Origin of the sequence: Streptomyces sp. NPDC013455 (genome assembly GCF_040632975.1) — a bacterium.
Lineage (GTDB): Bacteria > Actinomycetota > Actinomycetes > Streptomycetales > Streptomycetaceae > Streptomyces.
This window is the reverse complement of the sequence record NZ_JBEYCX010000024.1, coordinates 56,423-112,258: the sequence shown is the minus strand read 5'-3', so window position 1 is coordinate 112,258 and position 55,836 is coordinate 56,423. Positions and strand designations below refer to the sequence as shown.

Sequence of the window (55,836 nt, the reverse complement as noted above, 5' to 3'; positions counted from 1 at the left end):
CGCTGGCGAGCCGGCCGGCGACCACGGACGCCGTGCCGGCGGCCAGGACCGCGGTGAGCGCGGTGGCGGTCGCCTTGGCGGTGCGCACGGCTCCAGTGTCCTGGCGGAGGCGGCCCGCGACCAGCGGGAGCACGGTGCGCGGTGGGCGGCGCCGGAGGGCGGACGCCTCCGGGGCACCGGGAAGGGCCCCGCGTGCCCGGGCACCGGCCCGGCGGAGCAGGGCGAGCGGGATCGGTGGGGTGCGCAGGGGCTTGTCGCTCGGCAAGGGGTCACCTCCGTTGGCCGTACCCCTTCAAGCGTTCCCCGGCCTCGGCCAGTTGTGCCTCCGACAACAGGGACGGTGCCAGACCCGGTACCGAGGACGCCGTCAGCCACAGGCGGCACATCCACTCCAGCTGGGCGGTGCGGTCGTAGGCCTGGGCGAGCGTGGCGCCGTAGGTGACCATGCCGTGGTTCTGCAGCAGGCAGCCGGAACGGCCGGCCAGGGCGCGGAGCATGTTCTCGGCCAGCTCGTCGGTGCCGTAGGCCGCGTAGGGGGCGACCCGGACGGGTCCGCCGAGAGCGGCGGCCATGTAGTGGACCAGCGGGAGCTCGGGCACGAGCGTGGAGACCGCCGTCGCGTGTACGGCGTGGGTGTGGACGACGGCGCGGGCGTCGGTGGTGCGGTAGACGGCGAGGTGCATGGGCAGCTCGCTGGTCGGCACCAGCGTGCCGAGCACCTGGCGTCCGGTGAGGTCGACGCCGGTGATGTCGGCGGGGGTGAGCCGGTCGTAGGGGACGCCGGAGGGGGTGACCAGCACGAGGTCGCCGCAGCGGACGGAGACGTTGCCGGAGGTGCCGACCACCAGTCCGTCGGTGACCGTCCGGCGGGCCGTCCCGACCAGTTCCGCCCAGAGCTCCGCCTCGTCGCGGTGCGCGTCCCGTCGTTCGTCGTCCGTGTTCCGCCGCAGTTCAGCCATGCCGCGATCCTGCCAGCCGGAGCGGGGCGAGCGGGCGGTGCGGCCGTTCGGGTCCGGAAACCCTGCGGCCGAACGGGCGGATCTCGCCGGGAAACACCTGCCACCGGTGCGGACCGGGCGGGCAGCGGGTCTTCAATGATCTCTCTTGCCCACTGGACGATCCGGACGACCGCCGCCGCCCGCGCGTGCGGGGGCGTCCGCCGTCCGCACCCCGGGGAGACGCCATGGCACGTGTACGCACCCTCGTCCGCCGCCGCGCCGGTGTCCTCGCGGCGGCCGCAGCGGCGGTCCTCGGCCTCACCGGCCCCGCGACCGCCGGCCCCGCGACCGCCGGCGCCTCGCCCGCGACCGCGTCGGCCGGCCCGGCGGAAGCCGCCGGACCCGCGAGCGCCGTCGGATTCGCCAATGCCGCCGGACCCGCGAGCGCCGTCGGGCCGGGGGAAGCGAGTGGGCCGGCGGTGTCCGTGCGGGCGCTGCCGCGGGGGCATGACGTGTCGTCCCACCAGGAGCGCGTCGACTGGCCGGAGGCCCGGGCCGGGGGCGCGCGGTTCGTCTACGTCAAGGCGACCGAGTCCACCGACTACCGCAACCCCTACTTCTCCGGACAGTACCGCGGCGCCCGCGAGGCCGGACTGATCCGGGGCGCGTACCACTTCGCCAGGCCGGACCGGTCCTCCGGCGCCCGGCAGGCCGCGTACTTCCTGCGGCACGGCGGCGGCTGGCGGGCGGACGGCTGGACGCTGCCGCCGGCGCTCGACATCGAGTACAACCCGTACAGCGAGGAGCACGTGTGCTACGGGCTGGACAAGGAGCGCATGGTCCGCTGGATCCGGTCGTTCGGCGACGAGGTCGAGCGGGAGACCGGCCGCCGGCCGGTGATCTACACCACCACCGAGTGGTGGAGGCAGTGCACCGGCGACGGCCGCGCCTTCTCCTCCCACCCGCTGTGGCTCGCCCGGCACGGTGCCGCCCGGCCCGGGGCGCTGCCCGGCGGCTGGCGTGACTGGACGTTCTGGCAGTACGGCGTCAAGGGCGGGCTGCCGGGTGACCAGAATCTCTTCAACGGGTCCGCGGCGCGGCTGCGGGCCTTCGCGCGGGGCCGGTAGCCAAGGGGCGCCTGGGGCGAGTGGCCGAAGCGGAATCATGAACATGCCCTTCGGACATCCCGACGCCCGCCCCAGTTCATCTTCCGTTCACCCAGGTTGCCTACGTTCGACCAGCCAATGACCTCGAACGATTGCCTGGGTAAATGGAAAGCTTCTCGCTGATCCTCGCGATTGTGGTGGTAACCGCACTCGCGTTCGATTTCACGAACGGTTTCCACGACACCGCGAACGCGATGGCCACCACCATCTCCACAGGCGCCCTGAAGCCGAAGATCGCGGTGACCATGTCCGCCGTCCTCAACCTCGTGGGCGCCTTCCTCTCCGTGGAGGTCGCCAACACGATCTCCAAGGGTCTCGTCGACGAGAGCGGCATCCGTCCCGAGGTCATCTTCGCCGCCCTGGTCGGCGCGATCCTCTGGAACCTGCTGACCTGGCTGGTGGGCCTGCCCTCCAGTTCCTCGCACGCCCTGATGGGCGGCCTGGTCGGCGCCACCATCGCCTCCGCCGGCTTCGGCGCGGTGCACGGCGACGTCCTGGTCACCAAGGTGCTGCTGCCCGCGGTCGCCGCGCCGATCGTGGCGGGTCTCGCGTCGCTGCTGGCCACCCGGTTCTCGTACGGCATCGGCGGAACCGCCGACGGCGAGGCCACCCGCAAGGGCTACCGCGCCGGCCAGATCGCCTCCGCCGGCCTGGTCTCCCTCGCCCACGGCACCAACGACGCGCAGAAGACGATGGGCATCATCACCCTCGCGCTGATCGCGGGCGGCGCCATCGCGCCCGGCTCCAACCCTCCCACCTGGGTGATCCTCTCGGCCGGCCTGGCCATCGCGCTCGGCACCTACATCGGCGGCTGGCGCATCATCCGCACCATGGGCAAGGGCCTGACCGACCTGGAGCCGCGCCAGGGCTTCGCCGCGCAGACCAGCGCCGCGACCGCCATCCTGGCCTCCTCCCACCTCGGCTTCTCCCTCTCCACCACGCACGTCGTCTCCGGCTCCGTGATGGGCGCGGGCCTCGGCCGCAAGGGCGGCGTCGTCCGCTGGTCGACCGCGACCCGCATGTTCATCGCCTGGGGCCTCACGCTCCCGGCCGCCGCGCTGGTCGGCGCGGGCGCCGAGGCCGTCACCGACCTGGGTGACTGGGGCACAGCCGCCGTCGCCGTCTTCCTGGTCGCCGCCAGCGCCGCCATCTGGAAGATCTCCCGCCGCGAGGTCGTCGACCACACCAACGTGATGGCCGACACCGACGAGCCGGCCGGCGTGGTGACCACCGCCATCGCCGCCGTGACCCCGCCGCCCGTCGGCGCGGTCACCGAGGACCTGACGGCCACGATCCCCGCCCCGGCCGCCGAGCCGGCCCCGGCCGCTCCGCCGGCCGCCACGGTCTGACCCCGAGCACACGGTTACTGAAGGAAGCATCCCCATGAAGATCGACTGGGCGGCCCTCGGCTCCGTCTTCGGCGCCAGCCTCGTGTTCAGCGTCGGCCTGGTGACCCTGTTCACGCTCGGCATCGCGGGCCTGAACCGGCGCGAGAAGGCCACCGCACAGGGTGGCTCCGCCGGCCTCGCCGTCACCGGCGCCTACGTCTGCTTCGCGGCCTGCGCGGCGGCGGTGGCGTACGGCATCCACCTCATCGTCGCCAAGGGCTGACCGCCCGGAACACGACGCCGGCCCTGCCGGGCCCGCTGCGGCGGTGGCCCGGCAGGGCCGACGCGTGTCCGGGCGCGGGAGCCGAGAGGGCGTGACGGACACGGAGGGAACCCGCGGTGGCGAGGCGTACGCGCCCGCGGAGCCGGTCTCCGTGCGGGGGGTGCGGGGCGGATCGGTGCAGGCCGCTCCCCCGAGCGGTTCTCGTCGCGCCCCGGTCCCCCGACGCCCCGCGGCGGGCTGCCGGTGTGGGCCTCAGCACAGTCCGGCATCCCAGGTCAGAGGCAAGTTGACGGCCGTTCCGGGTGCGTGGTGGACTGCCCAGGCCATAACGGCGGCAGAAGAGGAAGCCGGTGCGAATCCGGCGCGGTCCCGCCACTGTCACCGGGGAGCCATCCCCGGGAGCCAGGAACTCTCGCCGCCGATTCACGTCGAACCAGGGCGCGGACACCCTGAGTGAGGACACATATCGCCATGCTCGGCTGCCGTTCGAGGACCGATACCAGGCCCGCTCCTGTGCCCACGGCCGGCTGAGCCGATGGGTGCCGACCGCACGTACGCGTACGGCGCCGCCGCCGGCCTCCTCGGTGACCTGCTCCTCGGCGATCCGCGCCGCGGGCACCCGGTCGCCGTGTTCGGCCGTGCGGCCGGGGCCGTGGAAGGCGCGCTGTGGCACGACCACCGCGGCTGGGGCGCCCTGCACACCACCGTGTGCGCCGGCGGCGCCGTCGCCCTCGGGGCGCTGGCCGCACGCGCCGTACGCCCCTCCCGTACCGCCTCCCTCGCACTGACCGCCGCCGCCACCTGGGCCGTCGTCGGCGGTACCTCGCTCGCCCGGGAGGCCCGTGCCATCGGGCGCGCCCTGGAGGCCGGGGACGTCGAGGCGGCCCGGGCCCGGCTGCCCCATCTGTGCGGCCGCGACCCGCAGGCGCTGGACGCCGACGGCATCGCCCGGGCCGTGGTCGAGTCGGTCGCGGAGAACACCTCGGACGCCGTCGTCGGCGCCCTCGTGTGGGGCGCCGTGGCCGGGGTGCCGGGGCTGCTCGGGTTCCGGGCGGTCAACACCCTGGACGCCATGGTGGGTCACCGGTCGCCGCGCCACCTCCGGTTCGGCTGGGCCTCCGCCCGGCTCGACGACGTGGCCGGCTGGCCGGGGGCGCGGCTGACCGCCGTGCTCGCCGTACTGGCCGGACCCGATCCGCGCGGCGCCGTGCGGGCGTGGCGGGCGGACGCGGCGCGGCATCCGAGCCCCAACGCGGGCCCGGTGGAAGCGTCGTTCGCGGGCGCGCTCGGCGTCCGCCTCGGCGGCACCCTCTCCTACGGCGGCCGGGTCGAACACCGCCCGGTGCTCAACGGCGCCTCGGGACGGGCCGTCCGGGCCGGCGACATCGAGCGGGCCGTACGGCTCTCCCGCCGCGTCGGCCTGCTCGCCCTCGGCACCACACTCGCCGCACGCCGACTCCTGAAAGGACGTGGGAAGTGAACGGTGGTCTCCTCGTCGCCGGCACCACCTCGGACGCCGGCAAGAGCGTCGTGACGGCCGGCATCTGCCGCTGGCTGGTCCGCCAGGGCGTGAAGGTCGCGCCGTTCAAGGCGCAGAACATGTCCCTCAATTCGTTCGTGACCCGTGAGGGCGCCGAGATCGGGCGGGCGCAGGCGATGCAGGCCCAGGCCTGCCGCCTGGAGCCGACCGCGCTGATGAACCCGGTGCTGCTCAAGCCCGGGGGCGAGCAGAGCAGCCAGGTGGTGCTGCTCGGCAAGCCGGTCGGGGAGCTGAGCGCCCGCGGTTACCACGGCGGACGCCAGCAGCGGCTGCTCGGCACGGTCCTGGACTGCCTGGCGGAGCTGCGGGGCACGTATGACGCGGTGATCTGTGAGGGGGCGGGGAGTCCCGCCGAGATCAATCTGCGGCGGACCGACATCGTCAACATGGGCATCGCGCGCAACGCGCGGCTGCCCGTGCTGGTGGTGGGGGACATCGACCGCGGGGGCGTCTTCGCCTCCTTCTTCGGGACCGTCGCCCTGCTGTCGCCCGAGGACCAGGAGTTGGTCGCCGGGTTCCTGGTGAACAAGTTCCGGGGCGATGTCGGCCTGCTGGAGCCCGGGCTGGAGATGCTCCGGGAGCTGACCGGGCGGCGGACGTACGGCGTGCTGCCGTTCCGGCACGGGCTCGGCATCGACGAGGAGGACGGGATGGGGGTGTCGCTGCGGGCGCCCGTCCGGGAGTCCGCCGTCGCTCCCCCGGTCGGCGAGGACGTGCTGCGGGTCGCCGTGTGCGCGATACCGCTGATGTCCAACTTCACCGATGTGGACGCGCTGGCCGCCGAACCGGGCGTCGTGGTGCGGTTCGTGGACCGGCCGGAGGAACTGACCGACGCCGACCTGGTCGTCGTCCCGGGGACCCGGGGCACGGTCCGGGCGCTCGCGTGGCTCCGGGAGCGGGGTCTCGCCGACGCCCTGGTCCGCAGGGCCGCCGAGCACCGGCCCGTCCTCGGCATCTGCGGCGGCTTCCAGATCCTCGGCGAGCACATCGAGGACGAGGTCGAGTCGCGTGCCGGCGCGGTCGACGGGCTCGGCGTACTCCCCGTCCGGGTGCGCTTCGCCCGGGAGAAGACCCTCACCCGGCCGGCCGGCGAGGCCCTCGGTGAGCGGGTCGAGGGGTACGAGATCCACCACGGGGTGGCCGAGGTCACGGGGGGCGAGCGCTTCCTGGACGGCTGCCGGGTCGGCCAGACCTGGGGCACCCACTGGCACGGCTCGCTGGAGTCGGACGGCTTCCGGCGCGCCTTCCTGCGCGAGGTGGCCGCCGCCGCGGGCCGCCGCTTCGTGCCCGCGCCGGACACCTCGTTCGCCACGCTGCGCGAGGAGCAGCTCGACCGGCTCGGCGACCTGATCGAACAGCACGCGGACACGGACGCGCTCTGGCGGCTCATCGAGTCGGGCGCGCCGCAAGGACTGCCTTTCATTCCACCGGGAGCGCCCGCATGAGCACTGTGTTGTTGTTGTCGACCGCCGACACCGATCTGCTGGCGGCCCGGGCCTCCGGCGCCGGCTACCGCATCGGCAACCCCACCCGGGTCGACGTCGCCGGGGAGCTGCCGGGCCTGATCGAGGGCGCCGACCTCGCCGTCGTTCGGCTGCTGGGCGGCAAGCGGGCGTGGGAGGACGGGCTGGCCGCGCTGAAGGCCTCCGGCATCCCGACCGTGCTGCTGGGCGGCGAGAGCGTGCCGGACGCCGAGCTGATGGCCGAGTCGTCCGTGCCGGCCGGTGTGGTGGCGGAGGCGCTGCGGTACCTGGTCGAGGGCGGGCCCGCGAACCTGCTGGAGCTGTCCCGGTTCCTGTCCGACACCGTGCTGCTGACCGGTGAGGGATTCGAGGAGCCGCGCCGGATGCCGGAGTTCGGCGTGCACGGCGGGTACGAGCAGCGGGACGGCCGGCCGACCGTGGGCGTGCTGTTCTACCGGGCGCACGAGCTGAGCGGCAACACCGCCTTCGTGGACACCCTGTGCGAGGCGATCGAGGCGCGGGGCGCCAACGCCCTCCCGGTGTACTGCGGTTCGCTGCGCGGCGCGGACGCCGGGCTGTACGAGCTGCTGAGCCGGGCCGACGCGCTGGTGGCCACCGTGCTCGCGGCCGGCGGCACCCACGCCTCGCAGGCGTCGGCGGGCGGTGACGAGGAGTCCTGGGACATCGGCGCGCTCGCCGAGCTGAACGTCCCGGTGCTCCAGGGCCTGTGCCTCACCTCCTCGCGGGCCGCCTGGGAGGAGTCCGACGCGGCCCTGTCCCCCATGGACGCGGCGATGCAGGTGGCGATCCCGGAGTTCGACGGCCGTCTGATCACCGTCCCGTTCTCCTTCAAGGAGCAGGGCCCGGACGAGGTTCCGGTGTACGTCGCCGACCCCGAGCGGGCCGCCCGGGTGGCCGGGATCGCCCTCAGGCACGCGCGGCTGAAGCACAAGCCGAACGCCGAGAAGCGGATCGCCCTCGTCTTCACCGCCTACCCGACCAAGCACTCCCGGGTCGGCAACGCGGTGGGTCTGGACACGCCCGCGTCGGCGGTACGGGTGCTGGACGCGCTGCGGGACGCCGGGTACGCGCTGACCGACTACCCGGCCGAGGGCGACGAGCTGATCCACCGGCTCATCGAGGCCGGCGGCCACGACGTCGAGTGGCTCACCGAGGAGCAGCTGGCCGCCGCGCCCGCCCGGGTCCCGCTGGCGGACTACCGCGCGTGGTTCGACGCGCTCGACCCGGAGCTCGGGGAAGCCATGCGGGAGGCGTGGGGCGAGCCGCCGGGCTCGCTGTACGTGGACGGTGACGACATCGTGCTCGCCTGCCTGCGGTTCGGGAACGTCGTGGTGATGATCCAGCCGCCGCGCGGCTTCGGCGAGAACCCGATCGCGATCTACCACGACCCCGACATGCCGCCGTCGCACCACTACATGGCGGCGTACCGGTGGCTGGAGAACAGCTTCCGCGCCGACGCGATCGTGCACATGGGCAAGCACGGCACGATGGAGTGGCTGCCGGGCAAGGGCCTGGGCCTGGGCCCCGGCTGCGCGCCGGACGCCGTGCTCGGCGACACCCCCCTGATCTACCCGTTCATCGTCAACGACCCCGGCGAGGGCACCCAGGCCAAGCGGCGCGGGCACGCCACGGTGGTCGACCACCTGGTGCCGCCGATGGCGCGCGCGGACACCTACGGGGACCTGGCCAAGCTGGAGCAGCTGCTCGACGAGTACGCGCTCGTCTCGGACCTGGACCCGGCGAAGGCCCCGGCGGTCCGCGCCCAGATCTGGACGCTGGTGAAGGCGGCCGAGCTCCACCACGACCTGCACGTGGACGAGCAGCCGGACGACGACGAGTTCGACGAGTTCGTCATGCACATCGACGGCTATCTGTGCGAGATCAAGGACGTGCAGATCCGCGACGGCCTGCACATCCTGGGCGGCGGACCGGTCGGCGAACCGCGGGTGAACCTGGTGCTGGCCGTGCTGCGCGCCTCCCAGGTGTGGGGCGGGCAGGCGAACGCGCTGCCGGGTCTGAGGGCCTCGCTGGCGGCCCACTTCGGGCTGGTGGAGAAGGAACTGCTGGCCGAGCCGGGCGCCCCGGTGAAGGTGCCGGTGGAGCTGTCGGAGCTGGTCGAGGGACCGTCCCGGAGCGCCGCCGACGCGATCGACCTGCTGGAGCAGCTGTGCCGGCGGATCGCGGAGGCCATGGAGGCACGGGCGTGGGACCGCGCGGTCGTCCCCGCCGTGCTGCGGGGTGTGCTCGGCACCGGACCCGCGGACGCGGTCGCGGTGCTGGAGTTCGCGTGCGACGAGGTCGTACCGCGTCTGGCGCGGACCACCGACGAGATCGGGCACATCCTGCGCGCCCTGGACGGCGGTTACGTGCCGGCCGGTCCCTCGGGGTCGCCGACGCGCGGTCTGGTGAACGTGCTGCCGACGGGCCGCAACTTCTACTCGGTCGACCCCAAGGCCATCCCGTCCCGGCTCAGCTGGGAGGTCGGCCAGTCGCTGGCGGACTCGCTGGTCGCGCGCTATCTCCAGGACACCGGCGCGTACCCGAAGTCGGTCGGGCTCACCGTGTGGGGCACGTCCGCGATGCGCACCCAGGGCGACGACATCGCCGAGATCCTGGCGCTGCTGGGCTGCCGCCCGGTGTGGGACGAGGCCTCGCGCCGGGTGACGGGCTTCGAGGTGGTTCCCCTGGCGGAGCTGGGGCGCCCGCGCATCGACGTCACCGTCCGCATCTCCGGCTTCTTCCGGGACGCGTTCCCGCACGTGGTCGCCCTCATCGACGACGCGGTGCGGGCGGTGGCGGAGCTGGCGGAGCCGGCCGAGTCGAACTACGTGCGGGCGCACGTGGAGGAGGACGTGGCCGGGCACGGTGACCGGCGCCGGGCCACGGCCCGGGTCTTCGGCTCCAAGCCGGGCGCGTACGGTGCCGGTCTGCTGCCGCTGATCGACGCGCGGAACTGGCGCTCCGACGCCGACCTGGCCGAGGTGTACGCGGTGTGGGGCGGTTACGCCTACGGGCGCGGGCTCGACGGGCGGGCGGCGCGCGGGGACATGGAGACGGCGTTCAAGCGGATCGCGGTCGCCGCGAAGAACGTGGACACCCGCGAGCACGACCTGGTCGACGCCGACGACTACTTCCAGTACCACGGCGGCATGGTCGCGATGGTCCGGCACCTGACGGGCGCCAACCCCGAGGCGTACGTCGGTGATTCCGCCGTTCCGGACCAGGTGAAAACCCGCACGCTGGGTGAGGAGACGCACCGTGTCTTCCGCGCCCGGGTGGTCAACCCGCGCTGGATGGCGGCCATGCGCCGGCACGGTTACAAGGGCGCCTTCGAGATGGCGGCCACCGTGGACTACCTGTTCGGCTACGACGCGACGGCGGGCGTGGTCGACGACTGGATGTACGAGAAGCTCAGCGCCGAGTACGTCTTCGACCCGGAGAACCGGGACTTCATGAAGAAGTCCAACCCGTGGGCGCTGCGCGGGATCACCGAGCGGCTGCTGGAGGCGGCGGACCGCGGCCTGTGGGCGGAGCCCGACGCGGACACGCTGGAGCGGCTGCGCGCGACGTACCTGGAGCTGGAAGGCGACTTGGAGGGCGACCAGTGACCACCCCGTTCCCGTTCACGGCCGTCGTCGGTCAGGACGATCTGCGGCTCGCGCTGCTGCTGAACGCCGTGTCGCCGGCGGTCGGCGGTGTGCTCGTGCGCGGCGAGAAGGGCACCGCGAAGTCCACGGCGGTGCGGGCGCTGTCGGCGCTGCTGCCGCGGGTGGCCGTGGTGCCCGGGTGCCGGTTCTCGTGCGACCCGGGCGCCCCGGACCCCGCCTGCCCGGACGGGCCGCACGAGGCCGGCGCCGGCGCCGAGCGGCCCGCTCGGATGGTGGAGCTGCCGGTCGGCGCCTCCGAGGACCGGCTGGTCGGCGCGCTCGACATCGAGCGAGCGCTGGCCGAGGGCGTGAAGGCGTTCGAGCCGGGCCTGCTCGCCGACGCGCACCGCGGGATCCTGTACGTCGACGAGGTGAACCTCCTCCACGACCACCTGGTGGACCTGCTGCTGGACGCGGCGGCGATGGGTGCCTCGTACGTGGAGCGCGAGGGGGTGTCGGTGCGGCACGCGGCCCGGTTCCTGCTCGTCGGCACCATGAACCCCGAGGAGGGCGAGCTGCGTCCGCAGTTGCTGGACCGGTTCGGGCTGACCGTGGAGGTCGCCGCCTCGCGGGAGCCGGACCAGCGGGTGGAGGTCGTCCGGCGCCGGCTGGCCTACGACGACGACCCCGCCGGGTTCGCCGCGCGGTGGGCGCGGGAGGAGGCCGCCGTACGGCAGCGGGTCGTGGCGGCGCGGGAGTTGCTGCCGCAGGTGCGGCTGGGCGACGGCGCGCTGCGGCAGATCGCGGCGACCTGCGCGGCCTTCGAGGTGGACGGCATGCGCGCCGACATCGTGATGGCGCGTACGGCGACGGCGCTGGCCGCGTGGGCCGGGCGGACCGAGGTCCTCGCGGAGGACGTGCGGCAGGCGGCGCTGCTGGCGCTGCCGCACCGGCGCCGGCGGAACCCGTTCGACGCGCCGGGCCTGGACGAGGACAAGCTGGACGAGACGCTGGAGCAGTTCTCCGGGGACGACGGGGAGGGTGACGACGATCCCGGTCCGGACGGTCCCGGTGGGGGCGGCGGGCAGCCGGCGCCGGACAGCGGACCGCAAGGCGACGGCGGCGGCGCCGCTCGGCCGGAGGCCGGGGAGGACGGGCAGCCGCAGGCGTCCGGTGCGGGTGAGCAGTCGGCCGCACCGGCCGCGGAGCCCTTCCGGACGAAGGTGCTGAGCGTGCCCGGGATCGGTGAGGGTGCCGCCGGGCGGCGGTCGCGGGCGCGGACCGAGCACGGGCGGACCACCGGGGCCCGGCGGCCCCGGGGGACGCTGACCAAGCTGCACCTGGCCGCGACCGTGCAGGCCGCCGCACCGCACCAGCGGGCGCGCGGCCGGTCCGGGCCGGGGCTGGTGGTCCGCCGGGACGATCTGCGGCAGGCGACCCGGGAGGGGCGTGAGGGGAACCTCGTGCTGTTCGTGGTGGACGCCTCGGGGTCGATGGCGGCGCGGCAGCGGATGGGCGCCGTGAAGGGTGCCGTGCTGTCGCTGCTGCTGGACGCCTACCAGCGGCGGGACAAGGTGGGGCTCGTGACGTTCCGGGGGTCGGCGGCCGATGTCGCGCTGCCGCCGACGTCCTCCGTCGACGCCGCCGCCGCGCGCCTGCAGTCGCTGCCGACCGGGGGGCGTACGCCGCTCGCCGCCGGGCTGCTGAAGGCGCACGAGGTGCTGCGGGTGGAGCGGCTGCGGGATCCGGCGCGGCGGGCGCTGGTCGTGGTGGTGACCGACGGGCGCGCCACCGGCGGCCCGGAACCGGTCGCCCTCGCCGGGCGTGCGGCGCGGCTGCTCGCGGCCGAGCAGGTCGCCTCGGTGGTCGTGGACTGTGAGTCGGGGCCGGTGCGGCTCGGGCTCGCCGGGCAGCTGGCGGGTGAGCTCGGCGGTACCGCCGTGACGCTGGACGAGCTGCGGGCGGACTCGATCGCCGGGCTGGTGAAGGAATTCCGGAGCGGGAGGGCCGCGTAATGCCGCAGGGACAGCCGAGTGTCGTACCGGACGACGGCCTGACGACCCGTCAGCGCCGTAACCGTCCGCTGGTCGTCGTGCACACGGGCGTGGGCAAGGGCAAGTCCACCGCCGCGTTCGGGCTCGCGCTGCGCGCCTGGAACCAGGGGTGGCCCATCGGGGTGTTCCAGTTCGTCAAGTCGGCGAAGTGGAAGGTCGGCGAGGAGAACGCGCTGCGGGTGCTGGGCGCCTCCGGCGAGGGCGGGACCGTCGACTGGCACAAGATGGGCGAGGGCTGGTCGTGGGTCCAGCGGGACCTCCAGGGTGACAACGCGACCAACGAGGAGAAGGCCCGGGAGGGCTGGGAGCAGGTCAAGCGCGACCTGGCCGCCGAGACGTACCGGCTGTACGTGCTGGACGAGTTCGCGTACCCGATGCACTGGGGCTGGGTCGACACCGATGAGGTGGTCGAGGTGCTGCGCGGCCGTCCCGGCACCCAGCACGTGGTGATCACGGGGCGGAACGCGCCGGAGAAGCTGGTGGACTTCGCGGACCTCGTCACCGACATGTCCAAGGTCAAGCACCCCATGGACGTGGGGCAGAAGGGCCAGAAGGGCATCGAGTGGTGATGTCGTCGGTGCCCCGGCTGGTCGTCGCCGCGCCCTCGTCGGGCAGCGGCAAGACCACCGTCGCCACGGGTCTGATGGCCGCGTTCGCCGCGCGGGGGCTCGCCGTGTCCCCGCACAAGGTCGGGCCGGACTACATCGACCCGGGGTACCACTCCCTCGCGACCGGGCGGGTGGGGCGCAACCTGGACGCGTACCTGTGCGGGCCGGAGCTCATCGCCCCGCTGTTCCTGCACGGGGCGCGGGGCTGTGACATCGCCGTGGTCGAGGGCGTGATGGGGCTGTACGACGGCGCCGCCGGGGAGGGTGAACTGGCGTCCACCGCGCACGTGGCCAAGCTGCTGCGGGCGCCGGTGGTGCTGGTCGTGGACGCCTCCTCGCACTCGCGGTCGGTGGCGGCGCTGGTGCACGGGTTCGCGTCCTGGGACCCGGAGGTGCGGGTCGGGGGCGTGATCCTGAACAAGGTGGGCTCCGACCGGCACGAGGAGCTTCTCCGGGAGGCGTTGGACTCGGCGGGGGTGCCTGTTCTCGGCGTGCTGCGGCGGGCCGCTCAGGTGGAGACGCCGGCGCGGCATCTGGGGCTGGTGCCGGTCGCCGAGCGGCGCTCCGCGGCGGTGGAGGCCGTGGCCGCGATGGCTGCGCAGGTGGCCCGTGGTTGCGACCTGCCGGCGCTGGAGGCGCTCGCCCGTGCCGCGGGCCCGCTCCCGGGGGGCTCCGCCCCCTGGACCCCCGCCTCGCCCGCCCACCACCCGACTCGGCCGGCCGGGACCCCGGACGAGGTGTCGGGGCGGTCGGCGGCCGGAACCCCGGACGAGACGTCGGGGCGGTCGGCGGCCGGAACCCCGGACGAGACGTCGGGGCGGTCGGCGGCCGGGGGGCCGGCGCCGGTCGTCGCCGTCGCCGGCGGTCCCGCCTTCACCTTCTCCTACGCCGAGCACACCGAACTGCTCACCGCCGCCGGAGCCGAGGTCGTCACCTTCGACCCCCTGCGGGACGAGCACCTGCCCGAGGGCGCGGCGGGGCTGGTCGTCGGAGGCGGCTTCCCCGAGGTGTACGCCGCCGAGCTGTCCGCCAACGAGCCCCTGCGCACGGCCGTCGCCGCACTGGCGTCGAGCGGCGCCCCGGTGGCCGCCGAGTGCGCCGGCCTGCTCTACCTCTGCCGTGAGCTGGACGGCAAGCCCATGTGCGGCGTGCTGGACGCCACCGCGCGGATGACGGAACGGCTGACGCTCGGCTACCGGGACGCCGTCGCCGTCGGCGACAGTGTGCTGGCGGCGGCCGGGACGCGGATGCGGGGGCACGAGTTCCACCGCACGGCCGTCGAGCCGGGCGCCGGCGCCGCTCCCGCCTGGGGTGTGCGGGCCCCGGTCCGGCGGGTCGAAGGTTTCGTACAGCAGGGCGTGCACGCGAGTTATCTGCACACGCACTGGGCGTCCGAGCCCGGTGTCGCCCGTCGGTTCGTGGAGAGGTGCCGGACGTCATGAGCAGCAGGCTGGTCGGAGTCGGGGTCGGCCCCGGTGATCCGGAGCTGGTGACCGTCAAGGGGGTCAACGCCCTGCGTGCGGCCGAGGTCGTCGTCGTTCCGGTGATGGACACCGGGGAGCGGGGGCGGGCCGAGGCGACCGTGTTGCACTACGTGCCCGCGGAGAAGGTCGTCCGCGTGGTCTTCGCGCTGAACGAGCGGACCGACCGGGCGCGGCGGGAGGCCGCCTGGGACGCGGCCGGGGCCGCCGTCGCCGGGCTGCTGACCCGGCACGGGTCCGTCGCCTTCGCGACCATCGGCGACCCGAACGTGTACTCGACCTTCACCTATCTCGCGCAGACCATCGCGGAGCTGGTGCCGGGTGTCGTCGTGGAGACCGTGCCCGGGATCACCGCCATGCAGGATCTGGCGGCGCGGTCGGGGGCCGTGCTGACGGAGGGCACCGAGCCGCTCACCCTGGTCCCGGTGACGGCCGGGTCGGCCGTGCTGAAGGAGGCGCTGGCCGGGCCGGGAACGGTGGTGGCGTACAAGTTCGGGCGGCAGGCCGCCGAGGTCGCCGAGGCGCTGGCGGAGACCGGGCGGCTCGGGGACGCCGTGTGGGGCTCGGCGCTGGGGCTGCCGGAGGAGTCGGTGCGGCCGGCCGCAGAGCTGGACGGGACACCGCTGCCGTACCTGTCGACGCTGATCGCGCCGCCGCGGCGGGACGGCGGGCGGGGCGGGAAGCTGTGAGAGCGTGCGCGTGGTCAGCCGGAGATGCCGACCACCAGCCAGATGAACGCGGCACCGGCCACCGTGCACAGCAGGGTGGAGCGGGCCGGGTGCTCGTGGTGCGCCTCGGGCAGGATCTCGGCGGCGGCGAGGTAGAGCAGTACGCCGCCGAAGAGGCCGAGATAGCCGCCGAGCACCGGTTCGGGGACGCGCACGAAGGCCGTGGACAGCGCGCCCAGCAGGGGCGCGCAGGCGTCGGCGAGCAGCATGCCGAGGGCCCTGCGGCGCGCGTTGCCGTACAGGCTGGTGATGGTGAAGGTGTTGAAGCCGTCGGCGAAGTCGTGGGCGATCACGGCGAGCGCCACGGCCGTGCCCATGCCCTCGCCCACCTGGAAGGCCGCGCCGATGGCCACGCCGTCCATGGCGCTGTGGCCCACCATCGCCGCGGCCGCCGCGAGGCCCACCTCGGGCGCCCGGTGGCCCGGCCCCTCGGCGCCGCCGTGCGCGGCCTGACGGGCGGCCAGGGTGCGCTCCACCAGATGGGCGAGCAGGAAGCCGGCCACGAACAGCAGCAGGGCGGCGGGTACGCCGAAGACCTCGCGGCCGGCCGCGTGCAGCGCCTCCGGCAGCAGGTCCAGGCCGACCACGCCCAGCATCAGCCCGCCGGCCAGGCCCAGGACCAGATGACGGCGGTCGGTCACGCGCTGTGCCGTCCAGCCGCCGGCCAGCGTCATGAGGAACGCGCCGAGCGCGACGAAGACCGCCATAGCCCCTTGCTATCGGATCGACCCGCGTTCGCGCACCTCCGGCAGCAACGACCGCAGCACTCCTAGGAGAGGACCGATTCCCATGGCCGATGCCCCCACCGGCAAGGTGACCTTCGTCGGTGCCGGCCCCGGCGCCGCCGACCTGTTGACGTTCCGTGCCGCGCGGGCCATCGCCGAGGCCGACGTCGTGATCTGGGCCGCCAGCCTGGTCCAGGCGGAGGTCCTCGAACACGCCCGCGGGGACGCCGAGATCCTGGACTCGGCGACCATGTCGCTGGAGGACGTCGTCGCGGTGTACCGACGTGCGTTCGAGGAGGGGCTGAGGGTCGCCCGGATCCACTCCGGCGACCCGGCCCTGTGGGGCGGCACCCAGGAGCAGCTGGACCGCTGCCAGGAGATCGGCATCGACACCGAGGTGGTCCCGGGCGTGTCCTCCTTCTCCGCGGTGGCCGCGCTGGCCCGGCGGGAGCTGACGATCCCCGAGGTCGCGCAGTCCGTGGTGCTGACCCGGCTGGGCGGGGGCAAGACGCCGATGCCGCCCGGGGAGGAGGTCCGCGAGTTCGCCCGGCACGGCACCACCATGGCGGTCTTCCTGTCGGCGGCGCGCAGCGGCCAGCTGGTGCGGGAGCTGCTGGAGGGCGGTTACCCCACGAGCACGCCGGTGGTCGTCGCCTACCAGGCGACCTGGCCGGAGGAGCTGGTCGTGAAGTGCACGATCGGCACGCTGGAGGAGACGGTCAAGGAGCACCGGCTCTGGAAGCACACGCTGTTCCTGGTCGGCCCGGCGCTGGACGCCCGGGGGACCCGCTCGCACCTGTACCACCCGGGGCACTTCCACGGCTACCGCAAGGCCGACCCGGAGGCCCGGCGGGCCCTGCGGGAGCAGAGGGCGAAGAGTTGATCACGGTCGTCGGTGCGGGCACGGGGGCGCCGGTGCCCGCGGACGTCCTCGCCGGGGCCGCGCTGGTCGTCGGCGGGCGGCGGCACCTGGGCGCCGTGCGGCTGCCCGAGGGCGCCGCGCGGGTGGTGCTCGGGCCGCTGGCGCCCGCCCTGGACGCCATCGCGGAGTACGTCGGCAAGGAGCTGCCGGTCGTGGTGCTGGCGTCCGGGGACCCGGGGTTCTTCGGGATCGTCCGGGCGCTGGCCGAGCGGTTCGGGCCCGGCCTGCTGGACGTGCGGCCCGGGGTGTCCTCCGTGGCCACCGCCTTCGCGCGGGTCGGGCTGCCCTGGGACGACGCGGTCGTGGTCAGCGCGCACGGCCGGGACCCGCGGACGGCGGTGCAGGTCTGCCGGGCGCGGCCGAAGGTGGCCGTGCTCACCGGACCGGGCGCCGGGCCCGCCGAGCTGGGAGCCGCGCTGCCGGCCGGCCGGGTCCTGGTCGTGGCGAGCGCCCTCGGTGACCCGGAGCGGGAGCGCGTGGAGCGGGTGACGCCCGCCGAGGCCGCGGCCCGGGACTGGGGCACGGCGGTGAACGTGGTGCTGTGTCTGGACGAGACGCGGGCGCTCGGTGCGGTGCGTACGGTCGCCGGGGTGCCGGAGCGGCCCGCGGGGTGGGCCCTGGACGAGGCCGAGTTCACGCACCGGGACTCGATGATCACGAAGTTCGAGGTGCGGGCGCTGGCCCTGGCCCGGCTGGGGCCGCGCCTCGGGGACCTGGTGTGGGACGTGGGTGCCGGGTCGGGCTCGGTCGCGGTGGAGTGCGCGCGGCTCGGCGCGGCCGTCGTCGCCGTGGAGAAGGCCCCGGACGGGGTGGAGCGGATCCGTGCCAACGCGGCCGCCCACGGCGTCGACGTGGAGGTGGTGCACGGCACGGCACCGCAGGCGCTGTCCGGTCTGGCCGGCGACCCCGACGCGGTGTTCGTCGGCGGCGGGGGCCGGGAGCTGCCCGCCGTCGTCACCGCCTGTGCCCGGCGGGCCCGGCGGACCGTGGTGGTCGCCATGGCCGCGCTGGACCGGGTGCCGGCGGCGCGCGCGGCGCTGACGGACGCCGGCTTCACCTGCGACGGGGTGCTGCTGCAGTCGTCGCGGCTCGCGCCGCTGCCCGGGGACGTGACCCGGCTGGCGGCCACCAATCCTGTGTTCCTGCTGTGGGGCGTGCGCACCCCGGCGTCTAGTGAAGGAGTTGCCCAGTGATCGGCCTCATTTCCGCCACCGCGGCGGGGGCGGCGGCGCGGGACCGGCTGGCCGCGGCCTGGCCGGACCGCACCCGCGTGTACGAGGGTCCCGTCGGCGAGGCGGTACGGGCCGCGTTCGCGGAGTGCGAGCAGCTGGTCTGCTTCCTGGCCACGGGAGCGGTGGTACGGCTGCTGGCGCCGCTGCTCGGCGACAAGACGGCCGACCCGGGCGTGGTGTGCGTGGACGAGGCCGGCCGGTTCGCGGTGGCGCTGCTCGGCGGGCACGGCGGCGGCGCCAACGCGCTCGCCCGCGCGGCCGGGGAGGTGCTCGGTGCCGAGCCGGTGGTGACGACCGCGACGGACGCCGTCGGACTGCCGGGCCTGGACACCCTGGGACTGCCGTACGAGGGTTCGGTCGCCATGGTCTCCCGGGCCCTGCTGGACGGCGAACCGGTCGCGCTGGAGGCCGAGGTGGCCTGGCCGCTGCCGCCGCTGCCGGTGTCGCCGCAGGGGTCGTACACCATCCGGCTCACCGACCGGGCCGTGGCGCCCGGCGAGCGGGAGGTGCTGCTCAGGCCGCCGACGCTGGTGGTCGGGGTCGGCGCGTCGAAGGGGGCGCCGGCGGCGGAGGTGCTCGGGCTGGTCGAGGAGGCGCTGCGCGAGGCCGGGCTGTCCGCGCGGTCGGTCGCCGAACTGGCCACCGTGGACGCCAAGGCGGAGGAGCCCGGCATCGTGGCCGCCGCCGAGCGGCTCGGGGTGCCCTTGGTGACGTACTCCGCCGAGGAGCTGTCGGCCGTGGCGGTGCCCAACCCGTCCGGTGCGCCGCTCGCGGCCGTCGGCACCCCGTCCGTGGCGGAGGCCGCCGCCCTGGTGCGCGGCGGTGAACTCCTCGTGCCCAAGCGGAAGTCGGAGCGTGCCGACGGGCGGCCGGCGATGGCGACCTGTGCCGTGGTGCGGCGTCCGGGGCGCGGGCGGCTCGCGGTGGTCGGGCTCGGGCCGGGCGCCCGGGACCTGCTCACCCCGCGCGCGGCGGCCGAGCTGCGGCGGGCCTCGGTGCTGGTCGGGCTCGACCAGTACGTGGACCAGATCCGCGATCTGCTGCGGCCGGGCACCCGGGTGCTGGAGTCGGGGCTCGGCGCGGAGGAGGAGCGGGCCCGTACGGCGGTCGCGGAGGCCCGCGCGGGACACGCGGTGGCGCTGATCGGCAGCGGGGACGCGGGCGTGTACGCCATGGCCTCCCCGGCGCTGGCCGAGGCGTCGGACGACATCGACGTGGTCGGGGTGCCCGGGGTGACGGCCGCGCTGGCCGCCGCGGCGATCCTCGGCGCGCCGCTGGGCCACGACCACGTGTCCATCAGCCTGTCCGACCTGCACACGCCGTGGGAGGTCATCGAGCGCCGGGTGCGCGCGGCGGCCGAGGCGGACATCGTGGTGACCTTCTACAACCCGCGCTCGCGGGGCCGGGACTGGCAGCTGCCCAAGGCGCTCGCCATCCTCGCCGAGCACCGGGAGCCGGCCACCCCGGTGGGGGTCGTGCGCAACGCCTCCCGGCCGGACGGGTCGAGCAGGCTCACCACACTCGCCGCGCTGGACCCGGCGACGGTCGACATGATGACGGTCGTGACCGTGGGCAACACGGCGACCCGGGAGGTCGGGGGCCGCATGGTGACCCCGCGCGGCTACCGCTGGCAGACGTCTCAGGAGGACGCCGAGTGAACCGTGTTGTCCACCCCATCGAGCAGGAGTCCTTCCGGCGGCTGCGCGCCCGCCTGGACACCTCGCACTTCCCGCCGCTGACCCGGGCGGTGGTGGAGCGGGTCATCCACTCCGCCGCCGACCTGGAGTACGCGACCGATCTCGTCATGGACGAGGACGACCTGGTGACGGCGCACGCCGCGCTGCACGCGGGGGCGCCCGTCGTCGTGGACGTGGAGATGGTCGCGGCCGGCATCACCCGGCGCGAGACCGTGTGCCGGCTGAGGGACGCGGGCTCCGGTCCCGGCCTGACCCGCTCGGCGCACGCCGTCCGGCTCGCCTACGAGCAGGTCGGGCCGGGCGCCCTGTGGGTGATCGGCTGTGCGCCGACCGCCCTGGAGGAGCTGCTGACCCTGGACGCCTCCCCCGCACTCGTGATCGGTCTGCCCGTCGGCTTCGTCGGCGCGGCCGAGTCCAAGGCCGCGTTGCGGGAGAGCGGACTGCCCGCCGTCAGCAACGTGTCCGAGAAGGGCGGTTCGGCGGTCGCCGCCGCCGCGCTCAACGCCCTGCTGTACCACCCCGTTTCACCCGAGGAGATCCCGTGACCACCCCGCCCGCCCTGCTCATCGCCGGACACGGCACCCGTGACGACGCCGGAGCCGAGGCGTTCCGCGACTTCGTCCGCGAGCTGGGGCGCCGCAACCCCGGGCTGCCCGTCGCCGGCGGCTTCATCGAACTGTCCCCGCCGCCGCTGGGCGAGGCCGTCACCGAACTGGTCGAGCAGGGGGTGCGCCGGTTCGCGGCCGTGCCGCTGATGCTCGTGTCCGCCGGGCACGCCAAGGGCGACATCCCGGCCGCGCTGGCCCGCGAGAAGGAACGGCACCCGGGTATCTCGTACGCCTACGGCCGCCCGCTCGGCCCGCACCCGGCGCTGCTGACCGTGCTGGAACGGCGGCTGGACGAGGCGCTGGGAAGCACCGCCCGCACGCCCGAGGACCGGGCGGAGGTCACCGTGCTGCTCGTCGGGCGCGGGTCCACCGACCCCGACGCCAACGCCGAGGTGTTCAAGGCGGCGCGGCTGCTGTGGGAGGGCCGTGGCTACGCCGGGGTGGAGACGGCGTTCGTGTCGCTGGCGGCGCCGGACGTGCCGAGCGGCCTGGACCGGTGCGTCGCGCTCGGCGCGAAGCGGATCGTCGTGCTGCCGTACTTCCTGTTCACCGGGATCCTGCCGGACCGGGTGCGGCAGCAGACCGAGGGCTGGGCCGCCGCGCACCCGCAGGTCGACGTGCGGTCGGCCGACGTCATCGGGCCCGAGCCGGAGCTGCTGGACCTGGTGATGGAGCGGTACCGGGAGGCCGTCGAGGGCGATCTGCGGATGAACTGCGACTCGTGCGTGTACCGGATCGCGCTGCCGGGCTTCGAGGACAAGGTGGGGCTGCCGCAGCAGCCGCACTTCCACCCGGACGACGACGGTCACCACCACGGGCACGGGCACCACCATCACGGGGGGCACTCGCACAGCCATGCGCACTGAGGAGACCGGCGACTGCGGGCACGACCTGCGGCACCACGGGGACGCCGAGGTGCGGGACGACGGGGCCGCGCTGGTGGACCTCGCCGTCAACGTCCGCGCGGACACGCCCCCGCCGTGGCTGCGGGAGGAGATCGCCGGTTCGCTGTCGTCCCTCGCGGCCTACCCGGACGGGCGGGCCGCGCGGGCGGCGGTGGCGGCACGGCACGGGCTGACGGTCGACCGCGTGCTGCTGACGGCGGGGGCCGCGGAGGCGTTCGTGCTGATCGCCCGCGCCCTGAAGGTCCGTCGGCCGGTGGTGGTGCACCCGCAGTTCACCGAGCCTGAGGCGGCGCTGCGGGATGCCGGGCACAGCGTGGACCGGGTGCTGCTGCGGGCGGAGGACGGGTTCCGGCTGGATCCGGCGGCCGTCCCGGAGGACGCCGACCTGGTGGTGATCGGCAACCCCACCAACCCGACGTCCGTCCTGCATCCGGCGGAGACGGTCGTCCGGCTCGCCCGTCCGGGCCGGACGCTGGTGGTCGACGAGGCGTTCATGGACGCGGTGCCGGGCGAGCGGGAGGCGCTGGCCGGGCGGGCGGACGTGCCGGGTCTCGTCGTGCTGCGCAGCCTCACCAAGACGTGGGGGCTGGCCGGGCTGCGCATCGGCTACGTGCTGGCCGCGCCCGAGGTGATCGCCGAGCTGGAGCGGGCCCAGCCGTTGTGGCCGGTGTCGACGCCGGCGCTGGCGGCGGCCGAGGCGTGCGTGGCGCCGCGGGCGCTGGCGGAGGCGGGGCACGCGGCGCACCGCATCGCCGCGGACCGGGCCCACCTGGTGGCGGAGCTGTCGGCTCTCGCGTCCCGCGGGGTCCGGGTGGCCGGGCCCGCGGAGGGGCCGTTCGTGCTGGTGCGGATGCCGGACGCGGCCCGGGTGCGGCGGCGGTTGCGGGAGCTCGGTTACGCCGTGCGCCGGGGCGACACGTTCCCGGGCCTCGGTGCCGAATGGGTGCGGGTCGCCGTACGGGACCGTGCGACGGTGAGCGGCTTCGTCGCGGCCCTGTCCGCCGCCCTCCCGCCGCCCGGCTCGCCCGGCTGAGAGGCCGGGCCCGGACGGCTGCCGGCGGGGGCCGGGCGGCCGCTCCCCGCCCCGGGGGACGGCGGGGCGGGGAGCGGCCTGCCGGCGGGGCGTCAGTTCTTGCGGCGGCGGGTCACCGCCACCGCTCCCCCGCCGGCCAGCAGCAGCGCCAGCGCACCGCCGGCGATGTACGGGGTCGCCGCGCTGCCGCCGGTCTCCGCGAGGTCGGCCCGGGCGCCCTGCGGGCGGACGGCGGCGGCCGGGTCGTGGCTCGGCACCGGCTTCCCGGTGGGCGGGACCATCGGGGACTCGCAGGTCGCCTGGGCGAGGGTGACGGTGCCCTGGACGTCGGCCACGTTGAGTTTCAGTGGGTTGACGGAGACCTTGAGCCGGAGGGCGGTCGCGGCGGCCGTGCGGGTCGTCGTGGTCCGCTCGGAGAGATCGAGGCGGACCTCGCCGACGCCGGGCACCTCGACCTCCACCGGGCCGGTGGCGGTCAGGGTGACGCGCTTGCCGAGGACGGTGACGGCACCGAGCACGTTCGCGGAGGCGGCCGGTGCCCGGCCGGCCTCGCAGGTCGCCTTGGCGGTGATCGTGTCGGCCCGGATCAGGGACAGCAAGGGCAGCCCCGGCAGGTGCAGCTCGGCGTGGGCGACCCGGACCGAGCCCTCGGCCCGTTTCGCCGTCACCGTGGCCTCGGCCTCGGCGACGTCCGCGCCGAGCACGGTGAACGGCTTGCCGCCGTTGACGCCGTCGAGCCGGGCGGACAGCGCGGTCCGGTCGGCGCTCTGCGGGGCGTGCACCTCGTTGAGGGAGACCGCGAGCGGGACGCGCACGGTCCGGTCGAGCAGGGACACGTCGAGTCCGGTGCGCAGGACGACGGCGGAGGCGCGACCGTGGCCGGTGGTCGCGTGCGCGGCGCCCGCGCCCAGGGCCGCGGGCGCCGCGGTGAGGGCGGTGACCGTCGCCAGTGCGGCCAGCCGGCGTGCGGGCATGCGGAAGTCGTTGCTGTTCAAGGTGGTGGGACCCCCAGACGGGACTTGCTTGGGACCCGTCAACCTTGTACGCGGTGTGGGTGAACGGTCAGCGTTCCCGGGCTACTTCACTCCAACGTGGAAATCCCGCACGCCGATTCGAATCACGGGTACGTCTACTCGACGACCCGCCCGTTCAGCACCACCCGTCGCGGCGCCGCCAGCACCCGTACGTCCGCCCGGGGATCGGCCTCGTACACCACGAGGTCGGCCGGGGCGCCCTCCACGAGACCGGGAGAGGCGAGGAAGTCGCGGGCCGCCCAGCACGCCGCCGACACGGCGTCCACTGCGGGGATCCCGGCGGTGACCAGCTCCGCCACCTCGGCCGCTATCAGGCCGTGCGGCAGCGAGCCGCCGGCGTCCGTGCCGACGTACACCGGGATCCCTGCGTCGTAGGCGTTGCGGACGGTGTCGTAGCGGCGCTCGTGCAGCCGGCGCATGTGCGCCGACCAGCGCGGGAACTTGGCGTCGCCGCCGTCCGCGAGCTTCGGGAAGGTGGCGATGTTGACGAGGGTGGGGACGATCGCGACCCCGCGCTCGGCGAACAGCGGGATCAGCTCGTCGGTCAGGCCGGTCGCGTGCTCGATGCAGTCGATGCCCGCCTCGACCAGGTCGCGCAGGGAGCTCTCGGCGAAGCAGTGGGCGGTGACGCGGGCGCCGCGCCGGTGGGCCTCGGCGATGGCCGCCTCGACGGCCTCGCGGGGCCAGCAGGGGGCGAGGTCGCCGAGGCCGCGGTCGATCCAGTCCCCGACCAGCTTGACCCAGCCGTCGCCGCGCTCGGCCTCCTGGGCGACGTACGCGACGAGTTCGCCGGGTTCGATCTCCCAGGCGTAGTTGCGGATGTAGCGGCGGGTGCGGGCGATGTGCCGGCCGGCGCGGATGATCTTCGGGAGGTCGGCGCGGTCGTCGATCCAGCGGGTGTCGGAGGGGGATCCGGCGTCCCGGATGAGCAGGGTGCCCGCCTCCCGGTCGGTCAGCGCCTGCTTCTCGGCGGTGTCCCGGTCGACCGGGCCGTGCGCGTCGAGGCCCACGTGGCAGTGGGCGTCGGCCAGTCCGGGCAGCGCCCAGCCCTCGACGGTCCGGACGTCCCGGGCGGTGGCGGGCCGGTGGTGGGTCACCCGGCCCCCGACCACCCACAGCTCGTCGCGGACCTCGTCGGGCCCGACCAGGACCCGGCCCTTCACGTGCAGCACCGCGCCATCGCTCATGCACGGCACCTTAACGGCCTACGGTCCGCTCTTCCCCACCTGGTCGGAGGTCTCCTCCTCGACCTCGGCCATCGCCGGGTCGAGCAGGCGGGAGAGGAAGTGCCGGGTGCGCTCGTGCCGCGGGGCGCCGATGACCTGGCCGGGGCTGCCGTCCTCGACGACGACCCCGCCGTCCATGAAGACGACCCGGTCGGCGACCTCGCGGGCGAAGGTCATCTCGTGGGTGACGACCATCATCGTCATGCCCTCCCGGGCGAGCATGCGCATGACGGCGAGGACGTCCCCGACGAGTTCGGGGTCGAGCGCGGAGGTCGGCTCGTCGAACAGCATGACCTCGGGGCCCATGGCGAGCGCGCGGGCGATGGCGACGCGCTGCTGCTGGCCGCCGGAGAGGGAGGACGGGTAGGCGTCCGCCTTCTCGGACAGGCCGACCCGGGCCAGGTTCTCGGCGGCGACCCGCGCGGCGGTCGCCTTGTCCCGCCCGAGGACCCGGCGCTGGGGCAGCGTGAGGTTCTCGGTGACGCTCAGGTGCGGGAAGAGGTTGAACTGCTGGAAGACCATGCCGATCCGGCGGCGTACGGCGTCGATGTCGACGTCCGGGTCGGTCACCTCGGTGCCGCCGACGAAGACCTGGCCCTTGCTGGGCTCCTCCAGGAGGTTCACGCAGCGCAGCAGCGTCGACTTGCCGGAGCCGGACGGGCCGATCACACAGACGACCTCGCCCTGCCCGATCTCCAGGTCGATGCCGCGCAGCACCTCGTTGTCGCCGAAGGACTTGTGCAGTCCGCGTACCTCGATCTCCGGGCGGCTCACCGGATCGCCTCCTGGGCCTTGGACTCCATACGGCGGACGACGAAGCTGAGCGGGATGGTGACCAGCAGGTAGCACAGGCCCGCGACCAGGATCGGCGTGGAGTTGGCGGTCGTGCTGGCCAGGTCGCGGCCGAACTTGGACAGTTCCCGCTCCTCCAGGGTGACGCCGAGGAACAGCACCAGCGAGGAGTCCTTGAAGAGCAGGACGAGTTCGTTGGTGAGCGGCGGCAGGATGATCCGGAAGGCCTGCGGAATGATGATGGAGACCATGGCCTTCGCGGGCGAGAAGCCGAGCGACCGGGCCGCCTCCATCTGGCCCTTGGGCACGGCCTGGATGCCGGCGCGGATGGTCTCGGCCATGTAGGCCGCCGAGACCAGGCCGAGCGCGAGGGCGACCTTGCCGTAGGTCCCGCCGGGGATCTCCGTGCCGGGGAACGCCAGGGGCACGGCGACGCCGACGAAGATGAAGATCAGCAGGGCGGGCAGGCCGCGGAAGATCTCGATGTAGATGCCCGCAAGCCAGCGGTAGGGCCCCACGGACGACAGCCGCATCAGCGCGATGACCATGCCGAGGACGAGGCCGACGACGAAGCCGGACAGCGTGTAGAGCACGGTGTTCTTCAGCGCCAGCGTGATGACGTCCGGGAACATCTGCTGCGCGATGTCCGCCTGCGCGAACTGGTTCTGCAGCCGGTCCCAGTCGGCCGTGACCGCGAAGGCGATCACGGCGGCGGCGAAGACGGCGTACTGCGCGCCCCGCGACAGGCTGCGCTTCTGCCGCCGGGTCAGCCCCTTCTTCTTCGGCTGGAGTGCTGTGTCCGTATCGGTCATGAGGCGGCGGGAGAGGCGACGGACGCCTCGTACGGACCGATCCACTGCTCGTAGATCTTCTTGTACGTGCCGTCGGCCTTGGCGGTCTTGAGCGCCTTGTTGATGGCGTCGAGCAGCGCCTTGTTGCCCTTCTTGACCGTGAAGCCGTACTGCTCACCGGTCTTGAGGTTGTCGACCACCTTGAACTTGTCCGCGTTGGCCTTGTCCTTCAGCCAGCCCTGGACGACCGGGTAGTCGATGACGACGGCCTGGACCTGGCCGGTGCGCAGGCCGTTGAGGACGGCGTCGGAGGACTCGAAGGAGACCGGGTCGTAGCCCTTGGTCTTGACGTAGTCCTCGCCGGTGGTCTGCGCCTGCGCGCCGAGCTTCTTGCCCTTGGCCTTGACGTCGGCGAGCGAGCCGATCCCGCTGCTCTTGTCGACCAGGACGGCCTGGGTGGCCTCGAAGTACGGGTCGGAGAAGTCGACGTTCTTCTTGCGCTCGTCGGTGATGGTCATGCCGGCGGCGGCCAGGTCGCACTCGCCCGAGTTCAGGAACGCGCCGGTCTTGAAGTTCTCGAAGGGCGTGTCGCGGATGTCCTGCTTGACGCCGAGGTCCTTGGCGACCAGGTCGATCAGGGAGACGTCGAAGCCCTGCACCTTGCCGTCGATCTCCGACTGGAACGGCGGATAGGGCAGGTGGGTGCAGGTGGTCAGCTGCCCGCCCTTGACCAGGTGGACGCCCTTGACGGTGGTCTTGCCGCTCTCCGAGTCGCTGGAGGAGCAGCCGGCCACGGCGAGCACGAGTGCGGCGGTCGCGGTGGTGGCGGCCAGAAGGCGGGTCCGGCGGCCGGGAAGCGTTGTCATGGAGGGATCGTCTCCTGTGGGGGAAGCGTAGGTTCCGATTATAAGGAAGTGTTTGGGCTGCTCAAATCAAACCGATGGTAACGGAGCCGTTGGACCTAAGATCGAGGGAGTCGACCGAAGCGAACAAAGGAAGAGCACCGCCGTGACCCACCCCTTCCTCGATCTGCCCCCGCTGAGTGCCGAGCGCTTCGCCGCCATCGAGGACGGGGTGGCCCGGCTGCTGGGCACCCGGCAGGACGTCCTGATCACCCAGGGCGAGGCGCTGCTGCCGCTGGAGGGCGCGATCCGCTCGGCGGCCGGTCCGGGCACGGTGGCCCTGAACGTGATCACGGGCCCCTACGGCCAGACCTTCGGCGACTGGCTGCGCGACGCCGGCGCCACGGTGCACGACCTCTCCGTGCCGTTCCACACGGCGGTGACCGCGGAGCAGGTCCGGGAGGCGTTCGCCGAGCACCCGGAGATCGACTTCGTGTCGCTGGTGCACGCGGAGGCGGCGACCGGCAACACCAACCCGGTCGCGGAGATCGGCGAGGCGGTACGGGAGCAGGGTGCCCTCTTCTACCTGGACGCGGTGGCCTCGGTGGGCGCGGAGCCGGTGCTGCCGGACGCGTGGGGCGTGGACCTGTGCGTGATCGGGGCGCAGAAGGCGATGGGCGGCCCGGCGGGTGTGTCGGCGATCTCGGTGAGCGAGCGGGCGTGGGCCCGGATGGCCGCCAACCCGAACGCCCCGCGCCGCTCCTACCTCTCCCTGCTGGACTGGAAGGACCGCTGGATCGACGCCGGCCGCAAGGCGCTGCCGCACGCTCCGGCGCAGCTGGAGATGCTGGCGCTGGAGGCGTGCCTGGAGCGGATCGAGGCGGACGGCCCGGAGGCGGTGATGGCCCGGCACCGGCGCGCCGCGCTGGCGTCGCGGGCCGGTGCGGTGGCGCTGGGCGGGGGCCTGGAGCCGTACGTGTACGCGGAGAGGGACGCGGCACCGGTCGCGACGACCCTGCGGGTGCCGTCCGGCGTGGTGGCCTCGGAGCTGGTGGCGCGGGCCCTGGAGAGCGACCCGGCGCTGCCGCTGGCCGCGGGCGGGGGCGCACTGGCCCGGGAGATGATCCGGGTCAACCACTACGGCCCCGACGCGACCCGGGACGCGGTGGCGAACTCCCTGGCGGCCCTGGGCGCGGCGCTGGCCGAGCGGGGCGCGCCCGTGGACCCGGCCGGTGCCCGCCGGGCCGTGGAGAACATCTGGCGTTGAATTCAATTCCCTTTCACAATTCCCGCCGATTTCCCGGACGATAGCTTCCCGTCTTCTTCTGCCCGCTTTTTGCAGAGCTAAACAGGGGAGTTTGCCGACGGATTTTCCGCACTTAACGGTCTGTGACACACTCCACAGCGAAGGCGATTTGTCATGGTTTGATGCGGGACAATACGGACATTCCTCGGTGGTGCACGGCAGCTCCCGTCAGAGCTGTCGTGCATTTTCGAATTCGCCTCGCTAAATTCGTGCCGCATGACTGCCGCACTCGCAGACCTTCTCATCGAACGGCCGGCGACGACCGACGGAGCCGCGCTCTGGCGTCTCGCCAAGGACTCGAAAACCCTCGACCTGAACTCGTCCTACAGCTATCTGCTGTGGTGCCGGGACTTCGCCGGCACCACGGCGGTGGCCCGCGGTGCGGACGGGCAGCCGGTCGGTTTCGTCACCGGATACCTGCGGCCGGACCGCCCCCGCACCCTGCTCGTCTGGCAGGTGGCCGTCGACGCCGCCCACCGGGGCCACGGCATCGCCGCCGCCCTGCTGGACGGCCTGGTCGCACGGCTCGTCGCCGAGCAGGGCATCACGGGGCTGGAGACCACCATCACCCCGGGCAACACCGCCTCCGAGCGCCTGTTCACCTCGTTCGCCGAGCGGCACGGCGCACGGGTCGACCGCGAGGTGCTGTTCCGCTCCGGCCTGTTCCCGGACGGCCCGCACGACCCCGAAGTCCTCTACCGCATCGGCCCGCTGACCGGCTCCGCCCCCACCGCACCGGCCCGCTGACCGCCCCCCACACACACCCACCGCATCGGCCCGTTGACCGACTCCACCCCCACCGAGGAGCGCATCACCGTGACCATCACCCAGCCCGACCTCAGCGTTTTCGAGACCGTCGAGTCCGAGGTCCGCAGCTACTGCCGCGGCTGGCCCACCGTCTTCGACCGCGCGCAGGGCAGCCGGATGTACGACGAGGACGGCCATGCCTACCTCGACTTCTTCGCCGGTGCCGGCTCACTCAACTACGGTCACAACAATCCGGTGCTGAAACGGGCGCTGATCGACTATCTGTCCCGGGACGGGGTCACCCACGGCCTGGACATGTCGACCACGGCCAAGCGGTCCTTCCTGCAGACCTTCCAGGACCTGGTGCTGCGCCCGCGTGACCTGCCGTACAAGGTCATGTTCCCGGGGCCGACGGGCACCAACGCCGTCGAGTCCGCGCTGAAGCTGGCCCGGAAGGTGAAGGGGCGCGAGGCGATCGTGTCGTTCACCAACGCCTTCCACGGCATGTCCCTCGGCTCGCTCGCGGTCACCGGCAACGCCTTCAAGCGGGCCGGCGCGGGCATCCCGCTGGTGCACGGCACCCCGATGCCGTTCGACAACTACTTCGACGGCACGGTCCCGGACTTCCTGTGGTTCGAGCGGCTGCTGGAGGACCAGGGCTCCGGCCTCAACAAGCCCGCCGCCGTGATCGTGGAGACCGTACAGGGCGAGGGCGGCATCAACGTCGCCCGGCCCGAATGGCTGCGCGCGCTCAAGGAGCTGTGCGAGCGGCAGGACATGCTGCTGATCGTCGACGACATCCAGATGGGCTGCGGCCGTACCGGCGCCTTCTTCTCCTTCGAGGAGGCGGGCATCACGCCGGACATCGTCACCGTGTCCAAGTCGATCAGCGGGTACGGGCTGCCGATGGCCCTGTGCCTGTTCCGGCCGGAGCTGGACGTCTGGGAGCCGGGCGAGCACAACGGCACCTTCCGCGGCAACAACCCGGCGTTCGTGACCGCCACCGCGGCCCTGGAGACGTACTGGACCGACGGCTCGGCCATGGAGAAGCAGACCCGCGCCCGCGGCGAGCAGGTCGAGCGCGCGCTGATCGCCATCACCGAGGAGAACCTCGCCGACGTCAAGGAGTACCGCGGACGCGGGCTCGTCTGGGGCCTGGAGTTCCACGACAAGGCGCGCGCCTCGCGGATCGCCCGGCGCGCCTTCGAGCTGGGGCTGCTCATCGAGACGTCCGGCCCGGAGAGCGAGGTGGTCAAGCTGCTGCCCGCGCTCACCGTCACCCCCGACGAACTGGACGAGGGGCTGAGCATCCTCGCCCGCGCCGTCCGGGAAACCGTCTAGCAAGGAGGAGGACAGCACCGTGATCGTCCGTTCGTTCAAGGACATCGAAGGCACGGACCGGCACGTGAGGGCCAAGTCCGGCACCTGGGAGAGCAAGCGGATCGTCCTCGCCAAGGAGCGGGTCGGCTTCTCCCTGCACGAGACCATCCTGTACGCCGGCACCGAGACGTCGATGTGGTACGCCAACCACGTCGAGGCCGTCGTCTGCACCAAGGGCGAGGCCGAACTCACCGACCACGAGGCCGGCACGACGTACACCATCACGCCCGGCACCATGTACCTCCTCGACGGGCACGAGCGGCACACGCTGCGCGTCAAGGAGGACTTCCACTGCATCTGCGTCTTCAACCCGCCCGTGACCGGACGGGAGGACCACGACGAGAACGGCGTCTACCCGCTGCTCACCGAGCCCGAGGAGGTCTGACACACGATGGCCACCGCCACCGCCACCGTCACCGATCTGTACCCCACCCGCGGCACCGCCGAGGTGACCGTCCCGCGCCAGGACCCGGTCGTCTGGGGCGCTCCGGACACGCCGGGCCCCATCGCGACCGCCGACCTCCAGGCGTACGAGCGGGACGGCTTCCTCGCCGTCGACCAGCTGATCACCCCCGACGAGGTCGAGGTGTACCGGCGTGAGCTGGACCGGCTGGTCTCCGATCCGGCGATCCGCGCCGACGAGCGCTCGATCGTGGAGCCGAAGTCGAAGGAGATCCGGTCGGTCTTCGAGGTGCACCGGATCAGCGAGGTCTTCGCGAACCTGGTGCGCGATCCGCGGGTCGTCGGGCGCGCCCGCCAGATCCTCGGCTCGGACGTGTACGTCCACCAGTCCCGGATCAACGTCAAGCCGGGCTTCGGAGCGAGCGGCTTCTACTGGCACTCGGACTTCGAGACCTGGCACGCCGAGGACGGTCTGCCGAACATGCGGACGGTGTCCGTCTCGATCGCGCTGACCGAGAACCACGACACCAACGGCGGCCTGATGATCATGCCGGGTTCGCACCGGACGTTCCTGGGCTGTGCCGGCGCCACGCCGAAGGACAACTACAAGAAGTCGCTGCAGATGCAGGACGCGGGCACGCCCTCGGACGAGGCGCTGACCGCGCTGGCCGGCGAGTACGGCATCAAGCTGTTCACCGGCAAGGCCGGGTCGGCGACCTGGTTCGACTGCAACTGCATGCACGGCTCCGGCGACAACATCACGCCGTTCCCGCGCAGCAACGTCTTCATCGTGTTCAACAGCGTGGAGAACACGGCGGTGGAGCCGTTCGCGGCACCGGTGCGCCGGCCGGAGTTCATCGGCGCCCGGGACTTCACCCCGGTGCGGTAGCCGCCGGCCGCCCCCGAGCTCCGGGCCGGGACCTCCTGTGTGGGACGGGAGGCCCCGGCCCGGTCGTGCCGGCGGGCGGCGGCCCGCCGGTCAGCCGTCCAGCGCCGCCAGCAGCCGGTCCACGTCCGCGGCCGTGTTGTAGAGGTGGAAGGCCGCGCGCAGGTGGCCCGCGCGGTCGGAGACCTCGATGCCCGCCTCGCTCAGCCGGGGCTGCCGGGAGCCGAGTCCGGGGACGGAGACGATGGCCGAACCGGGGGCGGGCACCGGTTCGTGGCCGAGATCCGCGAGGCCGGCGCGGAACCGGTCGGCGAGGGCGAGGTCGTGGGCGTGGATCGCGGCCACCCCGAGCTCCTCGACGAGTTCGAGGGAGCGGCGCAGGCCCGCGAAGGTGAACAGGGCGTGGGTGAGGTCGAAGCGCCGGGCCGAGCGGGCGAGTTCGGCCACCGGGCCGTAACAGCTGTCCCAGGGCCGCTCGGCCGCCACCCAGCCCGCGAGCACCGGGGTCAGTCCGCCGAAGTCCTCCGGGACGGTGAGGAAGGCCGCGCCGTGCGGGCCCATCAGCCACTTGAAGGAGACGCTCGCGGTGAAGTCGTGGGCGTCCGCCTCCATCGGCAGCCAGCCGGCGGCCTGGGAGAAGTCGACGTAGGTGCGGGCACCGTGGGCGCGGGCGGCCTCGCGCAGGGCGGGCAGGTCGGCGATCCGGCCGTCGGCGGACTGGGCGGCGCTGACCGCGACGAGGGCCGTGCCCGGCCGGACGGACTCGGGGATCCGCTCCAGCGGGACCGTGCGCACCTTGAGGTCCCCGCGGACGTGGAAGGGGTTCAGTACGGAGGTGAAGTCGGCCTCGGCCGTCAGCACTTCGGCGCCCGCGGGCAGCGAGGCGGCGATCACGCCGGTGTGCGCGGCGACCGAGGCGCCCACCGCGACCCGGTCGGCCGGGACACCGGCGAGCCGGGCGAAGGCGGCCCGGCAGTTCTCGACGTCGTCGTGCAGCGGGGTCAGCGGCCGGCCCTCGGCCCGCAGCAGCGCCGCCGCCTGGAGGGCGGCGACGGTACGGGCGGGCAGCAGGCCGTTGCTCGCGGTGTTGAGGTAGCTGCTCCGCGGGCTGAACTCGGCGCGGACGAGGCTGTCGAACGTCTCCGTGAGGTCCATGGGACCACTCTGCGGTCCGGGGAACTGCCCGTCCATTGCGGATTTTTACGTGGTTCCTCTCAGAAACCCTTATACGTCCGCGCCGACCTGGGGTTTCAGCCGTGCTGCGGGACGGCGCAGCCGTCCGGGCCGCACGCCTCGGCGTCACCCCGGCCGACCGGCCGCAGCGGCGTCCGCTCGCCCCAGGCCTGGGCCAGCGCCTGGCCGAAGACCTCGGCGGGCTGGGCGCCGGAGACGCCGTACTTCCGGTCGAGGACGAAGAAGGGCACCCCGGTCGCGCCGAGCGCGGCCGCCTCGCGCTCGTCGGCGCGGACCTCGTCGGCGTACGCGTCCGGGTCGGCGAGCACCGCGCGGACCGCGTCGGCGTCCAGTCCGGCCTCCACGGCCAGCGCCACCAGACGCTCGTCGCCCTCGGTGAAGACGGACCGCTCCTCGGCGAAGTTGGCCCGGTAGAGGATCTGGATCAGCCGGTCCTGCCTGCCGTGTTCCTTGGCGAGGTGCAGCAGGCGGTGCATGTCGAAGGTGTTGCCGTGGTCGCGGTCGCGGGTGCGGTAGTCCAGGCCCTCGGCGGCGGCCTGGGCGCCGAGGTTGTCCTCACCGGCCTGGGCCTGCGCCTCGCTCATGCCGTACTTCCTGGTCAGCATGGTGATGACCGGCTGCACATCGCCCTTGGCGCGGCCCGGGTCCAGCTCGAAGGAACGGTGCACCACCTCGACCTGGTCGCGGTGCGGGAAGGCAGCCAGCGCCTTCTCGAAGCGGGCCTTGCCCACGTAGCACCAGGGGCAGGCGATGTCGCTCCAGATCTCGACGCGCATGTCTTCGGCTCTCTCCGGTTCGGACGCATGGGTGCGGGGTCCCTCCCCGCGCGAGTACATGAACGTTCAAGCAGGCGGATCCATTCCCGCGCCGGGCACGGGCCGCACGCCCGGCATGAACATGTTCACCATATCGATCGGATAACAAGGCTCGCCGTATGTTTGTGATGCGCGTAGACAGTCTCCGACCTGGTACATCACTCTCAATCACCAGATCCGGAGAATCCATGCGGAAGTCCCTCAAGGCGGTCGCGGCCGGTGCCGCCTGTCTCGTCGCCGGTGCGGCGCTGTACGGCGCGGGCGCGGCCACCGCCGGCCAGTCGACGGCGAACTCCACCCACGAGCCGTACAACATCGGCGTCCTGGTGAAGGACATCGACACCTACTACGGCACCACCGCCGGCGCCGACGGCGTCTACCAGGCGTCCCCGGACAGCCCGTACGCCCAGGACCTCGCGCGCATCGACGCCGACGCCAGGCGCTACATCGACAAGGCCGCCCGCAAGGCGCACCACCGGGGCGAGAAGCCGGCCGTCGTCTTCGACATCGACGACACCCTGCTGCTCAGCCTCGACTACGAGAAGCGCTACAACTACACGTACAACTCCGCCACGTGGGCCGACTACGTGAACAAGGCCGACCGTCCGGCCGTCTTCGGCAGCCCCGAGCTGGTGCGCTACGCCGAGTCCAAGGGTGTCGAGGTCTTCTACAACTCGGGCCTGAGCGAGGCGCAGCGCGCCGCCGCCGTCGAGAACCTGAAGAAGGTCGGCGCCGATGTGAACCTCGACGCCGGTCACATGTTCCTCAAGGACAAGGCCAACCCGCCGGCCTACCTGAAGGACTGCGCCACCCCGGGCACCTGGACCTGCACGACCGTGCAGTACAAGTCCGGTACGCGGGCGCACATCGAGGACGACCTGGGCTACGAGATCATCGCCAACTTCGGCGACCAGTACTCGGACCTGGAGGGCGGTCACGCGGACCGCACGTACAAGCTGCCGAACCCGACCTACTTCGTCTCCTGACGCCGGGCCGCAGTTCCTGAGCAGCCGCTCGCACCCGGCCCCCGTCACCGGCAGCACCGTGCCGTGGCGGGGGCCGTCTCACGAGCCGTCGTGGACGGCGAAGTCGCCGGTCACCGCGTACCGCCGGTCCGCCGCCGTGCCGGTGATCGTGTAATCGTCGTCCTTGGCGTCCCGGCCCCCGCGCGCGTGGTCGTACTGCCCGGCGAACACCCATCGGCCCGCCGGGACCGTGCGCCCCTCCTTCAGCGTCCAGGTGTAGACGACGAACCCGTCCCGCTCGGTGACGCCCAGCGTGAAGTCGCCCTCCGGCAGCGAGCGCCAGGCGCCCGCCGACGTCACGCCGCCGGTCTGCGCGATCTTCAACTCCACCGTCAGCGAGGTCAGCCGTTGCGAGGTCTTCACGGTGACGTTGCTCTGCGCCCAGAAGTCGTTGCTGTGCGGGTCGACCGAGCCGTCCGACCACAGCGGGCCGTCCTGCTCGGCGCGGGCCACCGGCGGCCGGGCCGGGGCCGTCGCACCCGGGGTGCGGGAAGGAAAGGCCTCCGGTGTGCGGGACGGCTCGGCCGTGCCCTCGCCGTCCGGCGCCGGGGGCGGGGCCGGGAAACGGACGGGGGGCCGGGACGTCGCCGTCGGCGGGGGCGTGGACGTCGGGGAGCCCGCCACCGCCGGCCGCACCGGCGGATCGTCCTTGACCGCGGCCGCCACCGCGTAGCCTCCGACCGCGAGCACACCGGCCACCGCGGCCGTAGCGCCGGCCACCCGGAACCACCCCGACAGCGCCGGGCGTACGGCCCGGTGGTCCGGCCGGGGCCGCCCGGCCATGCCGCGCTCGACCCGGGCCAGGATCCGCGCGCGGTCGGGTTCGTGGGCCTCGGCCGCCTGGTGCAGCCGGGCGCGCAGCTCGTCGTGCACGTCCTGCTGCCTCATCGGTTCTTTCCTCCGCTCTCGCCGCCCCGGGACGCCATCGCCGCGTGCACCCGCCGCGCATCGCCCTGCGGGCCGAGCAGCCGCTGCAGTTCGGCCATGCCCTTGGACGTCTGGCTCTTAACCGTACCCAGGGACACTCCGAGCGCGAGCGCCGTGTCCTTCTCCGACAGGTCGAAAGCGTGCCGGAGCACCACACACGCCCGTTTCCGGAACGGCAGTCTGCGCAGTGCCTCCTGAACGTCCACCACGCCGGCGACGTCGGGGTTCTCGGTCCTCTCCTCGCCGCGCGGCCAGAACAGCGCGATCCGGCGGCGCTCGCGCACCGCGCTGCGGACGCGGGTGCGGGCCATGTTGGCGACCACGCCCCGCGCGTACGCCACCGGATGGTCGGCCGCGCGCACCCGGTCCCAGCGGTGCCACAGCGCCAGCAGCGCGTCCGCCGCGAGGTCGTCCGCGGCATCCGCCTCCCCCGTCAGCAGGTGGGCGAGACGCGCCAGTTCGGCGTAGTGCCGTTCGAAGAAGACATGGAACTCCACGGAGGCGGCGTCGTCGACGACTGTGCCCACGGGTGACCTCTTCTCGGTGCAGCTCTGTGAGTGTCATGTGTATGACATGCGAAGGTCCGGAGGACCGCCCGGACGGAGATCCGGAGCGTAGCAGTGATCGTTTGGCGCAGGCCGTACGGGGGGTCGGACAACGTGTGGCCGTCCGAACAGGATTCCCCGACGCGGAGAAAACCAGAAGAGGGCGGGGGCGGCTGCCGGGAAGCCGCCCCCGCGACGGTGCCTGCCGCACCGCGGTCCGCGTGAGCGCGGCCTACTTGACCGCGGCCTGCATCATCGCCCTGGCCACCGGGGCCGCCAGACCGTTGCCGCTCACCTCGGAGCGCGCCGCGTCCGACTGCTCGACCATCACCGCCACGGCCACCTCCTTGCCGTTGCCGTCGGACTTGGCGTAGGACGTGAACCAGGCGTACGGCGTCTTGCTGTTGTTCTCGCCGTGCTGGGCCGTACCCGTCTTGCCGCCGACGGTCACCCCGTCGATCAGCGCGTTCGTACCGGTGCCGTCCTTCACCACCGTCCGCATCGCCGACTGGAGCTGCTCGGCGGTGGAGGAGCTGATGACCTCCTCGGTGTCCGCGGCGTCGTCGTAGTCCTGCAGCACGTCACCGCCGCTGTCGGTGATCTGCGACACCATGTGCGGCGAGACCAGCTTGCCGCCGTTGGCAATGGTCGCGGACACCATGGCCATCTGGAGCGGGGTCGCGGTGACGTCGAACTGGCCGATGCCGGTCAGGGCCGTCTGCGCCTTGTCCATGCCGGAGGGGTACACGCTGGCGTAGGCCCGCACCGGCACGTCCCGCTCGTCGTCGTTGAAGCCGAACCTCTCGGCCATGGCCTTCACCTTGTCCTGCCCGAGGTCGACGGCCATCTTGCCGAAGACGTTGTTGCAGGAGTACTGCAGGGCCACACGGATCGAGGCGTTCTCGCACGGCGCGGATTTGTTCTCGTTCTCCAGCGGGCGGACCGTGCCCGGCAGGGTGTAGGGGTCGGGACTCCTGGTGTGCTGGTCCACGTTCGCGTACAGACCGTCTTCCAGCGCGGCGGCCGCCACGACCAGTTTGAACGTCGATCCCGGCGGCAGCGGCTGGCGCAGCGCGCGGTTGGTGAGCGGCTTGTCCTCGTCCGCGTTGAGCGACTTCCACGCCTTGCCTGCGGTGTTCGCGTCGGTCAGCGAGGAGGGGTCGTAGGACGGCGTGGAGACCGAGGCGAGGATCCTGCCTGTCTTCGGGTCGATCGCGACGGCCGCCCCCTTGTTGTCACCCAGGGCGCGGTAGGCCGCCTTCTGCACGGCCGGGTCGATGGTCGTGAGGACGTTGCCCGGGTCGGCGCGCCGGCCGGTGACCGTGTCCATGACGGTCTTCAGCCGGTTGTCGGTGCCGTTGAGCAGGTCCTTGTAGATGCCCTCCAGCTGGGTGGGCGCGTAGGCCTGCGAGGCGTAGCCCGTCACCGCCGCGTACAGCTCGCCGTCCTCGTACGTCCGCTTGTACGCGAGGTCGCTCCCCTTCGTCCGTGCCGAGCCGGTGATCGCGTCCCCGGCCACGATGATGTTCCCGAGGGGCCGCGAGTAGGTCGCGATCGCGTTCCGCCGGTTGTCGTTGTCGTCCGCGAGGGCCTGGCCGTCGTAGTACTGCAGCCATGTCGCCCTGACCAGCAGGGCGAGCACGAGCAGCAGCGAGAAGACGGACGCCCGCCTGATCGTCTTGTTCATCCCGCTCGGAAGACGAGCGAGAAGGGGGGGATCGTTCCCGTACGCCCGGCTTTCTCATCCGGCGTTCAGGAAGCCCCCCGGGCGGTGTCGGCCCCCAGGCGCAGCACGACTTCCTCGATCTCCTCGCCCCGCCCGTTCGCGAAGCCCCGGGCCCGGGCCGTCTCCCGGAAGCCGCACTTCTCCAGCACGCGCAGCGAGGCGGTGTTGTCGGCCGCCGCCCGCGCGTACAGCGGCCGTTCGGGCACCTCGGCGAGCAGGGCCCGCAGGGCCGCCGTCGCCACCCCGCGGCCCCAGCAGGCGCGGTCGATCCAGTACGTCACCTCGCGCCCGCCCGCTTCGCCGTAGACGGCGGTGCTGCCCACCACCCGTCCGTCGGCCAGCACGGTGCGCGGCACGGCGTCGGACGCCCGGATCCGGTGCCACCAGGCGTCGAACGCGGCCCGGTCGCCGTTGTCCTCGGGTCCGAACGCGGCCATCCGGACGGCCACCGGGTCGGTCATCTGCCGGAAGAACACCGGCAGATCGCCGTCCTGAACGGCACGCAGCACGATCTCCATGGTGCCGAGCCTACGGCCGGCGCGGCCCGGGGCCCGGGATTGCGCCGGCCCCGCGGCTCAGAGCCTGCGGGTGGCCAGGGTGAGCCGGTCCCGGGCGTCGAAGAGCGCGTCCTTGATCATCTGTTCGTGGGCGGGGGTGAGGCGGGCCACCGGGACCGAGCAGCTGATGGCGTCCCGGGCGGGCGTGCGGTACGGAATGGCCACGCCGAAGCAGCGCAGCCCCAGCGTGTTCTCCTCCCGGTCGACCGCGAAGCCCTGCTCCCTGACCTGGTGGAGCTCCTCGATGAGCTTCTCCCGGTCGGTCAGGGTGTGCTCGGTGAGGGCGGGCAGCGTCTCGGGCAGCAGCTTGCGGACCTGCTCGTCGGTGTAGGTGGCGAGGATCGCCTTGCCGAGCGAGGTGGAGTGGGCGGGCAGGCGCCGGCCGACCCGGGTGAACGGACGCAGGTAGTGCTGGGACTGGCGGGTGGCCAGGTAGACCACGTTGGTGCCGTCGAGCCGGGCGAGGTGGATGGTCTCCGTGGTGTCGTCGGAGAGCCGGTCCAGGGTCGGACGGGCGGCGGCCACCACCTCGTCGCCGTCGATGTAGGAGGTGCCGACCAGCAGCGCCCGCACGCCGATCCCGTACCGCGTGCCCGTCGCGTCCGTCTCCACCCAGCCCAGCTCCACGAGTGTGCGCAGCAGCATGTACAGACTGGACTTGGGGTATCCCACGGCCTCCTGCACGGCCGCGAGGGAGTGCATACCGGGCCGGCCGGCGAAGTATTCGAGCAGCTCAACGGTCCGTACCGCGGACTTGACCTGCGCCCCGCCCCCTGTGTCGCCTGCCGTCATCGCCCTTGACCCCTTCGTTCGACGAGGACCTGAGTTATATAGTCTCCGAGCAGCGTATTCATCATCAGAGACAGTGTTCAGTATATCGAACGCGGCTGATGGTGTGAGCCTGGATCGTCGTAGATAGTGCGGCCTTTACTGGGAGGGACCCGCGGTGGCAGCAGCACCAGTCTGGAGTGTCGACCCGCGCACCGGGAAGCAGCGTGAACAGGTCGCGGTGGAAGCCACGGCCCAGGAGGTGGACGAGGCCGTCCGGGCGGCCCACGCCGTGCGCGGCGCGCTCGCCGACCGCACGGTCCGCGCCGCCTTCCTGCGCTCGGCCGCGGCGCACCTGGACGCGGCGCGGGACGGCCTGGTCGAGACGGCCGACGCCGAGACCGCGCTCGGCCCCGCCCGGCTGACCGGCGAACTCGCCCGCACCGCCTACCAGCTGCGGGCCTTCGCCGACATCGTCGACGAGGGCGCGTTCCTGGACGTGGTCATCAACCACCCCGACGCCGGCGCGACCCCGCCCGTCCCGGACCTGCGCCGCTACAAGGTGCCGCTCGGCGTCGTCGCCGTCTACTCGGCCTCCAACTTCCCCTTCGCCTTCTCCGTCGCCGGCGGCGACACCGCGAGCGCGCTCGCCGCGGGCTGCCCGGTCGTCGTCAAGGCCCACCCCGACCACCCGGCGCTGTCCGAGGCGGTCGCCGGGGTGCTGCGCCGGGCCGCCGCCGAGCACGGCGTCCCCGAGGGCGTGGTCGGCCTCGTGCACGGCTTCGAGGCGGGCGTCGAGCTGATCAAGCACCCGCTGGTCGCCGCCGCCGGCTTCACCGGGTCGGTGCGCGGCGGGCGCGCGCTCTTCGACGCCGCCGCCGCGCGGCCGGTGCCGATCCCGTTCCACGGTGAACTCGGTTCGCTGAACCCGGTCCTGGTGACCGAGGCCGCAGCGGCCGAGCGCGCCGAGGAGATCGGCGGCGGGCTGGCCGGCTCGATGACCCTCGGCGTCGGCCAGTTCTGCGTCAAGCCCGGCCTGGTGCTGGTCCCCTCCGGTGCGGCCGGCGACCGGCTGGTGAAGTCCCTCGCCGACGCCGTCGGCGAGACCGGGTCCGGGGTGCTGCTCGACCACCGCATGCGGGACAACTTCGTCGCGGGGGTGGCCGAGCGGGCGCAGCTCCCGGACGTGGACGCGCCGGTCACGCCGGGCGCGGGCGGCGAACACGCCGTGAGCCCGGGCTTCCTGACGGTGCCGGCGGAGAAGCTGGCCGAGGAGGGGGCCCACGACCTGCTGCTGGAGGAGTGCTTCGGCCCGGTCACCGTGGTGGCCCGCTACACCGAGGAGGCCGAGGCCAAGACCGTGCTGTCCCGGCTGCCGGGCAATCTCACGGCGACGGTCCAGCTCTCCTCCGAGGAGGCCGCGGGCAACGGCCGGGGCCCGGAGATCCTCGCCGAACTGACCCCGCTGGCTGGGCGTGTGCTGGTCAACGGCTGGCCGACGGGGGTGGCGGTGGCGCCGGCCCAGCACCACGGGGGGCCGTACCCGGCGACCACCTCCACCTCGACCTCCGTGGGCGGCACCGCCATCGAGCGGTGGCTGCGGCCGGTGGTCTACCAGGGGGCGCCCGAGGCCCTGCTGCCGGCGGAGCTGAAGGACGACAACCCCCTGGGTCTCCCCCGGCGGTTCAACGGGGTCCTGGAGCGCTGACGCCGCGGGGGCGCGGGGCTCCGCGGCCGGCCGGCTCGTCGTGACCGGCCGCGGAGGGCCCCGCGCCCCTCGGACCGGGAGCCGCCGGCTGGTCGCGGCCGGCCGCGGTGGTGCCCGCGCCCCTCGGACCGGCGGTGAACCGTCCGCTCGGACGTTCGTGCCCCTGTGCGGGCGTCAGCACCGCCTCCACGGCGTCCAGTCCCCGAGCCAGGCCGCCCGCGTCGCCGCGGCCGCCTGCTCGGCGGAGAGCTGGGGCCGGTTGTCCGGGACGGTGATCTCGGCGCCCGGGCCGGTGTTGCGGTACTCGGCGAACCGCTGCCGCTGCCAGGGGTGGGCCGCCGACATGTCGGTGTAGGGGGCGGCCGCGTCGATGCCGGGGCCGAGCCAGGTGTCGCGGACGGTGAGCATGGGGCGGGCGGTGGTGTCGGAGCTGGGCACCCAGGGCCGGGCCAGTTTGTAGAAGGCGTCCGGCGCCCCGCTGGTGATCCTGCTGCGCGTGACCAGGTAGCCGCGGGGGTTGGCGAGGGCCGTGGAGGGCGCGAAGACGAAGCCGTAGGGGGCCGTCGCCAGGTCCGTCCGGTCCAGCGTGCGGAAGTGGCAGTGCTCGTAGACGGCGGTGGCCCGGCCGAAGACGAAGTCGACGTCCCCCTCGACGTGGCAGTGGGCGTAGTACTGCCGGGCGAATGCGGTCAGGGCCATGGTGTCGGCGTACAGGGTGTCCTGGTGGCCCAGGAAGCGGCAGTGCAGGAAGGCACCGCGGTCGCCCTGCGCCTTGAGGGCGACGGCCTGGGTGCCGCCGACGCCGGGGTGGTCGGCGCGCAGCCAGTCGTTGGCGAAGGTGATCCAGCGGGCGGTGAACCCGTCGGCCTGGACGGTGGTCGTCGCGGACCCGGTGGTGCCGTGGGTGCCGCCGCCGGGCTTCGGGGTGCCGGCCGCGGTGTCGTGGACGATCACCACGTCCCGGGCGTCCTCGGTGGCGCCGAGCCAGGTCATCTCCGTACGGGCCGCGTCGACGGCGACCCTCTCCCGGTAGGTGCCGGGGGCGATGACCAGGGTCCGGCCGCTGCCCGTGGCGGCGGTCACCGCGGCCTGCACGGTGGTGAAGTCGCCGCGGCCGTGCGGGTCGACGTACAGGGTGCCCGGGGTGAGGCGGCGGGCCGGGGAGCCGTACCGGCCGAAGGGGCGCGCGAGGGCGGGTGCGGGGGCGGCCGCCAGGCCGAGCGCGGCGGCGGCGGCGCTCGCGGCGAGGAGACCGCGTCTGGACAGGGGCATGGACGTGTTCCTTCCGAGGGCGGCTCGGGGGGCTTCGGTCAGTGCGGCTCGGGGGGGGGCGGCTACGGGGAGTGCGGCTCGGGGCGGCTTCGGGGAGTGCGGCTCGGGGCGGCTTCGGGGAGTGCGGCCCTTACGGAGACGCGCGACGGGCGGCCGGGGCGGTGCGCGCCCCGGCCGGCGGATCAGCGCAGGTGTCCCGCGCCGGCGCGGTGGTCCACCCGGCCGGGCACGGCCCGGGCGGGGTCGACCCTGGTGCGCAGGGACGGCGTCCAGCCCGCCCCCGACCGGAGGATCTCGCCGGGGACCTGCGCGTTGTGGACGGCGACGAGGTCCGTCGGCACACCGTTGACGTGGTTGTGGTCGGCGGTGACCGGCGCGTCCTTCCACTTCTTCAGGACGGAACCGGCCTGGACGCCGTCGGGCAGCGTGAAGGCGTTGTGCTCGGCGACGAGCTGGGACTCCATGCCGATGCCGAAGGAGTAGGAGTACCCGGCGCCGGCGACGAAGTGGTTGTTGTACGCGTCCACCTGCCCGAAGCGGACGCGCGGGGCCCGCTCGACCAGGTTCCGGAACAGGTTGTGGTGGAAGGTGACCTTGAGGTGGCCGCGGTCGACGGCGGCCGTGGCGGCGCCGTCGCTGTTGCCGATGAGGATCGTCTTGTCGTGGTCCTCGAAGACGTTCCAGGAGGCGGTGACGTGGTCGGCGCCCTTGACGATGTCCAGCTCGCCGTCGTGCTGCTGGTGGATCCGGCCGAAGTACACCGGCAGGGTGCTGTCCGGGTGCTCCCCGTCCGTGAAGGTGTCGTGGTCGATCCAGACGTGGGTCGAACCGTGGATCACGGCACTGTCGTACTCGGAGTTCCAGTTGCCGTCGGCGGTGTCGGTCGGGTCCCACTGCGGGAAGCAGTCGAGCGGGCTCTCGAAGGTCAGGTTGCGGACGATGACGTTGTCGACACCCTTGATCTGCAGGCTGGCGCCCTTGAAGCCGGCGTTCCGGCCGACGCCGACGATGGTCGTGTTGGCCGGGACGATGGCTTTGACGAAGGCGTCCTGGCGGGCGGCGGAGGCGCGGCGCAGGCCCTCGGGGCTGTCGTCGGGCTCGCCGTCGAGGGTCCGGGTGCGCCCCCACACCGCCGGGTCGTAGGTCCGCAGGTAGGCGGCGAAGTCGTACCCGGGCACGGCGAACGACTCGCAGCCCGGGCCGTCGGCGTCGATGGTGCCCTTGACCTTGATGATCCTGGGCGCGCTGCCGCCCTCGGCGAGGGCCGCCTTGAAGGCGTCCCAGGTGGTGACGGTGTGGACGTGGGCGGCATCGGCGGCGGCGCCGCCGGTCGTACCGGTGCCGTAGGCCGCCCAGCCGTCGTTCGCCGCGAGGGTCTGGCGGGCGAGGTCCGGATGATGGCGGGGCTGGGCGGAGGCGGTGCCGGTGACGGCGAGCACGAGGGCCGTGCAGCCGACGAGGGCCGCTATGACACGTCCATGACATTTCTGTGTGCGCACTGTGCGGTCTCCTCGTTCACGAATCCGATGCGGGCGGCCAGGTGATCCAGGACGTCGGGACGTCCTCGTGCAGCCGGACGACGTCGGGCCGGGCCAGCACCCGGGTGCGCAGCAGCTCCTGCGCCACCAGCCGGGCCACCGCGATCGCGCCGGGCGGATTGAAGTGCGTGTTGTCCTGCTCGGTGCCGGTCCAGTTGAAGTAGGTCTTCGTCGTCTCGGGCCCGAGCCGCTGCCACAGGGCGAGCGACAGCGCCTGGGTGTCGAGCAGCGCGACGCGCTCCGCCTCGGCGAGCGCGCGCATCGCCGCCGGGTAGTCGCCGTGGGTGGGCAGGGCGCCGCCGTCGGCGTCGAACCTGCGGCGCTCCACGGGGGTGGCGAGGACGGGACGCGCGCCGCGCCCGCGGGCGCCCTCGATGTACAGCCGCAGATACCGCTGGTACGTCGTCCAGGGCTCGGTGTACCGGGCGGGATCGGCGGCCTTCTCGTCGTTGTGCGCGAACTGGACGAGGAGCAGGTCACCACGCCGGACGCCGGCGAGCACCGCGTCCAGCCGCCCCTCGTCGACGAAACTCTTCGAACTGCGGCCGTTCACCGCGTGGTTGGCGACGGCGAGCCCCTTCCGCAGGAAGAACGGCAGAGCCATGCCCCACCCGGTCTCGGGAGCGGCGTCGGCGTACTTCTGGGCGGCCGTCGAGTCACCGGCGATGTGGAGGGTGCGGGGTGGCCGGCGGGAGCGCCCGGCGACGGGGACGGCGGCGAGGGCGGCGGACGTGACTTGTCTGCGTGTGAGGGACACGGCGGTGCCTTTCGGCTCGGTGGGCTGTCAGGGGAGCGGGGCCGCGGTCGGTGGACGGCCGCGCCGCGCGGGCGGCGCCCGGCCGCGCACCGGCTCGCGGACCCCGCGACCGCGGTCAGCCGAGCGCTCAGTGGTTCTTCTTCCAGTCGGCCTGCGCGGCGTTGATCTGGTCGGCCAGCCTGTCCAGGAAGTCCTTCGCGCTGAGCTTGCCGAGCAGCACCTTCTGGAAGTTCGGCTCGTTGTCGGCCTTGGACAGGGTGTTCCAGTCCGGCAGGTGGTACGGCAGCTGCACGATCTTCGTGCTGGACTCGTTCAGCGCCTGCGCGGCGAGCTTCGTCGGCTCGCTCTCCCGCACCCACGCGTCCTGCGCCGCCTCGGTGTTGGCGGGCACCTGCCCCGCGACCTGGTTCCACTTGCTGTTGGACTCGTGGGAGGCGGCGAACTCGATGAACTTCCACGCGGCCGCCTTGTTCTCGCTGGACTTGAACAGCGCGAGCCCGTCGACCGGGTTGGACACCTGCACCCGGGTCCCGTCGTCCAGCGTCGGGGCGGGAATGCCCCGGAACTTGCCCTTCAGCGCCTTCTCGTGGTCGGCGTAGGAGCCCAGGTTGTGGCTGAGCATCCCGATCGTGCCGGAATCCCACTGGGCGACCATCTTGGTGAAGTCGTTGTTGACGTCGGCGGAGGGGGTGGCCTTCTTGTACAGGCCGGCGTACTTCTCCAGGGCGGCGACGTTCTTCGGGTCGTTGACGGTGGTCTTGTCGCCGTTCCAGAACGAGGTGATCCCGCTCTGCCCGTACATCGCGTCCAGGGCCTGGGCGATGGAGCCCTCACCGCCCCGGATGGTGTACCCGAACCGGTTCTCGCCCGTGTCGGTGAGCTTGTCGGCGGCCGCGTAGAACTTCGTCCAGGTGTCCGGCGCCTGCAGCTTCGCCGCGGCGAACAGGTCGGTCCGGTACCACAGGGTGCCGTTGTTCGCGGAGGTCGGCACGGTGTACGTCCTGCCGTCGCCGCCGGCGGCCTTCACGCTCTCCAGGAACTTGGTGTTCAGCTTGCCGTTCAGCGGGCTGCCGGAGAGCCGGTCGTCCAGCGGCTCCAGCGCGCCCTGCGCGGCGACCTCGGCCAGCATCGCCGTGCCGACCCCGCCGACGTCCGGCAGGCCGCCGCCCTGGATGGCGGTGTCGTACTTGGACTGCACGCTCGCGGCGGGCACGCCGACGTACTTCACCTCGATGTCCGGGTACGTGTTCTCGAAGTCGGCGATGATCTGCTTCCAGACCTCGGTGCGGACACCGCCGTTGTTGTCCCAGAAGGTGATCGTGCCCTTGCCGGACCCCTCGTTCCCCTTGTCCCCCGCGCCGCCGCTGCCGTCGTCGCCGCAGGCGGTGGCGGTGAGGGCCAGGACGGAGCCGAGGGCGACGGCCAGGGCGGCGCGCCGGCTTCTGCGGTTGCGGATGCTGCTTGTCATGGGCGGCTCTCTTCTGCTGGATCCGACGGGGATGGGACCGTGGGGGGTAGGTGGGAGGTGATCCGGAAGCGGGTGAAGGTCGCCGATCCCGCGTGGCCCGGTCCCTCGGGCGCGGTGGCGAACAGGCCGAGCAGGGCGCCGGTCCAGCGCCAGGGGGTGGCCGCGAAGACGGGCCCGGAGCGGCGCGGGCCGTCCCCGAGGTCGTACCGGAACCGGCATCGCGCGCCGGCCGCGGCCTCGATCCGCAGCAGCGCCCGCCCGTCGGGCGCGGGGCACGGCACACCGGCGTCCCGCTCCCGGTCGGCCACCGCCTCCGCGAACCGGTGCACCAGCCGTACCGTGCCGTCGGCCGCGCGCTCCAGCCCGATCCAGGCGTAGGCGTCCCCGAGCACCGCGAGCCCGGCCCGCGCCCCCGGTTCGGTGCCGTCCAGCCGCAGTTCGACCTCGGCCACGGCGGGCCGGCCGGGCAGCCGCTGGGTGAGGACGTGGGGCAGCGCGCGCAGGTCGTGGGCGGCGGCCGAGCGCAGGCAGGTCAGCCGCAGGCCGTCCCCGGAGTGCTGGGTGGCCCAGCCGTCGCCCGGGTTGGCGGTCCACTGCCACTGCCGGCCGTACCGGCCGCCGGGGAAGTCGTCGTCCGTGGCGGGCGCGGCGGGCGGTTGCGCGGGCAGGGCCGGCCGCCGGTGCACGGCGACGGGGGCGCCGGCGTCGCCGATGACCGGCCAGCCTCCCCCGCCCCCGGTCGCGGTGTCCCCGGCCTCCCAGCTCATGGGCTGGAGGTGGACCACCCTGCCGTAGGCGCCGCGCTGCTGGAAGTGCAGGAACCAGTCCTCGCCGGCCGCCGTGCGCACCCAGCCGCCCTGGTGCGGCCCGTTGATCCCGGTGTCCCCCTGCTCCAGGACGATCCGTTCCTCGTACGGGCCGAAGAACCCGCGCGAGCGGAACACGCCCTGCCAGCCCGTCTCCACTCCCCCGGCGGGAGCGAAGATCCAGAACCAGCCGTCGTGCCGGTAGAGCTTGGGCCCCTCCAGGGTGAACCAGCCGGGGATGCGGTCCCCGTCGACGATCACCCTGCCCTCGTCGAGCAGTGAGGTGCCGTCGGGGTGCATCCGGTGGCCGGTGAGGCGGTTCTTGACGCCGGAGCGGGATCTGGCCCAGGCGTGCACCAGGTAGGCGTCGCCGGTCTCGTCGTCCCACAGCGGGCACGGGTCGATCAGGCCGCGGCCCGCCTTGACCAGGTGGGGGCGGGTCCACGGTCCTCGGATCCCGGGGGCGTTGACCTGGAAGACGCCCTGGTCCGGGTCGCCCCAGAAGATCCAGAACCGGTCGTCGTGGTGCCGGATGGACGGCGCCCAGACCCCGCAGTCGTGCCGGGGCGCCGCGAAGTCCTCCTCGGGCTGGAGGCGTTCCAGGGCGTGGCCCACGAGCGTCCAGTTGACCAGGTCGCGCGAGTGCAGCAGCGGCAGGCCGGGGACACGGCCGAAGCTGGAGGCGGTGAGGTAGAAGTCGTCGCCGACGCGGACGACGTCCGGGTCGGACCAGTCGGCGTCCAGGACCGGGTTGGTGTAGGTCTCGGGGGTGGTCACGGGGTCACCGCCTTGCCGGCCAGCGCCGCCGCCTCGGCCCGGCTCAGGCGTCCGTCGGCGACGACGGTGACGATCCGGCGTACGACGGTCCCGCCGGGCGCGACGGCCAGCCGTTCGCCGTGGGCCAGCGAGGAGCCCACCCCGGGATACTCCGCGGCCCGCACGAACCAGGGGTCCCGGCGGGTGTCCTCGGTGGCCCCGGCGAAGACCAGCGTCCACGCGGCGCCGGCCAGCGCGAGCCAGTCGGCCCGGGTGCCGTGGACCTCCCTCTCGCCCTCCCGGTCCGCGGTGAACACCTCCGGCGCCGCGGCCTCCTTGCGGGCCCGCCAGAAGAAGCCGCCGTAGGCCGCGCCGGGCCGGCCGTTGGTGGCGGGGCTGCCGATCGAGAGGGGGTCCGGGGTGATGTTGGTGAGGGAGAAGGTGAAGTCCAGCGCCCAGGCGGTGCCGGTGAGCCCGGTGACCGCGACGGTACGGCGTTCGCGCAGCAGCTCCCTCCCGGCGGCGACCCAGCGCAGCTCCTCCACGAAGCCGTCGGGGTCACGGAGCTGGAAGGCGGTGTGCCGCTGGATGCCGTGGTCGTCCAGCTCGGTCGGTCCCCGGTCGCGGACGAAGGTCCGGCCGCCCCAGAAGTTGTGCCCCTCGACGTCGGGGACGGCGACACCGACGCCGAGGTGGTGTGCGTGGTCGGCGGGGCTCACCTCGGTGACCGCCGTGCCGGCCAGCGTGGTGACGGGGTGCAGGTGGGGGCGCGGGGCGAGCCGGGCGGGCAGTTCGGGCCGGGTGACGTAGCGGCCGACCGGGCGGCCCGCCACCCGCAGGACCAGGCTGTCGGAGGACGTCATCAGGTGCTCACCTCGTTCGGCAGGGCCCAGGAGGCGCCCAGTTCGGAGTAGAGGGCGAGGGTTTCGGCGGCCGCCGCGACCAGGTCCTCGACGCCGGGCACGACCCGGCGGTGTTCGGCGGGCAGCCGCCGCCAGGCGTGCTCGGGCAGCGGCCTGGGGCCGGGGGCGGTCCGGACGGCCTCGACGACTCGCATGAAGGCGCCGGTCGCGTCCGGCGGGACCAGCAGCCGCGTGCCGCCGTCCAGGTGGTCGAGGAGGTTCTCCAGCAGGTCGGTGCGGCCGTACTCGGTCTCCTCCGGGCCGTGGCCGGTGCGCTGGAGGAGCACCCGGTCCTGCTTGTACCAGAAGGTGATCCGGCCGCTGTCGCCGTGCACCAGGACGTACGGCTCCCCGGGGTGTTCGGCGCACAGGGTCGCCGCGACCGTGACCGGTCCGTGCGGGGTGCGCACGCGGACGCAGGAGGTGTCGTCGGACTCGATGGCGTTGGCGCGCAGCAGCTCGGTCTCGATGCCGGTGACGTCCTCGGCGCGGGTGGTGCCGAGCAGGGCGAGGCCGGTGGCGACGGCGTGCGCGAGGGGGTTGGTGAGGACCCCGTCCACGACGTCGGCGCCGTTCAGGCGGCGCCGGCCCGCCCAGGGCGCCCGCCGGTAGTAGGCCTCGTCCCGGGCCCAGGCACCGGCCGCGCCGACGCCGACGACCTCGCCGATCGCGCCCTCGGCGATGAGGCGCCGGATCGCGGGCACCGCGTGCGAGCCGAGCGACTGGAAGCCGATCTGGCAGGCCACCCCGGCCGCGGCGACCCCGTCGGCCATGCGGCGGAACGAGGCGTAGGAGGGGGCGGGCGGCTTCTCCAGCAGCAGGTGGACCCCGCGTGCGGCGGCGGTGAGGGCCAGGTCGGTGTGGGTCGGGATCGGGGTGCAGAGCACGGCGACCCGGGCGCCGGTGGCGTCCAGCAGCGCCCCGAGGTCGGCGGACTGCTCGGGCCTGCCCAGTCCGTCCGGGATCTCCGCCTCGGTCAGCGGGGTCGGTTCGCAGATCCCGGCCAGCCGGACGCGCCCCGCGGCCTGCAGTCGGCGGATGTTCCGAAGGTGCCAGCGGCCGTGGCCGCGCGCGCCCGCCAGGACGAGGTCCACGCTCATCCCTTCACCGCCCCCGCGCTGAATCCGGTGATGAGCCACTTCTGGATGAAGGCGAACACGATCACCACGGGTACGGCCGCGACGATGCCGCCCGCCGCCAGCGCGCCCAGGTCGACGCTGTCCGCGCTCATCAGGGTGTTGAGGCCGACCGGGATGGTCTGCTTGCCCTGGTCGGAGAGGAACATCAGCGCGAACAGGAAGTGGTTCCAGGCGTGCACGAAGGCGAAGGAGCCGACGGCGATCAGGCCGGGCCGCAGCAGCGGCAGGACGACGATCCGGAAGGCGGTCAGCCGGTTGCAGCCGTCCACCCAGGCGGCCTCCTCCAGGGAGTACGGCACGTTCCGGATGAACCCGCTGATCAGGATCATCGACAGCGGCAGCTGGAAGACGGTCTCGGCGATGATCACGCTGCCGAGGGAGTTGATCATCCGCAGGTTGGCGAAGATCTGGAACAGCGGCACCAGCAGCAGCGCGCCCGGCACGAACTGGGAGCAGAGCAGGGCCAGCATGAAGCCGCGCTTGAGCCGGAAGTCGAAGCGGGCGAGCGCGTAGCCGCCGGCCAGGGCGACCACGGTGGTCAGCAGCAGGGTGGCGAGGCCGACGTAGACGCTGTTGGCGAAGTAGGTGCCGAAGCTGCGTTCGGTCCACACCTTCTCGAAGTGCTCGAAGGTCATCGGCCAGGGCACCAGGGAGGTGGAGCCGGCCGGGCGGAGCGCGAAGAGCAGGATCCAGTAGAAGGGGATCAGGGTGAAGAGCAGGTAGACAGTCAGCGGGAGGTAGATCTGCCAGCGCGGTGCCTCGTCCCAGGCGCGGCGCCCCTTGCGGTCCTTGACGGGCTCGGCGGCCACGCGCTCGGGTGCGGGAGCGATCTCGGTGATCACCGGGACTCACCTCCTCCGAACTTGCTCAGCCGCAGGTAGACGATCGAGAAGAAGAGCAGGATCACGAACGCCACCGTCGTCAGGGCGGAGGCGTAGCCGAAGTTGTGGGCGTCGACGCTGGTGTTGGCGATGTAGAGGGGGAGGGTCGTGGTCTCCCCGGCGGGTCCGCCGCCGGTCAGGGTGTAGAGGAGGTCGACGTTGTTGAACTCCCACACCGCGCGCAGCAGCGTGGCCAGGACGATGGCGTCCTTCAGGTGGGGCAGGGTGATGTGCCAGAACTGCTGGAGCCGGCTCGCCCCGTCGACCTCGGCCGCCTCGTAGAGGTCCTTGGAGACGGACTGGAGGTCGGCGAGGATGAGGATCGCGAAGAAGGGCACGCCCCTCCAGAGGTCGGCGACCACGGCCGCCGGGAAGACCGTGGAGGTGTCCGACAGCCAGCTGGTGCCGTAGGAGCCGATCCCCGCGTCCGCCAGGTAACGGGTGATGCCGGTCTGGGAGTTGTAGAGCAGCACCCAGATCGCGGAGGTCAGCACACCGGAGACGGCCCAGGGGGAGAAGACCAGGGCGCGGCCCAGCGCCCGCCCCACGAAGGACTGGTTGACGATGAGGGCCAGCGCCAGCCCGAAGAGCAGCTGGAGGCCGACCTCGACCACGACCCACTTGGCGCTGAAGGTGAGCGTGTCCCAGAACTGCGGGTCGTGGGCGAACGCCTGGGTGAAGTTGTCCAGGCCCGCGAAGCCGTTCCGCCAGGGCTTGGTGGGGTTGTAGTTCCGCAGGCTGTAGTAGAAGACGCTGAGCACCGGGTAGGCGATGAAGCCCAGCATCAGCAGGGCCGCCGGGGCGATCAGCAGGTACGGCAGCCTGCGCGGGGTCGCGGAGGCACGGCGCCGCCGGGGTGGCACGGGCGGTTTCGCCACGGCTGCGGCTTGGGCCATGACTGTTCTCCGATCTCGGTGAAGCGCTTTCCGATCAGTGTTCGGTATCTCGACCAACGGGAACCGCGATCGAGGGCGGCTCAGCCCGCGTAGGGGTCCTGCACCGTGCCCGGCCGTGCGAGGAACTCGAAGTCGCAGCCGGTGTCCGCCTGGGTGATCTGCTCGCTGTAGAGGGCGCCGTATCCGCGCTCGTACCGCACGGGCGGCGGCGTCCACCGCGCCCTGCGGCGCTCCAGCTCCTCGTCGTCCACGTCGAGCCGGAGCGTGCGCGCCTCGACGTCGAGCGTGATGGGGTCTCCGGTGCGCACCAGGGCCAGCGGGCCGCCGACGTACGCCTCGGGTGCCACGTGCAGCACGCACGCGCCGTAACTCGTGCCGCTCATCCGGGCGTCGGAGATGCGGACCATGTCCCGCACCCCCTGCTTGAGCAGGTGGTCGGGAATGGGCAGCATGCCGTACTCGGGCATGCCCGGACCGCCCTTGGGGCCGGCGTTGCGCAGCACCAGCACGCTGTCGGCGGTGATGCCGAGCGAGGGGTCGTTGATGGTGCGCTGCATGGTCCGGTAGTCGTCGAAGACGACGGCCGGGCCGGTGTGCTTGAGCAGGTGCGGCTCGGCGGCGATGTGCTTGATGACCGCGCCGTCCGGGCAGAGGTTGCCGCGCAGCACGGCCACCCCGCCCTCGCTCGCCACCGGGCGGTCGCGCGGGCGGATGACGTCGTCGTCGTGCACCTGGGCGCCGGCGATCTGCTCGCGCAGGGTGTCGCAGGAGACCGTCGGCCGGTCGAGGTGGAGCAGGTCCGGGATCCGGGAGAGGAACCCGGGCAGACCTCCGGCGAAGTGGAAGTCCTCCATCAGGTACGTCCGCCCGCCCGGCCGGACGTTGGCGAGCACCGGGACCGTGCGGGCGATCCGGTCGAAGTCGTCCAGGGTGAGCCGCACCCCGGCCCGGCCCGCCATGGCGATCAGGTGGATCACGGCGTTGGTGGAACCGCCGAGGCCGAGCACGGTGGTGACCGCGTCCTCGAAGGCCTCCCGGGTGAGGATCCGGCTCAGCCTGCGGTCCCGGTGGACGAGTTCGACGATGGTCCGGCCCGCCCTGGCGGCCATCCGGTCATGTCCGGAGTCCACCGCCGGGATGCTGGAGGCGCCCGGCACGGTCACCCCGAGCGCCTCGGCGGCGGCGGTGAGCGTGGACGCCGTACCCATCGTCATGCAGTGGCCGGGCGAGCGGGCCAGACCGCTCTCCAGCTCGGCCATCTCGCAGTCGCCGATGAGGCCGGCCCGCTTGTCGTCCCAGTACTTCCACATGTCGGTGCCCGAGCCGAGGACCTCGCCGCGCCAGTGGCCGGGGAGCATCGGCCCGGCCGGCACGAAGACGGCGGGCAGGTCCACGGAGGCGGCGCCCATCAGCAGCGCCGGCGTGGACTTGTCGCAGCCGCCCATCAGCACCGCGCCGTCGACCGGGTAGGAGCGCAGCAGCTCCTCGGTCTCCATGGCGAGCAGGTTGCGGTAGAGCATGGGGGTCGGCTTCTGGAAGGTCTCGCTGAGGGTGGAGACCGGGAACTCCAGCGGGAAGCCGCCCGCCTGCCACACCCCGCGCTTGACGGCCTGGGCGCGGTCCCGCAGATGCACGTGGCAGGGGTTGATGTCGGACCAGGTGTTCAGGATCGCGACGACCGGCTTGCCGAGGTGCTCCTCGGGCAGGTAGCCGAGCTGGCGGGTGCGGGCGCGGTGGCTGAAGGAGCGCAGCCCGTCGGTGCCGTACCACTGGTGGCTCCTGAGGTCCTCGGGACGCTTCCTGTCGGTCATATCGACCACCCGGCGGCGATGGCGGCGACCTCGGCGCGCTCGTCCTCGGGCAGCGTCCTGCTCGGCGGGCGGACGTCCCGGCGGCACAGGCCGAGCGCGGCGAGGGCCTCCTTGACGACGGTGACGTTGTTGGCGTTGCCGTGCGCGGCCCGCAGTTCCTCGAAGCGGCGGATCTGCTCCCAGACCTTCATGGCGGCCGGGTAGTCACCGGACCGCAGCGCCTCGATCATGTTCAGCGCGACGGCCGGCGCGACGTTCACCAGCCCGGAGGTGAAGCCCGTGGCTCCCGCGGAGAAGTAGGAGGGGGCGTACGGTTCGGCGAGCCCCGCCACCCACACGAAGCGGTCCAGGCCCGCGTCGCGGGCGAAGGCGGCGAACCGGGCGGCGTCCGGCACCGCGTACTTGACCCCGATGACGTTCGGGCAGTGGTCGGCGAGCTCGGCGAGCCGGGTGCCGGGCAGCCGGTCGTTGCGGATGTACGGCACGACGCCCAGCTCGGGGACGGCCTCGGCGACGGCGCGGTGGTAGTCGACCCAGCCGGCGGCCGAGACGTAGGGGTGCACCGGCTGGTGCACCATGACCATCCGGGCGCCGAGGTCGCGGGCGTGCCGGGCGGAGGCGGTCGCGGTGGGCAGGTCGTGCCCGACCCCGACCAGGACGGTGGCGCGGTCGCCGGCCTCCTCGACGGTCGTCTCGGTGACCAGGCGGCGCTCGTCGGGGGTGAGGGCGTAGAACTCGCCGGTGTTGCCGTTCGGGGTGAGGGTCCTGATCCCGCCGTCGAGCAGGCGACGCAGCAGGGCCCGGTGGGTGCCGGTGTCGACGGAGCCGTCCGCGGCGAAGGGAGTCACCGGAATGGCCACCACGTCGGCCAGGGCCGCCCGCTGGGTCTCGAACGTCACGCTGCTCATTGCTGACCTTCCTCGGGGAGGGGCTCGGGGAACGCACGGCGCACGAAGGACGCGATGTGGGCGTGCAGGGCGCTCGCGGCGCCGTCCGCGTCACCGTCCAGCGCGAGCCGCAGGATCTCCCGGTGCTCGGCGGCCTCCCGCTCCCAGGAGGGGTCGGCGGCCCAGGCGACGGCGGAGACGAGGGCGGCCTGGTCGCGTACCTCGTCCAGCATCCGGCCGAGCAGCGGGTTGCCGCAGGGCAGGTAGAGGGCGCGGTGGAACTCCCGGTTGGCGAGGGAGCGTTCGGCGGTGTCGGTGGCGTCGTCGGCGCGGGTCAGCGCGTCGCGGGCCGCGTCCAGGGAGGCACCGCGCACGACCGCCCGGCGCAGCGCCTCCGGCTCCAGCAGCAGCCGCACGTCGTAGACCTCGCGCGCCATGTCCGCGTCCACCATGCGCACCGTGACGCCCTTGTACTGGCTCATCACGACCAGGCCGGTGCCGGCGAGGGTCTTCAGGGCCTCGCGCACCGGGGTCTTGGACACCCCGAACTGCGCGGCCAGCTCGGTCTCGACCAGCGCCTGGCCGGGCGTCAGCCGACCGGTCAGGATGCGGTGCTTGATCGCGTCCAGCACGTACTGCGTGCGGGACGGGATCGGGGTGGGCACAGAGGTCATGCTGCCCTCTCGGATCTCGCATATCGCGTCTCATATATGACGTACGAAGTACGACGCGTTGAAGGTAGGAGGAGGCCAGGGGTTCGTCAATGGTTCTGACAGAAGAAATGCGTGACGCGCCGGTTTCAGAAGGTGCGGATGTCGCCTTCGTGCGCGGGTGCGGTGGGCCGGCCGGAGACGGCGGCGGCCCGGGCGGCGGCCGACTCGCGGGTCAGGGCGGGTCCGACATGGGTGACGAGCAGCTCGCGCACCCGGGCGTTACGGGCCGCACGGCCGGCGTCCTCCGGTGTCAGGTGCACCTGCCGGACGTGTTCGCCGTCGCGATGTTCGTGGAGGTCCGCCTCGCACAGGAACACGTCGGCGCCGGTGGCGAGTTCGGTGAGCGCGGCGCAGGGCCCGCTGTCCCCGGAGTACGCGAACACACTGCCCTGGCATTCGGCGCGCAGCCCGTACGCCTCGGTGTCGTGGGCGACGGCGCGCGCGGTCAGCCGGAGGTTCCAGTGCCGGACGTCGTGGCCGTCGTACAGGTCGCGGAAGTCGAAGACGCTCTTCAGGAAGTCGACGTCCGGCCGCCCGAGGAAACCGGCCAGCCGGCCGGCGCAGCCCTGCGGGGCGTACAGCGGGATCGGCGCGGGCGGGGTCATGCCGCCGAAGGCGAAGGCGTAGGCGGCGGCCAGCAGGTCGGCGCTGTGGTCGGCGTGCAGATGGGAGATCCAGATCGCCGCGAGCCGCGCGGGGTCCGTGTGCCGCTGCAACGCGGCGAACGTGCCGGGCCCCGCGTCCACCCACACCTCGGCGCCCGAGCCGGACAGCAGGTACCCGGAGCAGGGCCGGTCGGGGCCCGGGTGCGGCGAGGCGGTACCGAGGACGGTGAGCGTGAGCGGCATAGGCAGGAGCGTACGACGCCCGGCGCCCCGCTCCGGCTCACTTCGCCATGATGCTCCCGCTCCCCGCCGGGCTCGGGTGTCCCGCGCGCCCCGGGCCGGCCGGCCGCGGCACGGCTCAGATCTCCATGACCGCGTCGCAGTCCGGGCACACCGCGGACGCGTACGCCTCGGG

Annotated in this window: 52 protein-coding genes and 1 riboswitch (2 of these 53 only partly in view); of the genes, 23 read left to right on the top strand and 29 right to left on the bottom strand. The window is 73.3% G+C overall.

Going from position 1 to position 55,836, the window contains the following annotated elements; translation table 11 throughout:
- Together ABZ576_RS30205 and ABZ576_RS30200 are read right to left on the bottom strand one after the other, a co-directional pair.
- On the bottom strand, positions 1–88 hold the beginning of the coding sequence (locus ABZ576_RS30205) for an alpha/beta fold hydrolase (RefSeq protein ID WP_360747760.1). Its footprint begins 1,040 nt before the window's first position; only the first 88 of its 1,128 coding nucleotides appear in the window; it begins with the start codon at positions 86–88; the stop codon falls past the left edge of the window.
- Positions 89–269: 181 nt separating this feature from the next.
- Positions 270–959, bottom strand: a complete 690-nt coding sequence (locus ABZ576_RS30200; RefSeq protein WP_360747739.1) for a class II aldolase/adducin family protein — start codon at positions 957–959, stop codon at positions 270–272.
- Between the two features lie 224 nt (positions 960–1,183).
- Between ABZ576_RS30200 and ABZ576_RS30195 the strand changes: the two genes are divergently transcribed.
- From ABZ576_RS30195 to cobI, 10 genes are all read left to right on the top strand, one after another.
- Entirely contained in the window at positions 1,184–2,065 is an 882-nt protein-coding gene (locus ABZ576_RS30195) for a lysozyme (protein ID WP_360747736.1), read from the top strand.
- Positions 2,066–2,208: 143 nt separating this feature from the next.
- On the top strand, positions 2,209–3,453 hold the full coding sequence (locus ABZ576_RS30190) for an inorganic phosphate transporter (RefSeq protein WP_360747733.1): 1,245 nt from the start codon (positions 2,209–2,211) through the stop codon (positions 3,451–3,453).
- Between the two features lie 34 nt (positions 3,454–3,487).
- A complete protein-coding gene (locus ABZ576_RS30185; RefSeq protein ID WP_360747730.1) occupies positions 3,488–3,715 on the top strand; it encodes a hypothetical protein in 228 nt (75 codons plus the stop codon).
- A gap of 293 nt (positions 3,716–4,008) precedes the next feature.
- A riboswitch (cobalamin riboswitch) is annotated at positions 4,009–4,150 on the top strand.
- A gap of 100 nt (positions 4,151–4,250) precedes the next feature.
- On the top strand, positions 4,251–5,195 hold the full coding sequence (locus tag ABZ576_RS30180; RefSeq protein ID WP_360747727.1) for a cobalamin biosynthesis protein: 945 nt from the start codon (positions 4,251–4,253) through the stop codon (positions 5,193–5,195).
- Complete coding sequence (locus ABZ576_RS30175) at positions 5,192–6,700, top strand: cobyric acid synthase (protein ID WP_360747724.1); 1,509 nt, start codon at positions 5,192–5,194, stop codon at positions 6,698–6,700. Before ABZ576_RS30180 ends, ABZ576_RS30175 begins: the two co-directional genes overlap by 4 nt.
- Complete coding sequence (gene cobN / locus ABZ576_RS30170) at positions 6,697–10,347, top strand: cobaltochelatase subunit CobN (protein WP_360747721.1); 3,651 nt, start codon at positions 6,697–6,699, stop codon at positions 10,345–10,347. The genes ABZ576_RS30175 and cobN overlap by 4 nt, the downstream gene beginning before the upstream one ends.
- Positions 10,344–12,341 (top strand): putative cobaltochelatase, encoded by a 1,998-nt coding sequence (locus ABZ576_RS30165; RefSeq protein WP_360747718.1) that lies wholly within the window; start codon positions 10,344–10,346, stop codon positions 12,339–12,341. Before cobN ends, ABZ576_RS30165 begins: the two co-directional genes overlap by 4 nt.
- Positions 12,341–12,949 carry a cob(I)yrinic acid a,c-diamide adenosyltransferase gene (cobO, locus tag ABZ576_RS30160; RefSeq protein ID WP_360747715.1) on the top strand — a complete coding sequence of 203 codons (609 nt, stop codon included), beginning with the start codon at positions 12,341–12,343 and terminating at the stop codon, positions 12,947–12,949. Before ABZ576_RS30165 ends, cobO begins: the two co-directional genes overlap by 1 nt.
- Complete coding sequence (locus ABZ576_RS30155) at positions 12,949–14,430, top strand: cobyrinate a,c-diamide synthase (RefSeq protein ID WP_360747712.1); 1,482 nt, start codon at positions 12,949–12,951, stop codon at positions 14,428–14,430. Before cobO ends, ABZ576_RS30155 begins: the two co-directional genes overlap by 1 nt.
- On the top strand, positions 14,427–15,158 hold the full coding sequence (gene cobI, locus ABZ576_RS30150; protein WP_360747709.1) for a precorrin-2 C(20)-methyltransferase: 732 nt from the start codon (positions 14,427–14,429) through the stop codon (positions 15,156–15,158). The genes ABZ576_RS30155 and cobI overlap by 4 nt, the downstream gene beginning before the upstream one ends.
- A 14-nt stretch (positions 15,159–15,172) precedes the next feature.
- Here the strand turns inward: cobI and ABZ576_RS30145 are convergent, their stop codons facing one another.
- Positions 15,173–15,904, bottom strand: a complete 732-nt coding sequence (locus ABZ576_RS30145) for a ZIP family metal transporter (RefSeq protein ID WP_360747706.1) — start codon at positions 15,902–15,904, stop codon at positions 15,173–15,175.
- Positions 15,905–15,986: 82 nt separating this feature from the next.
- On the opposite strand from ABZ576_RS30145, the gene cobM reads away from it, so the two are divergent.
- From cobM to cobC, 6 genes are read left to right on the top strand one after another with little or no spacing between them, the layout of a single operon-like run.
- Complete coding sequence (gene cobM, locus ABZ576_RS30140; protein ID WP_360747703.1) at positions 15,987–16,805, top strand: precorrin-4 C(11)-methyltransferase; 819 nt, start codon at positions 15,987–15,989, stop codon at positions 16,803–16,805.
- Positions 16,802–18,037, top strand: a complete 1,236-nt coding sequence (gene cbiE / locus ABZ576_RS30135; protein ID WP_360747700.1) for a precorrin-6y C5,15-methyltransferase (decarboxylating) subunit CbiE — start codon at positions 16,802–16,804, stop codon at positions 18,035–18,037. The genes cobM and cbiE overlap by 4 nt, the downstream gene beginning before the upstream one ends.
- Positions 18,034–19,734: a precorrin-3B C(17)-methyltransferase gene (gene cobJ / locus ABZ576_RS30130; RefSeq protein WP_360747697.1), complete on the top strand. Its 1,701-nt coding sequence runs from the start codon at positions 18,034–18,036 to the stop codon at positions 19,732–19,734. Before cbiE ends, cobJ begins: the two co-directional genes overlap by 4 nt.
- Positions 19,731–20,318: a precorrin-8X methylmutase gene (locus tag ABZ576_RS30125; RefSeq protein WP_360747694.1), complete on the top strand. Its 588-nt coding sequence runs from the start codon at positions 19,731–19,733 to the stop codon at positions 20,316–20,318. Before cobJ ends, ABZ576_RS30125 begins: the two co-directional genes overlap by 4 nt.
- Complete coding sequence (locus ABZ576_RS30120) at positions 20,315–21,247, top strand: sirohydrochlorin chelatase (protein WP_360747691.1); 933 nt, start codon at positions 20,315–20,317, stop codon at positions 21,245–21,247. Before ABZ576_RS30125 ends, ABZ576_RS30120 begins: the two co-directional genes overlap by 4 nt.
- The gene (gene cobC, locus ABZ576_RS30115) at positions 21,237–22,319 is read left to right on the top strand and encodes an Rv2231c family pyridoxal phosphate-dependent protein CobC (protein ID WP_360747688.1); all 1,083 of its coding nucleotides are present in this window, start codon (positions 21,237–21,239) and stop codon (positions 22,317–22,319) included. The genes ABZ576_RS30120 and cobC overlap by 11 nt, the downstream gene beginning before the upstream one ends.
- Before the next feature lie 92 nt (positions 22,320–22,411).
- On the opposite strand, the gene ABZ576_RS30110 is transcribed toward cobC, so the two are convergent.
- The 5 genes from ABZ576_RS30110 to ABZ576_RS30090 form a co-directional block, all read right to left on the bottom strand.
- Entirely contained in the window at positions 22,412–23,314 is a 903-nt protein-coding gene (locus ABZ576_RS30110) for an SCO1860 family LAETG-anchored protein (protein WP_360747685.1), read from the bottom strand.
- A gap of 134 nt (positions 23,315–23,448) precedes the next feature.
- Entirely contained in the window at positions 23,449–24,540 is a 1,092-nt protein-coding gene (locus ABZ576_RS30105) for an amidohydrolase family protein (RefSeq protein ID WP_360747682.1), read from the bottom strand.
- An 18-nt stretch (positions 24,541–24,558) separates the two neighbouring features.
- Positions 24,559–25,353, bottom strand: a complete 795-nt coding sequence (locus tag ABZ576_RS30100) for an amino acid ABC transporter ATP-binding protein (RefSeq protein WP_360747679.1) — start codon at positions 25,351–25,353, stop codon at positions 24,559–24,561.
- Positions 25,350–26,183 carry an amino acid ABC transporter permease gene (locus tag ABZ576_RS30095; RefSeq protein WP_360747676.1) on the bottom strand — a complete coding sequence of 278 codons (834 nt, stop codon included), beginning with the start codon at positions 26,181–26,183 and terminating at the stop codon, positions 25,350–25,352. Before ABZ576_RS30095 ends, ABZ576_RS30100 begins: the two co-directional genes overlap by 4 nt.
- Complete coding sequence (locus ABZ576_RS30090; RefSeq protein ID WP_360747673.1) at positions 26,180–27,028, bottom strand: transporter substrate-binding domain-containing protein; 849 nt, start codon at positions 27,026–27,028, stop codon at positions 26,180–26,182. Before ABZ576_RS30090 ends, ABZ576_RS30095 begins: the two co-directional genes overlap by 4 nt.
- Positions 27,029–27,170: 142 nt before the next feature.
- On the opposite strand from ABZ576_RS30090, the gene ABZ576_RS30085 reads away from it, so the two are divergent.
- The 5 genes from ABZ576_RS30085 (at position 27,171) to thpD (ending at position 31,728) form a co-directional block, all read left to right on the top strand.
- Positions 27,171–28,271, top strand: coding sequence for an aminotransferase class V-fold PLP-dependent enzyme (locus ABZ576_RS30085; protein WP_360747670.1), 1,101 nt, complete (start codon positions 27,171–27,173; stop codon positions 28,269–28,271).
- A 255-nt stretch (positions 28,272–28,526) separates the two neighbouring features.
- Entirely contained in the window at positions 28,527–29,057 is a 531-nt protein-coding gene (ectA, locus tag ABZ576_RS30080) for a diaminobutyrate acetyltransferase (RefSeq protein WP_360747667.1), read from the top strand.
- Between the two features lie 69 nt (positions 29,058–29,126).
- Positions 29,127–30,398: a diaminobutyrate--2-oxoglutarate transaminase gene (gene ectB / locus ABZ576_RS30075; RefSeq protein WP_360747757.1), complete on the top strand. Its 1,272-nt coding sequence runs from the start codon at positions 29,127–29,129 to the stop codon at positions 30,396–30,398.
- A 19-nt stretch (positions 30,399–30,417) separates the two neighbouring features.
- Positions 30,418–30,822, top strand: a complete 405-nt coding sequence (locus tag ABZ576_RS30070; RefSeq protein WP_360747665.1) for an ectoine synthase — start codon at positions 30,418–30,420, stop codon at positions 30,820–30,822.
- 6 nt (positions 30,823–30,828) lie between these two features.
- Entirely contained in the window at positions 30,829–31,728 is a 900-nt protein-coding gene (gene thpD / locus ABZ576_RS30065; RefSeq protein ID WP_360747662.1) for an ectoine hydroxylase, read from the top strand.
- 90 nt (positions 31,729–31,818) lie between these two features.
- Here thpD and ABZ576_RS30060 read toward each other — a convergent pair whose 3' ends face one another.
- Together ABZ576_RS30060 and ABZ576_RS30055 are read right to left on the bottom strand one after the other, a co-directional pair.
- Positions 31,819–32,880, bottom strand: a complete 1,062-nt coding sequence (locus ABZ576_RS30060; protein WP_360747659.1) for an aminotransferase class V-fold PLP-dependent enzyme — start codon at positions 32,878–32,880, stop codon at positions 31,819–31,821.
- Positions 32,881–32,975: 95 nt separating this feature from the next.
- Positions 32,976–33,695, bottom strand: coding sequence for a DsbA family oxidoreductase (locus tag ABZ576_RS30055; RefSeq protein ID WP_360747656.1), 720 nt, complete (start codon positions 33,693–33,695; stop codon positions 32,976–32,978).
- A gap of 227 nt (positions 33,696–33,922) precedes the next feature.
- Here ABZ576_RS30055 and ABZ576_RS30050 point away from each other — a divergent pair, with 227 nt between their 5' ends.
- Entirely contained in the window at positions 33,923–34,720 is a 798-nt protein-coding gene (locus ABZ576_RS30050) for an HAD family acid phosphatase (protein ID WP_360747653.1), read from the top strand.
- 78 nt (positions 34,721–34,798) lie between these two features.
- Here ABZ576_RS30050 and ABZ576_RS30045 read toward each other — a convergent pair whose 3' ends face one another.
- The 5 genes from ABZ576_RS30045 to ABZ576_RS30025 all read right to left on the bottom strand — a co-directional run bounded on the left by ABZ576_RS30045 (position 34,799) and on the right by ABZ576_RS30025 (position 39,306).
- Positions 34,799–35,647: a hypothetical protein gene (locus ABZ576_RS30045; RefSeq protein ID WP_360747650.1), complete on the bottom strand. Its 849-nt coding sequence runs from the start codon at positions 35,645–35,647 to the stop codon at positions 34,799–34,801.
- On the bottom strand, positions 35,644–36,213 hold the full coding sequence (locus ABZ576_RS30040) for a SigE family RNA polymerase sigma factor (protein WP_360747647.1): 570 nt from the start codon (positions 36,211–36,213) through the stop codon (positions 35,644–35,646). The genes ABZ576_RS30045 and ABZ576_RS30040 overlap by 4 nt, the downstream gene beginning before the upstream one ends.
- Before the next feature lie 250 nt (positions 36,214–36,463).
- Entirely contained in the window at positions 36,464–37,918 is a 1,455-nt protein-coding gene (locus ABZ576_RS30035) for a penicillin-binding transpeptidase domain-containing protein (protein ID WP_360747644.1), read from the bottom strand.
- A 65-nt stretch (positions 37,919–37,983) separates the two neighbouring features.
- Positions 37,984–38,475 (bottom strand): GNAT family N-acetyltransferase, encoded by a 492-nt coding sequence (locus ABZ576_RS30030; RefSeq protein WP_360747641.1) that lies wholly within the window; start codon positions 38,473–38,475, stop codon positions 37,984–37,986.
- Positions 38,476–38,532: 57 nt separating this feature from the next.
- Positions 38,533–39,306, bottom strand: coding sequence for an IclR family transcriptional regulator (locus tag ABZ576_RS30025; protein WP_360747638.1), 774 nt, complete (start codon positions 39,304–39,306; stop codon positions 38,533–38,535).
- A gap of 154 nt (positions 39,307–39,460) precedes the next feature.
- Here ABZ576_RS30025 and ABZ576_RS30020 point away from each other — a divergent pair, with 154 nt between their 5' ends.
- Positions 39,461–40,990 carry an aldehyde dehydrogenase (NADP(+)) gene (locus ABZ576_RS30020; RefSeq protein ID WP_360747635.1) on the top strand — a complete coding sequence of 510 codons (1,530 nt, stop codon included), beginning with the start codon at positions 39,461–39,463 and terminating at the stop codon, positions 40,988–40,990.
- 174 nt (positions 40,991–41,164) lie between these two features.
- On the opposite strand, the gene ABZ576_RS30015 is transcribed toward ABZ576_RS30020, so the two are convergent.
- The 14 genes from ABZ576_RS30015 to ABZ576_RS29950 all read right to left on the bottom strand — a co-directional run.
- Positions 41,165–42,262, bottom strand: a complete 1,098-nt coding sequence (locus ABZ576_RS30015) for a pectinesterase family protein (RefSeq protein ID WP_360747632.1) — start codon at positions 42,260–42,262, stop codon at positions 41,165–41,167.
- A gap of 182 nt (positions 42,263–42,444) precedes the next feature.
- Positions 42,445–43,761 carry a pectate lyase gene (locus ABZ576_RS30010; RefSeq protein ID WP_360747629.1) on the bottom strand — a complete coding sequence of 439 codons (1,317 nt, stop codon included), beginning with the start codon at positions 43,759–43,761 and terminating at the stop codon, positions 42,445–42,447.
- A 16-nt stretch (positions 43,762–43,777) separates the two neighbouring features.
- Positions 43,778–44,557 (bottom strand): rhamnogalacturonan acetylesterase, encoded by a 780-nt coding sequence (locus tag ABZ576_RS30005; protein WP_360747626.1) that lies wholly within the window; start codon positions 44,555–44,557, stop codon positions 43,778–43,780.
- Positions 44,558–44,684: 127 nt separating this feature from the next.
- Positions 44,685–46,025 carry a sugar ABC transporter substrate-binding protein gene (locus ABZ576_RS30000; RefSeq protein ID WP_360747623.1) on the bottom strand — a complete coding sequence of 447 codons (1,341 nt, stop codon included), beginning with the start codon at positions 46,023–46,025 and terminating at the stop codon, positions 44,685–44,687.
- On the bottom strand, positions 46,022–47,608 hold the full coding sequence (locus ABZ576_RS29995; protein WP_360747620.1) for a family 43 glycosylhydrolase: 1,587 nt from the start codon (positions 47,606–47,608) through the stop codon (positions 46,022–46,024). The genes ABZ576_RS30000 and ABZ576_RS29995 overlap by 4 nt, the downstream gene beginning before the upstream one ends.
- A complete protein-coding gene (locus ABZ576_RS29990) occupies positions 47,605–48,450 on the bottom strand; it encodes a PmoA family protein (RefSeq protein WP_360747617.1) in 846 nt (281 codons plus the stop codon). The genes ABZ576_RS29995 and ABZ576_RS29990 overlap by 4 nt, the downstream gene beginning before the upstream one ends.
- Positions 48,450–49,589 carry a Gfo/Idh/MocA family oxidoreductase gene (locus tag ABZ576_RS29985; protein WP_360747614.1) on the bottom strand — a complete coding sequence of 380 codons (1,140 nt, stop codon included), beginning with the start codon at positions 49,587–49,589 and terminating at the stop codon, positions 48,450–48,452. Before ABZ576_RS29985 ends, ABZ576_RS29990 begins: the two co-directional genes overlap by 1 nt.
- Positions 49,586–50,458: a carbohydrate ABC transporter permease gene (locus ABZ576_RS29980; protein ID WP_360747754.1), complete on the bottom strand. Its 873-nt coding sequence runs from the start codon at positions 50,456–50,458 to the stop codon at positions 49,586–49,588. Before ABZ576_RS29980 ends, ABZ576_RS29985 begins: the two co-directional genes overlap by 4 nt.
- 8 nt (positions 50,459–50,466) lie before the next feature.
- On the bottom strand, positions 50,467–51,405 hold the full coding sequence (locus tag ABZ576_RS29975; RefSeq protein WP_360747611.1) for a sugar ABC transporter permease: 939 nt from the start codon (positions 51,403–51,405) through the stop codon (positions 50,467–50,469).
- Between the two features lie 80 nt (positions 51,406–51,485).
- Positions 51,486–53,216, bottom strand: a complete 1,731-nt coding sequence (gene araD, locus ABZ576_RS29970) for an L-arabinonate dehydratase (protein WP_360747608.1) — start codon at positions 53,214–53,216, stop codon at positions 51,486–51,488.
- The gene (locus ABZ576_RS29965) at positions 53,213–54,124 is read right to left on the bottom strand and encodes a dihydrodipicolinate synthase family protein (protein WP_360747605.1); all 912 of its coding nucleotides are present in this window, start codon (positions 54,122–54,124) and stop codon (positions 53,213–53,215) included. Before ABZ576_RS29965 ends, araD begins: the two co-directional genes overlap by 4 nt.
- On the bottom strand, positions 54,121–54,777 hold the full coding sequence (locus ABZ576_RS29960; protein ID WP_360747602.1) for a GntR family transcriptional regulator: 657 nt from the start codon (positions 54,775–54,777) through the stop codon (positions 54,121–54,123). Before ABZ576_RS29960 ends, ABZ576_RS29965 begins: the two co-directional genes overlap by 4 nt.
- 125 nt (positions 54,778–54,902) lie before the next feature.
- On the bottom strand, positions 54,903–55,664 hold the full coding sequence (locus ABZ576_RS29955; protein WP_360747599.1) for an MBL fold metallo-hydrolase: 762 nt from the start codon (positions 55,662–55,664) through the stop codon (positions 54,903–54,905).
- Positions 55,665–55,779: 115 nt separating this feature from the next.
- Positions 55,780–55,836, bottom strand: partial view of a hypothetical protein gene (locus ABZ576_RS29950; RefSeq protein WP_360747596.1) — the 3' portion only. It continues 225 nt past the right edge of the window; the window shows 57 of its 282 coding nt (coding positions 226–282); its start codon lies off the right edge, out of view; its stop codon occupies positions 55,780–55,782.

What these genes read in the sequence shown, in the direction of transcription:
- ABZ576_RS30200 (WP_360747739.1), bottom strand. Translation starts at nt 959, where the DNA reads ATGGCTGAACTGCGGCGGAACACGGACGACGAACGACGGGACGCGCAC.
- ABZ576_RS30195 (WP_360747736.1), top strand. Translation starts at nt 1,184, where the DNA reads ATGGCACGTGTACGCACCCTCGTCCGCCGCCGCGCCGGTGTCCTCGCG.
- ABZ576_RS30190 (WP_360747733.1), top strand. Translation starts at nt 2,209, where the DNA reads ATGGAAAGCTTCTCGCTGATCCTCGCGATTGTGGTGGTAACCGCACTC.
- ABZ576_RS30185 (WP_360747730.1), top strand. Translation starts at nt 3,488, where the DNA reads ATGAAGATCGACTGGGCGGCCCTCGGCTCCGTCTTCGGCGCCAGCCTC.
- ABZ576_RS30180 (WP_360747727.1), top strand. Translation starts at nt 4,251, where the DNA reads ATGGGTGCCGACCGCACGTACGCGTACGGCGCCGCCGCCGGCCTCCTC.
- cobN (WP_360747721.1), top strand. Translation starts at nt 6,697, where the DNA reads ATGAGCACTGTGTTGTTGTTGTCGACCGCCGACACCGATCTGCTGGCG.
- cobO (WP_360747715.1), top strand. Translation starts at nt 12,341, where the DNA reads ATGCCGCAGGGACAGCCGAGTGTCGTACCGGACGACGGCCTGACGACC.
- ABZ576_RS30155 (WP_360747712.1), top strand. Translation starts at nt 12,949, where the DNA reads ATGTCGTCGGTGCCCCGGCTGGTCGTCGCCGCGCCCTCGTCGGGCAGC.
- cobI (WP_360747709.1), top strand. Translation starts at nt 14,427, where the DNA reads ATGAGCAGCAGGCTGGTCGGAGTCGGGGTCGGCCCCGGTGATCCGGAG.
- ABZ576_RS30145 (WP_360747706.1), bottom strand. Translation starts at nt 15,904, where the DNA reads ATGGCGGTCTTCGTCGCGCTCGGCGCGTTCCTCATGACGCTGGCCGGC.
- cobM (WP_360747703.1), top strand. Translation starts at nt 15,987, where the DNA reads ATGGCCGATGCCCCCACCGGCAAGGTGACCTTCGTCGGTGCCGGCCCC.
- cobC (WP_360747688.1), top strand. Translation starts at nt 21,237, where the DNA reads ATGCGCACTGAGGAGACCGGCGACTGCGGGCACGACCTGCGGCACCAC.
- ABZ576_RS30105 (WP_360747682.1), bottom strand. Translation starts at nt 24,540, where the DNA reads ATGAGCGATGGCGCGGTGCTGCACGTGAAGGGCCGGGTCCTGGTCGGG.
- ABZ576_RS30095 (WP_360747676.1), bottom strand. Translation starts at nt 26,183, where the DNA reads ATGACCGATACGGACACAGCACTCCAGCCGAAGAAGAAGGGGCTGACC.
- ABZ576_RS30090 (WP_360747673.1), bottom strand. Translation starts at nt 27,028, where the DNA reads ATGACAACGCTTCCCGGCCGCCGGACCCGCCTTCTGGCCGCCACCACC.
- ectA (WP_360747667.1), top strand. Translation starts at nt 28,527, where the DNA reads ATGACTGCCGCACTCGCAGACCTTCTCATCGAACGGCCGGCGACGACC.
- thpD (WP_360747662.1), top strand. Translation starts at nt 30,829, where the DNA reads ATGGCCACCGCCACCGCCACCGTCACCGATCTGTACCCCACCCGCGGC.
- ABZ576_RS30060 (WP_360747659.1), bottom strand. Translation starts at nt 32,880, where the DNA reads ATGGACCTCACGGAGACGTTCGACAGCCTCGTCCGCGCCGAGTTCAGC.
- ABZ576_RS30055 (WP_360747656.1), bottom strand. Translation starts at nt 33,695, where the DNA reads ATGCGCGTCGAGATCTGGAGCGACATCGCCTGCCCCTGGTGCTACGTG.
- ABZ576_RS30050 (WP_360747653.1), top strand. Translation starts at nt 33,923, where the DNA reads ATGCGGAAGTCCCTCAAGGCGGTCGCGGCCGGTGCCGCCTGTCTCGTC.
- ABZ576_RS30045 (WP_360747650.1), bottom strand. Translation starts at nt 35,647, where the DNA reads ATGAGGCAGCAGGACGTGCACGACGAGCTGCGCGCCCGGCTGCACCAG.
- ABZ576_RS30035 (WP_360747644.1), bottom strand. Translation starts at nt 37,918, where the DNA reads ATGAACAAGACGATCAGGCGGGCGTCCGTCTTCTCGCTGCTGCTCGTG.
- ABZ576_RS30030 (WP_360747641.1), bottom strand. Translation starts at nt 38,475, where the DNA reads ATGGAGATCGTGCTGCGTGCCGTTCAGGACGGCGATCTGCCGGTGTTC.
- ABZ576_RS30025 (WP_360747638.1), bottom strand. Translation starts at nt 39,306, where the DNA reads ATGACGGCAGGCGACACAGGGGGCGGGGCGCAGGTCAAGTCCGCGGTA.
- ABZ576_RS30015 (WP_360747632.1), bottom strand. Translation starts at nt 42,262, where the DNA reads ATGCCCCTGTCCAGACGCGGTCTCCTCGCCGCGAGCGCCGCCGCCGCC.
- ABZ576_RS30000 (WP_360747623.1), bottom strand. Translation starts at nt 46,025, where the DNA reads ATGACAAGCAGCATCCGCAACCGCAGAAGCCGGCGCGCCGCCCTGGCC.
- ABZ576_RS29990 (WP_360747617.1), bottom strand. Translation starts at nt 48,450, where the DNA reads ATGACGTCCTCCGACAGCCTGGTCCTGCGGGTGGCGGGCCGCCCGGTC.
- ABZ576_RS29985 (WP_360747614.1), bottom strand. Translation starts at nt 49,589, where the DNA reads ATGAGCGTGGACCTCGTCCTGGCGGGCGCGCGCGGCCACGGCCGCTGG.
- ABZ576_RS29975 (WP_360747611.1), bottom strand. Translation starts at nt 51,405, where the DNA reads ATGGCCCAAGCCGCAGCCGTGGCGAAACCGCCCGTGCCACCCCGGCGG.
- araD (WP_360747608.1), bottom strand. Translation starts at nt 53,216, where the DNA reads ATGACCGACAGGAAGCGTCCCGAGGACCTCAGGAGCCACCAGTGGTAC.
- ABZ576_RS29965 (WP_360747605.1), bottom strand. Translation starts at nt 54,124, where the DNA reads ATGAGCAGCGTGACGTTCGAGACCCAGCGGGCGGCCCTGGCCGACGTG.
- ABZ576_RS29960 (WP_360747602.1), bottom strand. Translation starts at nt 54,777, where the DNA reads ATGACCTCTGTGCCCACCCCGATCCCGTCCCGCACGCAGTACGTGCTG.
- ABZ576_RS29955 (WP_360747599.1), bottom strand. Translation starts at nt 55,664, where the DNA reads ATGCCGCTCACGCTCACCGTCCTCGGTACCGCCTCGCCGCACCCGGGC.